This is a genomic window from Paracidovorax oryzae ATCC 19882 (assembly GCF_000687165.1).
In the GTDB taxonomy this organism is placed as follows: domain Bacteria; phylum Pseudomonadota; class Gammaproteobacteria; order Burkholderiales; family Burkholderiaceae_C; genus Paracidovorax; species Paracidovorax oryzae.
Window position 1 is genome coordinate 1 of record NZ_JMKU01000017.1, and the last position, 55,335, is coordinate 55,335.

Annotated in this window: 54 protein-coding genes (1 of these 54 only partly in view); 29 read left to right on the forward strand and 25 right to left on the reverse strand. The window is 70.3% G+C overall.

Annotation, left to right across the window (positions count from 1 at the left end; genetic code table 11):
- Nucleotides 1-152, forward strand: a 152-nt coding sequence (locus T336_RS26705) for a transposase (protein ID WP_167333652.1), incomplete at its 5' end; no start/stop codon positions are given.
- Nucleotides 153-342: 190 nt separating this feature from the next.
- Here the strand turns inward: T336_RS26705 and T336_RS0113915 are convergent.
- The 8 genes from T336_RS0113915 to apbC all read right to left on the reverse strand — a co-directional run bounded on the left by T336_RS0113915 (nt 343) and on the right by apbC (nt 12,348).
- A complete protein-coding gene (locus tag T336_RS0113915) occupies nt 343-846 on the reverse strand; it encodes a group II truncated hemoglobin (RefSeq protein WP_026433016.1) in 504 nt (167 codons plus the stop codon).
- Nucleotides 847-952: 106 nt separating this feature from the next.
- A complete protein-coding gene (locus T336_RS0113920; RefSeq protein ID WP_026433017.1) occupies nt 953-3,484 on the reverse strand; it encodes an ABC transporter permease in 2,532 nt (843 codons plus the stop codon).
- Nucleotides 3,485-3,600: 116 nt separating this feature from the next.
- Nucleotides 3,601-3,993 (reverse strand): hypothetical protein, encoded by a 393-nt coding sequence (locus tag T336_RS0113925; RefSeq protein WP_026433018.1) that lies wholly within the window; start codon nt 3,991-3,993, stop codon nt 3,601-3,603.
- A 127-nt stretch (nt 3,994-4,120) separates the two neighbouring features.
- Nucleotides 4,121-5,362, reverse strand: a complete 1,242-nt coding sequence (gene fdhD / locus T336_RS0113930) for a formate dehydrogenase accessory sulfurtransferase FdhD (RefSeq protein WP_026433019.1) — start codon at nt 5,360-5,362, stop codon at nt 4,121-4,123.
- 7 nt (nt 5,363-5,369) lie between these two features.
- The gene (locus T336_RS0113935; protein ID WP_026433020.1) at nt 5,370-7,709 is read right to left on the reverse strand and encodes an FdhF/YdeP family oxidoreductase; all 2,340 of its coding nucleotides are present in this window, start codon (nt 7,707-7,709) and stop codon (nt 5,370-5,372) included.
- A gap of 163 nt (nt 7,710-7,872) precedes the next feature.
- The gene (locus tag T336_RS0113940; protein WP_026433021.1) at nt 7,873-9,393 is read right to left on the reverse strand and encodes a methyl-accepting chemotaxis protein; all 1,521 of its coding nucleotides are present in this window, start codon (nt 9,391-9,393) and stop codon (nt 7,873-7,875) included.
- Nucleotides 9,394-9,409: 16 nt separating this feature from the next.
- A complete protein-coding gene (locus tag T336_RS0113945; RefSeq protein WP_026433022.1) occupies nt 9,410-11,056 on the reverse strand; it encodes an OFA family MFS transporter in 1,647 nt (548 codons plus the stop codon).
- A gap of 200 nt (nt 11,057-11,256) precedes the next feature.
- The gene (gene apbC, locus T336_RS0113950) at nt 11,257-12,348 is read right to left on the reverse strand and encodes an iron-sulfur cluster carrier protein ApbC (RefSeq protein WP_026433023.1); all 1,092 of its coding nucleotides are present in this window, start codon (nt 12,346-12,348) and stop codon (nt 11,257-11,259) included.
- Nucleotides 12,349-12,471: 123 nt separating this feature from the next.
- Here apbC and T336_RS0113955 point away from each other — a divergent pair, with 123 nt between their 5' ends.
- The 5 genes from T336_RS0113955 to T336_RS0113975 all read left to right on the forward strand — a co-directional run bounded on the left by T336_RS0113955 (nt 12,472) and on the right by T336_RS0113975 (nt 18,688).
- Nucleotides 12,472-13,050 carry a restriction endonuclease gene (locus T336_RS0113955; protein ID WP_026433024.1) on the forward strand — a complete coding sequence of 193 codons (579 nt, stop codon included), beginning with the start codon at nt 12,472-12,474 and terminating at the stop codon, nt 13,048-13,050.
- A gap of 16 nt (nt 13,051-13,066) precedes the next feature.
- Nucleotides 13,067-14,323 (forward strand): patatin-like phospholipase family protein, encoded by a 1,257-nt coding sequence (locus tag T336_RS0113960; protein WP_026433025.1) that lies wholly within the window; start codon nt 13,067-13,069, stop codon nt 14,321-14,323.
- Nucleotides 14,324-14,412: 89 nt separating this feature from the next.
- The gene (gene poxB / locus T336_RS0113965; RefSeq protein WP_026433026.1) at nt 14,413-16,164 is read left to right on the forward strand and encodes a ubiquinone-dependent pyruvate dehydrogenase; all 1,752 of its coding nucleotides are present in this window, start codon (nt 14,413-14,415) and stop codon (nt 16,162-16,164) included.
- Nucleotides 16,165-16,265: 101 nt separating this feature from the next.
- Nucleotides 16,266-18,359, forward strand: a complete 2,094-nt coding sequence (metG, locus tag T336_RS0113970; protein ID WP_026433027.1) for a methionine--tRNA ligase — start codon at nt 16,266-16,268, stop codon at nt 18,357-18,359.
- A gap of 11 nt (nt 18,360-18,370) precedes the next feature.
- Complete coding sequence (locus T336_RS0113975) at nt 18,371-18,688, forward strand: hypothetical protein (protein WP_051647224.1); 318 nt, start codon at nt 18,371-18,373, stop codon at nt 18,686-18,688.
- Here T336_RS0113975 and T336_RS0113980 read toward each other — a convergent pair.
- Together T336_RS0113980 and T336_RS0113985 are read right to left on the reverse strand one after the other, a co-directional pair.
- A complete protein-coding gene (locus T336_RS0113980; protein ID WP_026433029.1) occupies nt 18,673-19,308 on the reverse strand; it encodes a YitT family protein in 636 nt (211 codons plus the stop codon). The genes T336_RS0113975 and T336_RS0113980 overlap by 16 nt on opposite strands.
- A 95-nt stretch (nt 19,309-19,403) precedes the next feature.
- Nucleotides 19,404-19,973 carry a hypothetical protein gene (locus T336_RS0113985; protein ID WP_035226076.1) on the reverse strand — a complete coding sequence of 190 codons (570 nt, stop codon included), beginning with the start codon at nt 19,971-19,973 and terminating at the stop codon, nt 19,404-19,406.
- A gap of 155 nt (nt 19,974-20,128) precedes the next feature.
- Here T336_RS0113985 and T336_RS0113990 point away from each other — a divergent pair, with 155 nt between their 5' ends.
- The 9 genes from T336_RS0113990 (at nt 20,129) to T336_RS0114030 (ending at nt 27,682) form a co-directional block, all read left to right on the forward strand.
- On the forward strand, nt 20,129-20,332 hold the full coding sequence (locus tag T336_RS0113990) for a DUF3460 family protein (RefSeq protein WP_013596116.1): 204 nt from the start codon (nt 20,129-20,131) through the stop codon (nt 20,330-20,332).
- Between the two features lie 73 nt (nt 20,333-20,405).
- Nucleotides 20,406-21,257, forward strand: a complete 852-nt coding sequence (locus T336_RS0113995) for a segregation and condensation protein A (protein ID WP_026433031.1) — start codon at nt 20,406-20,408, stop codon at nt 21,255-21,257.
- A gap of 67 nt (nt 21,258-21,324) precedes the next feature.
- On the forward strand, nt 21,325-22,914 hold the full coding sequence (nadB, locus tag T336_RS0114000) for an L-aspartate oxidase (protein ID WP_026433032.1): 1,590 nt from the start codon (nt 21,325-21,327) through the stop codon (nt 22,912-22,914).
- Nucleotides 22,915-22,948: 34 nt separating this feature from the next.
- Nucleotides 22,949-24,316 carry an adenosylmethionine--8-amino-7-oxononanoate transaminase gene (bioA, locus tag T336_RS0114005; RefSeq protein ID WP_026433033.1) on the forward strand — a complete coding sequence of 456 codons (1,368 nt, stop codon included), beginning with the start codon at nt 22,949-22,951 and terminating at the stop codon, nt 24,314-24,316.
- A complete protein-coding gene (bioD, locus tag T336_RS0114010; protein ID WP_026433034.1) occupies nt 24,313-25,002 on the forward strand; it encodes a dethiobiotin synthase in 690 nt (229 codons plus the stop codon). Before bioA ends, bioD begins: the two co-directional genes overlap by 4 nt.
- Nucleotides 24,999-26,237, forward strand: coding sequence for an 8-amino-7-oxononanoate synthase (gene bioF, locus T336_RS0114015; protein WP_026433035.1), 1,239 nt, complete (start codon nt 24,999-25,001; stop codon nt 26,235-26,237). The genes bioD and bioF overlap by 4 nt, the downstream gene beginning before the upstream one ends.
- A complete protein-coding gene (gene queE, locus T336_RS0114020) occupies nt 26,234-26,872 on the forward strand; it encodes a 7-carboxy-7-deazaguanine synthase (protein ID WP_026433036.1) in 639 nt (212 codons plus the stop codon). Before bioF ends, queE begins: the two co-directional genes overlap by 4 nt.
- A gap of 32 nt (nt 26,873-26,904) precedes the next feature.
- The gene (locus tag T336_RS0114025) at nt 26,905-27,282 is read left to right on the forward strand and encodes a 6-pyruvoyl trahydropterin synthase family protein (RefSeq protein WP_026433037.1); all 378 of its coding nucleotides are present in this window, start codon (nt 26,905-26,907) and stop codon (nt 27,280-27,282) included.
- Nucleotides 27,283-27,322: 40 nt separating this feature from the next.
- Nucleotides 27,323-27,682: a 5-carboxymethyl-2-hydroxymuconate Delta-isomerase gene (locus T336_RS0114030; RefSeq protein ID WP_026433038.1), complete on the forward strand. Its 360-nt coding sequence runs from the start codon at nt 27,323-27,325 to the stop codon at nt 27,680-27,682.
- 64 nt (nt 27,683-27,746) lie between these two features.
- Here the strand turns inward: T336_RS0114030 and T336_RS0114035 are convergent, their stop codons facing one another.
- The 5 genes from T336_RS0114035 to nadC form a co-directional block, all read right to left on the reverse strand.
- Entirely contained in the window at nt 27,747-28,955 is a 1,209-nt protein-coding gene (locus tag T336_RS0114035; RefSeq protein ID WP_026433039.1) for a hypothetical protein, read from the reverse strand.
- A 1-nt stretch (nt 28,956) separates the two neighbouring features.
- Nucleotides 28,957-29,451: a hypothetical protein gene (locus T336_RS0114040; RefSeq protein WP_026433040.1), complete on the reverse strand. Its 495-nt coding sequence runs from the start codon at nt 29,449-29,451 to the stop codon at nt 28,957-28,959.
- 240 nt (nt 29,452-29,691) lie between these two features.
- Nucleotides 29,692-31,491, reverse strand: a complete 1,800-nt coding sequence (locus tag T336_RS0114045) for a chorismate-binding protein (protein ID WP_026433041.1) — start codon at nt 31,489-31,491, stop codon at nt 29,692-29,694.
- On the reverse strand, nt 31,488-32,615 hold the full coding sequence (gene nadA / locus T336_RS0114050; RefSeq protein WP_026433042.1) for a quinolinate synthase NadA: 1,128 nt from the start codon (nt 32,613-32,615) through the stop codon (nt 31,488-31,490). Before nadA ends, T336_RS0114045 begins: the two co-directional genes overlap by 4 nt.
- 87 nt (nt 32,616-32,702) lie before the next feature.
- A complete protein-coding gene (gene nadC, locus T336_RS0114055; RefSeq protein ID WP_156957869.1) occupies nt 32,703-33,587 on the reverse strand; it encodes a carboxylating nicotinate-nucleotide diphosphorylase in 885 nt (294 codons plus the stop codon).
- A gap of 141 nt (nt 33,588-33,728) precedes the next feature.
- Between nadC and panB the strand changes: the two genes are divergently transcribed.
- Together panB and panC are read left to right on the forward strand one after the other, a co-directional pair.
- On the forward strand, nt 33,729-34,619 hold the full coding sequence (gene panB, locus T336_RS0114060; RefSeq protein WP_019702028.1) for a 3-methyl-2-oxobutanoate hydroxymethyltransferase: 891 nt from the start codon (nt 33,729-33,731) through the stop codon (nt 34,617-34,619).
- Between the two features lie 66 nt (nt 34,620-34,685).
- The gene (panC, locus tag T336_RS0114065) at nt 34,686-35,534 is read left to right on the forward strand and encodes a pantoate--beta-alanine ligase (RefSeq protein ID WP_026433044.1); all 849 of its coding nucleotides are present in this window, start codon (nt 34,686-34,688) and stop codon (nt 35,532-35,534) included.
- 275 nt (nt 35,535-35,809) lie between these two features.
- Here the strand turns inward: panC and T336_RS0114070 are convergent, their stop codons facing one another.
- From T336_RS0114070 to T336_RS0114085, 4 genes are all read right to left on the reverse strand, one after another.
- Nucleotides 35,810-36,838, reverse strand: a complete 1,029-nt coding sequence (locus tag T336_RS0114070; protein ID WP_026433045.1) for an NAD(P)H-dependent glycerol-3-phosphate dehydrogenase — start codon at nt 36,836-36,838, stop codon at nt 35,810-35,812.
- A gap of 88 nt (nt 36,839-36,926) precedes the next feature.
- Nucleotides 36,927-37,385, reverse strand: coding sequence for a protein-export chaperone SecB (gene secB / locus T336_RS0114075; protein WP_013596133.1), 459 nt, complete (start codon nt 37,383-37,385; stop codon nt 36,927-36,929).
- A 125-nt stretch (nt 37,386-37,510) separates the two neighbouring features.
- Nucleotides 37,511-37,768, reverse strand: a complete 258-nt coding sequence (gene grxC / locus T336_RS0114080) for a glutaredoxin 3 (protein WP_019702032.1) — start codon at nt 37,766-37,768, stop codon at nt 37,511-37,513.
- A 53-nt stretch (nt 37,769-37,821) separates the two neighbouring features.
- Nucleotides 37,822-38,229 (reverse strand): rhodanese-like domain-containing protein, encoded by a 408-nt coding sequence (locus tag T336_RS0114085; RefSeq protein WP_019702033.1) that lies wholly within the window; start codon nt 38,227-38,229, stop codon nt 37,822-37,824.
- Between the two features lie 88 nt (nt 38,230-38,317).
- Between T336_RS0114085 and gpmA the strand changes: the two genes are divergently transcribed.
- The 4 genes from gpmA to T336_RS0114105 all read left to right on the forward strand — a co-directional run bounded on the left by gpmA (nt 38,318) and on the right by T336_RS0114105 (nt 42,044).
- Nucleotides 38,318-39,061 (forward strand): 2,3-diphosphoglycerate-dependent phosphoglycerate mutase, encoded by a 744-nt coding sequence (gpmA, locus tag T336_RS0114090; RefSeq protein ID WP_026433046.1) that lies wholly within the window; start codon nt 38,318-38,320, stop codon nt 39,059-39,061.
- A 139-nt stretch (nt 39,062-39,200) separates the two neighbouring features.
- Nucleotides 39,201-40,640, forward strand: a complete 1,440-nt coding sequence (locus tag T336_RS0114095) for a S41 family peptidase (RefSeq protein ID WP_019702035.1) — start codon at nt 39,201-39,203, stop codon at nt 40,638-40,640.
- Nucleotides 40,641-40,747: 107 nt separating this feature from the next.
- The gene (locus T336_RS0114100; protein ID WP_026433047.1) at nt 40,748-41,533 is read left to right on the forward strand and encodes a HesA/MoeB/ThiF family protein; all 786 of its coding nucleotides are present in this window, start codon (nt 40,748-40,750) and stop codon (nt 41,531-41,533) included.
- 115 nt (nt 41,534-41,648) lie between these two features.
- Nucleotides 41,649-42,044, forward strand: coding sequence for a response regulator (locus T336_RS0114105; protein ID WP_019702037.1), 396 nt, complete (start codon nt 41,649-41,651; stop codon nt 42,042-42,044).
- Between the two features lie 205 nt (nt 42,045-42,249).
- Here T336_RS0114105 and T336_RS0114110 read toward each other — a convergent pair whose 3' ends face one another.
- Nucleotides 42,250-42,882, reverse strand: a complete 633-nt coding sequence (locus T336_RS0114110; protein ID WP_013596140.1) for a response regulator — start codon at nt 42,880-42,882, stop codon at nt 42,250-42,252.
- Nucleotides 42,883-43,027: 145 nt separating this feature from the next.
- Here T336_RS0114110 and T336_RS0114115 point away from each other — a divergent pair, with 145 nt between their 5' ends.
- From T336_RS0114115 to T336_RS0114140, 6 genes are all read left to right on the forward strand, one after another.
- Nucleotides 43,028-44,368, forward strand: coding sequence for a sensor histidine kinase (locus tag T336_RS0114115; protein ID WP_026433048.1), 1,341 nt, complete (start codon nt 43,028-43,030; stop codon nt 44,366-44,368).
- 265 nt (nt 44,369-44,633) lie between these two features.
- Complete coding sequence (locus T336_RS26120) at nt 44,634-44,798, forward strand: DUF1328 domain-containing protein (protein ID WP_011796896.1); 165 nt, start codon at nt 44,634-44,636, stop codon at nt 44,796-44,798.
- A 51-nt stretch (nt 44,799-44,849) separates the two neighbouring features.
- The gene (locus tag T336_RS0114125) at nt 44,850-45,245 is read left to right on the forward strand and encodes a hypothetical protein (protein WP_026433049.1); all 396 of its coding nucleotides are present in this window, start codon (nt 44,850-44,852) and stop codon (nt 45,243-45,245) included.
- 98 nt (nt 45,246-45,343) lie between these two features.
- Nucleotides 45,344-45,898 (forward strand): ferritin-like domain-containing protein, encoded by a 555-nt coding sequence (locus T336_RS0114130; protein WP_019702040.1) that lies wholly within the window; start codon nt 45,344-45,346, stop codon nt 45,896-45,898.
- Between the two features lie 111 nt (nt 45,899-46,009).
- Nucleotides 46,010-46,324, forward strand: coding sequence for a BON domain-containing protein (locus T336_RS0114135; protein WP_013596144.1), 315 nt, complete (start codon nt 46,010-46,012; stop codon nt 46,322-46,324).
- Nucleotides 46,325-46,496: 172 nt separating this feature from the next.
- Nucleotides 46,497-47,573 carry a zinc-binding metallopeptidase family protein gene (locus T336_RS0114140; protein ID WP_026433050.1) on the forward strand — a complete coding sequence of 359 codons (1,077 nt, stop codon included), beginning with the start codon at nt 46,497-46,499 and terminating at the stop codon, nt 47,571-47,573.
- A 24-nt stretch (nt 47,574-47,597) separates the two neighbouring features.
- On the opposite strand, the gene coaD is transcribed toward T336_RS0114140, so the two are convergent.
- From coaD to T336_RS0114160, 4 genes are all read right to left on the reverse strand, one after another.
- The gene (gene coaD / locus T336_RS0114145; RefSeq protein ID WP_026433051.1) at nt 47,598-48,101 is read right to left on the reverse strand and encodes a pantetheine-phosphate adenylyltransferase; all 504 of its coding nucleotides are present in this window, start codon (nt 48,099-48,101) and stop codon (nt 47,598-47,600) included.
- Between the two features lie 138 nt (nt 48,102-48,239).
- The gene (gene rsmD / locus T336_RS0114150; protein ID WP_026433052.1) at nt 48,240-48,869 is read right to left on the reverse strand and encodes a 16S rRNA (guanine(966)-N(2))-methyltransferase RsmD; all 630 of its coding nucleotides are present in this window, start codon (nt 48,867-48,869) and stop codon (nt 48,240-48,242) included.
- Nucleotides 48,866-50,227 (reverse strand): M16 family metallopeptidase, encoded by a 1,362-nt coding sequence (locus T336_RS0114155; protein WP_019702045.1) that lies wholly within the window; start codon nt 50,225-50,227, stop codon nt 48,866-48,868. The genes rsmD and T336_RS0114155 overlap by 4 nt, the downstream gene beginning before the upstream one ends.
- 27 nt (nt 50,228-50,254) lie before the next feature.
- Nucleotides 50,255-51,709: a M16 family metallopeptidase gene (locus T336_RS0114160; RefSeq protein WP_026433053.1), complete on the reverse strand. Its 1,455-nt coding sequence runs from the start codon at nt 51,707-51,709 to the stop codon at nt 50,255-50,257.
- A gap of 29 nt (nt 51,710-51,738) precedes the next feature.
- On the opposite strand from T336_RS0114160, the gene ftsY reads away from it, so the two are divergent.
- Nucleotides 51,739-53,034 carry a signal recognition particle-docking protein FtsY gene (gene ftsY, locus T336_RS0114165; protein WP_026433054.1) on the forward strand — a complete coding sequence of 432 codons (1,296 nt, stop codon included), beginning with the start codon at nt 51,739-51,741 and terminating at the stop codon, nt 53,032-53,034.
- A gap of 53 nt (nt 53,035-53,087) precedes the next feature.
- On the opposite strand, the gene T336_RS0114170 is transcribed toward ftsY, so the two are convergent.
- Nucleotides 53,088-53,858, reverse strand: coding sequence for an SDR family oxidoreductase (locus T336_RS0114170; protein WP_026433055.1), 771 nt, complete (start codon nt 53,856-53,858; stop codon nt 53,088-53,090).
- 344 nt (nt 53,859-54,202) lie between these two features.
- Between T336_RS0114170 and T336_RS0114175 the strand changes: the two genes are divergently transcribed.
- A protein-coding gene (locus tag T336_RS0114175; RefSeq protein WP_026433056.1) for a beta-keto acid cleavage family enzyme crosses the window boundary here: on the forward strand, nt 54,203-55,335 show its beginning. 2,125 nt of this gene lie beyond the right edge of the window; only the first 1,133 of its 3,258 coding nucleotides appear in the window; the start codon lies at nt 54,203-54,205; its stop codon lies beyond the right edge, outside the window.

Sequence of the window (55,335 nt, forward strand, 5' to 3'; positions counted from 1 at the left end):
TGGAGCACCCGTTCCGGGTGATCAAGCAGCAGTTCGGTCACGCCAAGGTGCGCTACCGGGGCCTGGCCAAGAACACGGCGCGGCTGCAGGTGATGTTTGCGCTGGGCAATGTGTGGATGGCACGCCGGCAGTTGCTGGCGATGCAGGCATGAGTGCGCCTGGAATGCGCCCAAGGGCCGCTGCACGGGCCAAATCTGCCTGCTGGATGGGCATTTCGCGCGGGGAATCAGTCTGGTCTCGCACATCGCGAAAAATCACCCCCGATTCATCCCCGCCGCGGGGCGTCGGAAAGGGGTTTTGCAGACCTTCCCTAACATATTGCTGAGCGCAATAGCAGGCCCCTCACCCACCCCGATTCCTCATCCAATCCGCCGTCCCCATGAAACTCTCCCGCAGCCTCATCCGCAGCGCCTCGGGCACGCCGGTCTCCCCCATCGCCTGGTCCATACACGCCACCCACTGGTCGCGCTCCTTGATGCCGATGGAAAACGGCATGTGCCGCATGCGCAGGCGGGGGTGGCCGAAGCGTTCGATGTAGTGGTCCGGCCCGCCGAGCCAGCCGCAGAGGAACCAGAACAGCTTGTCGCGCGCATCGGCCAGGGTGGTGCCGTGCGCGGCGCGCAGCTCCTTGTATTCCGGCTCCAGGTCCATGAGGTCGTAGAAGCGATCGACGAGGGTGCGCACGGCGGGTTCGCCGCCGATCCATGCGAAGGGCGTGGCGGCTGGAGATGGCTGCTCCGCCGCCTTGGCAGGTGCTGCCGGGGACGGGGCCACAGCGGGAGTAGAGGCGGAGTCGGAAACGGAGGCCGGGTCTTGGGAAAAAAAAGAAGGATCGATCGTCGTCATCCGCGGACTATGGCACGCCTCGCCGAATCCTCCAGCGGGTCACGGGAGCTCATCCGTTCGATCCGTACCCTGCCCTCCTGCTCCTTCTTCTTACTCACCCATCCAATCACTCCGCTGCCCGCCGCAGCGTCTCCACCACCGGCCGCCGCAGCACCTCCCGCAATCCCCACCACCCCGCAGCCAGCGCCAGCAGCGCCCCCGCAAGGGCGCCAGCCAGGGGCACCCAGGGGGAGGCGGTCCACTGGAAGTCGAACACGTAGTGCGCCAGAGCCCAGCCCACTGCGACGGCGACGGTGCTGGCCAGGAAGCCCGCGAGCAGGCCGATGCCCGCCAGTTCGGCGCGCTGCACCTGGCGCAGCAGGCTGGCGCGGGCGCCTACGGCGCGCATGATGGCGAATTCGCGGGCGCGCTCTTCGCGCGTGGCGGTGACGGCCGCGAAGAGCACGACCAGGCCGGCGGCGAGCGTGAAGCCGAACAGGAATTCGACGGCCCGCACGACCTGCCCCAGCACGCGCTGCACCTGCGCCAGGGTGGCGCCCATGTCCACGTTGGTGATGTTGGGGAAGGCCTGCACCAGGTGGTTGTCGAAGCCGGGCGTGGTGGGCGCGCGGTAAGCCGCCAGGTAGGTGACGGGCAGCTCGGGCGGCATGCGGTCGGTGGTGTACATGACGAAGAAGTTGGCGCGCAGGGAGCTCCAGTCCACCTTGCGCAGGCTGGTGATGCGCGCCTCGCTGGCCACGCCGGCGATGTCGAAGCGCAGGGTGTCGCCCAGCTTCAGGCCCAGGGTTTCGGCGATGCCGTCCTCCACGCTGATCTCGCCGGCAGCGCCCTCCGTCCAGCGGCCGGCCACGACGGTGTTGTGCTCCGGCGCCTTCGCGGCGTTGGAGAGGTTGAATTCGCGGTCCACGAGGCGCCTGGCGCGGTCGTCGGCGTAGTCCTGCGGGCCCACCTCGCGGCCATTGATGGCGACGAGGCGGCCGCGGATCATGGGGAACCAGTCGTAGCGGCGCACGCCCGCGTCGCGCAGCGCGGCCTGGAAGGCGTCGGCCTGGTCGGGCATGACGTTGATGACGAAGCGGTCCGGCGCGTCGGCCGGGGTGGCGCGCTGCCAGCTGTCGATGAGGTCGGTGCGCAGCAAGACGAGCAGCACCAGGGCGAGCAGGCCCACGGCCAGGCTGCTGACCTGCACGACGGCATAGACGGGCCGGGCGGCGATCTGGCGCGTGGCCAGCACCAGCCAGCGCGGCGCCGTGGCCTCGTTGACGCTGGCGCGCAGCACCCTGACGGCCACCCAGCCGAGCAGCGCGAACAGCACCACCGCGCCCGCGAAGCCGCCCACGGCGATGAGGCCGAGCTTGCGGTCGCTGCTCACGGCCAGCAACAGTGCGGCGAAGCCGGCCACGCCCACGCCGAGCACGGCGAGCGATGCGGGCTTGAGGGCGCCCAGGTCGCGCCGGATGACGCGCAGCGGCGGCACGCGGGCCAGTTGCAGCACGGGCGGCAGGCCGAAGGCCATCATCAGGGTGAGCCCCATGCCGAAGCCGAAGGCCACCGGCCAGAGGCTGGGCGCGGGCAAGGTGGCTTCGACGAGGCCGGCGAGCAGCAGCACGAAGACGTGGTGCACCGCATAGCCCAGGGCCACGCCCACGGCGCTCGCGAACAGGCCCACCAGCGCGAACTCCACCACGTAGCCGCCCGCGATGCCGCGCTGGCTCTGCCCGAGCACGCGCAGCAGGGCGGCGGCGTCGAGGTGGTCGCTGGCGAAGCCTCGCGCGGCCAGGGCGACGGCCACGGCGGAGAGCAGCGCGGCCAGCAGGGCGACGAGGCTGAGGAACTTGCGGGCGCGGTCCAGCGTCTGGCGCATTTCCGGGCGGCCGCTGTCGAGCGATTCCACGCGCACGCCGTGGACGCCCGGCGCCTGCACGGCCTCGGCGGCCCAGGCGGTGTATTGCTGCACGGCGGCCGGCGCTTCGCCGGCCACGGCGAAGCGGTAGGTGAGCCGGCTGGCCGGCTGCACGAGGCCGCTGGCGGGCAGGTCGGCGGCGTTCACCATGGCGCGCGGCGCGAAGCTCATGAAGCCGGCCCCGCGGTCGGGCTCGATGGCGATGGTGCGCGCGATGCGCAGGCGCGCGTCGCCCAGCAGCAGCGGATCGCCCAACTTCAGGCCCAGGGACTCCAGCAGCGCGGGATCGACCCAGACCTCGCCGCGCGCCGGGATGTCACGCGTGGCCGCCGCGGGCGCGCCCTGTGCATCGGCGGTCTGCAGGCTGCCGCGCAGCGGATAGCCGGGCTCCACGCTCTTGAGGGCCACGAGGCGGCTGGCGCCGCCCTGGGCATCGTCCGCGCGGCCCATGGTGGGAAAACCGATGGTGGTCACGCCGCGCAGGCCCAGGGCACGCGCCTTGTCGATGAAGGCCTCGGGCGTGGGCTGGTCGCTGGCGATGACCACGTCGCCGCCCAGCAACTGCAGTGCGTCCCGCTCCAGCCCGCCCTGCAGGCGGTCGGAGAAGAACCCCACGGAGGTGAGGGCCGCGACGGCCAGGGCCACGGCGACGGTGAGCAGGCGCAGGCCGCCCGCGCGCAGGTCGCGCCGGAGCATGCGCCAGCCCAGCTGGATGAAGGGCGGCAGGGAGGTCATGGGCGGCTACCTTAGCGCAAACGCGGCAGCCCTCCGACGCGCCGGGACACCCGGCCGGGCAGGGGTGCTCTGCATGCCCGTCCGTGCACCAGGGGACACGGCAACCGGTGCGCCGGTCAGGCGCCGCCGATGCCGACGGTCACCCGGCCGGTGCCGGCGCATTCGGTGCAGGGCACGCCTGCGCGCCGGCCCGTGCCGCCGCAGGCGGGGCAGAGGTTCTCACCCGTGCCGGGCGTGCCGGGCGCGGCTTCATCGCCCGGCGCCAGCGGGGGCGTGGCCGGGCGAGGATCGCGCCCGCCCTGCCCTGCGGGCTGGTCGGATGCGCCCGGCCGCGGCGCCGCGCCGGCCGGGCCGCTGGCCTGCGGCGTCTCATTGTCGAACGCCGCGCCCGGGTCTTCCTCTCCTGCGACGGAAATGCCGAAGGAGAGCGGATCGCGGCCGGGCTGGCCGCCCGGCGGCTGCGGGTTGGAAGGGGACGGCGTGGGGGAGCCGGAAGATGGGGATGCCATAAGGGATGTGCCTCCTGAAGGGAAAGGCGGGCCGGGGCGCCAACGCGGCGCCGCAGCCCGTCCCCGGTTCGGGCAATTCGCATGCCCGGGCGCGGCGCCGGCGGTGCGACCGGCGTTGCCGCGCCGTTCAGGAATCCGTGCTGGCGGTGTAGCGGACTGCGCGCGGCGGGCGGCACAGACCCCAGAGCGCGATGCCGGCCTGGGCCGCCAGGTCCACGGCCAGGGAGGTCGGCGCGGAGACGGTGGCGAGCAGGGGGATGTCGAGCCGGGCGCATTTGCGCACCAGCTCGTAGCTGGCGCGGCTGGACATCACGACGAAGCCGTCCTCGCCGGAGCGCTCCTGCAGGGCGAGGCGGCCGAGCAGCTTGTCGAGCGCGTTGTGGCGCCCCACGTCTTCCAGCAGATCCGTCAATTCGCCTTGCGGCGTGGCCCAGGCCGCCGCATGCAGGGCGCCCGCGGCGGCGTTCAGCACCTGCAGGGCCGGCATGGCGGCCACCGCGCGCAGCACCACGCCGGCCGGCAGCGCCGCGGCCCAGGGGCGGGCGCGGACGCGTTCGGGCACGAGGTCCAGCGCCTGCAGGCTGTCGATGCCGCACAGGCCGCAGCCCGTGCGGCCGGCCAGCGCACGGCGCCGCTCCTTGAGGCGCGCGAAGCAGCGCGTGGCGATCTCCAGGTGCACCTCGCAGGCCACGCCCCCGCCTCCGGCCTGCGGGCCGCTGCGCGTGAACACCTCGATGCCGCGGCAGTCCGCGGGCGTGTCGATCAACCCCTCGCTGAGCGCGAAGCCCAGGGCGAAGGCCTGCAGGTCCGAGGGCGTGGCCATCATGACGGCATGCGAGAGGCCGTTGAAGACCAGGGCGACAGGCACTTCCGACGCCACGGCATCGTCCTGCCAGGCGGGGGCATCCGCAGGCGCTGCCCCGGCAGCGGCCAGCGTGTCGCCGGGCGCCCCGGCATGGCGCTGCACGGCACGCGCCACCACGGGCTCCGGCACGGGCGCGGCTGGCGCTTCATCGCCCTCCCCATCCTCGACGCCCCGGGCATCCGGGCCACCGGCAGCAGCCGGCATGGGGCATGCATCGGCCACCCCATGGGCCACCTCATCGGCCACTCCGCTGGCCGCCCGCGCACGCCCGGCCTCGGTGAGGTGGGCCAGCCAGCGGTCCCCGTCCTGGGCCACGCGTACCCATCCGGGCCCCGGCGTGCCGCCCAGCACGGCGTCGCCGAGCAGGTGCAGGCGGCGCAGCACGGCGCTGCCGGGCTGTGCCAGGCGCTTGGCAAGGCGCGGCAGGGACACGCCCTGCGGCGCATCGAGTTCGGCGAGCGCCGCGAGCAGCGCGGCGGTGATATCGTCGTCCGGAACGGCCAAGGCGGGCTCAGACGGCGGCAGGCGCCACTTCGGCGGACGGGCCCGCCGCCGCGGCCCCGGCCACCGCGGCGCTGGGCACCAGCACGACGGGGATGGACTTGGAGGTCGGCGTGCCCGCGTTCAGCGCCACGGAAGACAGCGGCACCAGCGGGTTCGTCTCGGGGTAGTAGGCTGCGAGGTTGCCGCGCGGGATGTCGTAGCCCACCAGCTTGAAGCGGTCGGCGCGCCGTTCCTGGCCATCGCTCCAGACGGTCTGGATATCGACCCAGTCACCGTCCTTCATGCCCAGCGCGCGGATGTCCTCGGGGTGGATGAAGACCACGCGGCGCTGGCCATAGACGCCCCGGTAGCGGTCGTCGTGGCCGTAGATGGTGGTGTTGTACTGGTCGTGCGAGCGCGTGGTGAGCAGCGTGAACACCACGGTGTCGCGGGTGCGGGCGCGGGCCTGGTGCACCGGCGTGTCCTGCGGCACCGGGTGGGCCACGAAGACGGCCTTGTGCGCCGCGGTGTTCCAGATGCGCTCGCTGGCCGTGTTGCGCAGGCGAAAGCCCCCCGGCACGGCGATGCGCTGGTTGAAGTCCTTGAAGTCGGAGAACACCTGCTCGATCTTGTCGCGGATGCGGGCGTAGTCCTCGATCATCCAGAGCCAGGGAACGCGGCTGCGCGCCCCCAGCGTGGCCGCGGCCAGCCGCGCGACGATGGCAGGCTCGGACAGCAGGTGCTCGGACGCCGGCGGGTTGATGCCCACGGAGATATGCACCATGCTCATGGAGTCCTCCACCGTCACGCCCTGCGGGCCGCCCGCCTGCATGTCGATCTCGGTGCGGCCCAGGCAGGGCAGGATCAGCGCCTCGCGCCCGTGCACGATGTGGCTGCGGTTGAGCTTGGTCGTCACGTGCACCGTGAGGTCGCAGCGCTGCAGCGCCTTCCAGGTCTCGTAGGTGTCCGGCGTGGCCGCGGCGAAGTTGCCGCCCAGCGCGAAGAAGACGCGCGCCTTGCCGTCCAGCATGGCCTGGATGGCCTCCACCGTGTCCACGCCGGGCTCGCGCGGCGGCTCGAAGCCGAAGACTTCCTGCAGGCGGTCCAGCAACGCGGCCGGGGGCTTTTCCCAGATGCCCATGGTGCGGTCGCCCTGCACGTTGCTGTGGCCCCGCACGGGGCAGGGCCCTGCGCCGGGGCGTCCGATGTTGCCGCGCAGCAGCAGCCAGTTGACGATCATCTGGATCGTCGCCACGGAATGCATGTGCTGGGTGATGCCCATGCCCCAGCAGGCGATGACGCTGCGGGCCTGGCGATAGACCTCGGCAGCGGCGCGGATCTGCGCCTCGGACAGGCCCGACTCCTGCTCGATGAGCGCCCAGGATTCGGCCCGCAGGTCCGCGAGCAGCGCCTCGACGCCCGTGGTGTGCTCCTGGATGAAGGCATGGTCCAGCACGCCGCCCTCGCGGTCCTCGGCCTCCACCAGGTGCTTCATCATGCCCTTGACCACGGCGAGGTCGCCGCCCACGCGCACCTGGAAGTAGTGCGTGCTGATCGGCGTGGAGCCCAGGGTGGCCATCTCCATCTTGCTCTGAGGATCGGCGAAGCGCTCCAGCCCGCGCTCGCGCAGCGGATTGAAGCTCACGATCTGCGCGCCGCGCTTGTGGGCCTCGCGCAGCTCGCCCAGCATGCGCGGGTGGTTGGTGCCGGGGTTCTGGCCGAAGATGAAGATCGCGTCGGCCTGCTCGAAATCCTGCAGCGTGACCGTGCCCTTGCCCACGCCGATCTGCGGGCGCATGGCGCTGCCGCTGGGCTCGTGGCACATGTTGGAGCAGTCGGGGAAATTGTTCGTGCCGTACTCGCGCACGAACAGCTGGTAGAGGAAGGCGGCCTCGTTGCTGGCCCGGCCCGAGGTGTAGAAGATGGCCTGGTCGGGGTCGGGCAGCGCGTTCAGGTGCCGGGCGATGAGCGCGAAGGCATCGTCCCAGGCGATCGGCACGTAGTGGTCGCTCGCGGCGTCGTACACCATCGGGTGCGTGAGGCGGCCCTGGTCTTCCAGCCAGAAGTCGCTCTGCGCGGCCAGTTCGGCCACCGTGTGGCGAGCGAACAGCTCGGGGCCCGCGCGGCGGGCCGTGGCCTCCGCCGCCACGGCCTTGGCGCCGTTCTCGCAGAACTCGAAGGTGGAGGCATGGTTGCGGTCCGGCCAGGCGCAGCCGGGGCAGTCGAAGCCGTCGGGCTGGTTGGCCGAGAGCAGCGTCTTGGCACCCTTGAGGGGGATGTCCTGCCGCAGCAGGGTGTTCTTCACGCTGTTGAGCGCGCCCCAGCCTCCCGCCGGGCCTTTGTAGAACTCGATTTTCTGTTCGCTCATCGTGGTCTCCTTGGAACGGAATCATCGCGGATGGATGAAGCATGGCCGCCCGCATCGCGCCGGACGCACGGCCCACAGGCTACGCCGGAGGCACAGGCCCTTGCAGGCGCCGGGTTATCGCGGCGCGGCGCATGGCCGCCAGCAGTCCGACGGGGCCGCGCGCTCATGCGGGGGTCCTGAATTTCGCGGCCGCATCGGCCAGGCCCGCCGCCTGCTCGCGCATGCGCAGCGCCGCCGCCGCGGCCTGCTCGACCAGGGCGGCGTTCTGCTGGGTCATCTGCTCGATGCGGCCCACGCTGTCATGGATGCCCTCGATGCCCTGGCTCTGCTCGCTGCTCGCCGCGGCGATGCCTTCGATCAGCCGGGTCACGTCGCCGATGGAGCCGGCGATCCCCTGCATGGACGTGCGCGCCGCATCCACGAGGCCGCTGCCGCCGTCCGCCCGCTCCACCGACGCCGCGATCAGCGTGCGGATCTCCCGCGCGGAGCCGGCAGAGCGCTGCGCGAGCGCGCGCACCTCCGCCGCCACCACCGCGAAACCGCGGCCCTGCTCGCCTGCCCGCGCGGCCTCGACGGCCGCGTTGAGCGCGAGGATGTTGGTCTGGAAGGCGATGCCGTCGATGATGCCGATGATGTCCTGGATGCGGTGGGCGTCCTGCCGCATGCCGGCCATGGTCTGCACGACGCGCTCCACCGCCTCGCCGCTCTGCGCCGAGGCCTGCGAGACTTCGCCCATGAGGCCGTTCACCTGCCGGGCATGCTCCGCGTTCTGCGCCACGGTGGCCGTGAGCCGCTGCAGTGCCGAGGCCGCGGCGTTCAGCTCGCCCGCCTGCCGCTCGGTGCGCGAAGCCAGGTCGCCGTTGCCTTCGGCGATCTCGCGCGTGGCCACCCGCAGCGACTCGGCCCCCTGGCGCACCTGCGTGACCAGGCCGGTGAGGCCCACGCCGATACCGTTGATGGCCTGCAGCATCTGGCCCACCTCGTCCCGTCGATCGACGTGCATCTGCGTGGTGAGGTCGCCCGCGGCCACGCGCCGGGCCGCGGAGCAGCCCTCGGCCACGGGCCGGGTGATGCCGCGCCGCGCGAGGGCATAGACCACGGCGGCGACGACCGGCGGCAGGGCCACCGAGACAGCGAGCCAGGCCGGCTGCAGGGGCGGCAGCAGCGCCCAGGCCACGGCGCCGATCGCGTACTGCGCGGCCACCACCGACAGCGCCAGCCGCGCCGCCGCGCCCAGCGCAGGCATGGCGCTCACGTCCAGCCCTACGTAGAGCACGCCCACGACCTGGCCTGCCGCATCGCGGACCGGGTCGTAGCGGGTGAGGTTCTGCCGGCCGAACACCGTGGCGTAGCCGGCATACGGGCGCCCCGCGGCAAGGGCGCGATAGGCGGGGTGGGAGCGGTCCAGCAGCGTGCCCACGGCCCGTTCGCCATCCTGCTTGCGTACCGACGTGGCGATGCGCACGAAGTCGTCGCCCTGGCGGGCGAACACGGTGCCGCGCACGCCGGTCTGCCCGGTGAAGCGGTCGATGGCCGCGAAGTCGCCGTTCAGGACGCGGCCACCGCAACGCAGCACGGGCGGCTGGCCCGCGGGAGCAGGCTGCAGGTCGAAGCCGCCCTGGTGGACCGCGGCGAAGGCCCGCGCCACCGCGCGGATCCGCCGTGCGAGGCTTCCGGGCAGCATGCCGGCCTCCTCGCCTTCAGTGGAAGAACTTGGCCGCGCTCACCAGGGTCTTGTAGATGCCCCAGGCGAGCGGGATGCCCACGGCGGCCCAGGCGAAGGCGACCAGCGCCGGGCTGGTGGCACCGCCGCCCGAGCCGGCGCCGGTGCCGACCTCGGCCGCGACGGCCTTCTCGTGGGCCAGTTTCTTCTCGTGGGCCAGTTCCTCGTCGCTCATGAACCACTTGGCCGCCAGCGGGCGCACCATCAGGTTGGCGATCAGGCCGATCACCAGCATGCCCACGAGGATGTACATGGTCTGGTTGTAGACCTGCTCGCGCGGGATGCCCAGGCCCAGTTGGTACTCGCGCATGTAGTTCACCACGACCGGGCCCAGGATGCCCGCGGTGGCCCAGGCGGTGAGCAGGCGGCCGTGGATGGCGCCCACGAACTGCGTGCCGAACAGGTCGGCCAGGTAGGCAGGCACCGTGGCGAAGCCGCCGCCGTACATGGAAAGGATGATGCAGAACGCGCCCACGAACAGCAGCTTGCTGCCCGCGCTGGCGGAGCCCGGGATGCTCGCGTAGAGCAGGCCGCCCAGAACGAAGAACACCACGTAGGTCATCTTGCGGCCGAGCTTGTCGGAAAGGCTGGCCCAGAAGAAACGGCCGCCGATGTTGAACAGCGAAAGCAGCGCGGTGAAGCCGCCGGCCACGGCGGCGATGGCGGCGAGCTGGCCCTTGTCGAGTTCGCCGAACTTCGCGGGCACATTGATGAGCGAGCCGCCGAAGACTTCCTGCAGCATGGGCGAGGCCATGCCGATCACGCCGATCCCCGCGCTCACGTTCATGCACAGCACGATCCACACGAGCCAGAACTGCGGGATGCCCCAGACGCGCTTCACGTGCACGTGGCGCTGCGTGATCATCGCGTTGGCCGAGGGCGGCGGGGGCGTCCAGCCTTCCGGCTTCCAGCCCGTGGGCGGCACGCGGTAGCCGAGCGCACCTGCCATCATGAACACGAAATAGACGAGCGCCATCACCACGAAGGTCTGCATCACGCCGACGTCCGTGGGCGTGGAGAAGGTCTTCATCAGTTCCACGGCCAGGGGCGAGCCGATCATCGCGCCGCCGCCGAAGCCCATGATGGCCATGCCGGTCGCCATGCCGCGGCGGTCGGGGAACCACTTGATGAGGGTGGACACCGGCGAGATATAGCCCAGGCCCAGCCCGATGCCCCCGATCACGCCGGAGCCGAGGATCATGAGCCAGAACTGGTGCAGGTAGATGCCCAGCGCCGACAGCAGCATGCCGCCGCACCAGCACAGGGCCGAGACCACGCCGGCCTTGCGTGGGCCGGCGCGCTCCAGCCAGCCGCCCCAGATGGCCGCCGAGCAGCCCAGGAACACGAAGAAGAGCGTGTACATCCAGCCCAGGGTGGCTACGCGCCAGTCGCAGCCCGTGGCGAACAGCTCGGCGAAGAAACTCATGTCCTTCGGGCAGGCGGTCGCGCCCGTGCCCGCGGTGGACAGCGCCTTGGAGAGCGGCAGCCAGAAGACCGAGAAGCCGTAGGCCATGCCGATGCACAGGTGGATGGCCAGCGCGGCCGGCGGCACCAGCCACCGGTTGAAGCCCGGTCCCGCGATGATCCGTTCCTTGTCCAGAAAACCTGGTCGTGTGTCCGCCATGCCCGCTCCTTGTTCAGCAAAGTTCCGCTTTTCGTTCCGCAAGATGAAAAATCTGGAAACATTTTTCCAGAAGCGCGGAGTTTCAACGCTGCAGTTGACGCACGTCAATAGATCAAGTCAGCAAAAGTCATTGACTTTTTCTACTGAACGGGCGATCAACGAAGGAGCTTGCGCGGTGCCGCGGGCAAGGCCCAAGCGGCTCAGGTGTCCTTGCTGACGGAGATGGTGGGGAACTTCGAGGAAAAATCCCTGGCCTGGGTCGCGACCTTCGCGGCCACCTCGCGCGCCACCCGGCGGTAGATGTTGGCCACCTCGCCGTCGGGTTCGGCCACCACGGTGGGGGTGCCGCTGTCGGCCTGCAGGCGGATCTGCAAATCCAGCGGCAGGGCGCCCAGGTAGGCCATGCCGTTCTCCTCGGCCATGCGGCGGCCGCCGCCCTCGCCGAAGATGTGCTCGACATGCCCGCACTGGCTGCACACGTGGGCGGCCATGTTCTCCACCACCCCCAGGATGGGCACGCCCACCTTCTCGAACATCCTGATGCCCTTGCGCGCATCGAGCAGCGCGATGTCCTGCGGCGTGGTCACGATCACGGCACCCGTGAGGGGCACGCGCTGCGAGAGGGTGAGCTGGATGTCGCCGGTGCCGGGCGGCATGTCCACGACCAGGTAGTCCAGGTCCTGCCAGTTCGTCTGACGCAGCAGCTGCTCCAGCGCCTGGGTGGCCATGGGCCCGCGCCAGATCATGGCCTGGTCGGGTTCCACCAGGAAGCCGATGGACATCACCTGCACGCCATGGTTGCGCAGCGGCTCCATGGTCTTGCCGTCGGCGCTCTCGGGCCGGTCCGCGATACCCAGCATCATCGGCTGGCTGGGGCCATAGATGTCGGCATCGAGCACGCCCACGCGCGCGCCCTCGGATGCCAGCGCAAGGGCGAGGTTGGCGGCCGTGGTGCTCTTGCCCACCCCGCCCTTGCCCGAGGCGACGGCGATGATGTTGCGCACCTGCGGCAGCACCTGCACGCCGCGCTGGACCGCGTGCGCGACGATGCGCGTGGCGATGGTGGCGGACACCCGCTCCACGCCCGCCACGGTACGCGCCGCGGCCTCCAGTTCGCCCGCCAGGGCGGCTTCCAGGCTGCGGGCCGGGTAGCCCAGCTCCACGGTGAAGGACACGGCGCCGCCGTCGATGCGCAGGTCGCGCAGGGCGCGCGTGGAAACGAAATCCTTGCCCGTGTGCGGATCGCGTACGCTCGCGAGCGCCGCGAGTAGCGCCTGTTCAGTCACTGCCATATCGGTAAATCTCCTTGGGGCCGGGTAGTCTATTCCCTGCCCTCCACCCTCACGCGCCGCAGGACAATGCCGCGGTTTTTCGTTTTTTTCGCTTTTGAGGATTGCCGTTCCGTGAAACTGAAGATGGCCCCGAACTCGCTTTTCGCCATCCTGCTGCGCTCGCCGTGGTGGGTGAGCTTCCTCGCGGCGGGCGCCATCGCCCTGGCCTGCGGGGCGCTGCTGCCAGCGCACGTGGCGCCGTTCGCGGCCGTGGGCGTGCTGCCCCTGGTCGGCGTGGGCAGCATGGCGGCCTGGCGGCAATGGAACGCACCCAGCGCCGCGCGCCTGCAGGCGGCGCTGGACGAGGCCGGTGCCCTGCCCTGGCGCCTGCTTGCCGACCGGCTCGAGCGTGCCTGGCTGGCCGAGGGCTACACCGTCCAGCGGCTGGCCGGTGGCGCGGCGGACTTCCGGCTCGACAAGGGCGGGCATGCCGTGCTGGTGGGCGCCCGCCGCTGGAAGGCCGCCACCCACGGCGTGGAGCCCCTGCGCGAACTGCAGGCCGCGGTGCAGGCGCAGGATGGCGCGTCGGGCGCCTACCTCGCGCCCCTGGGCGCCGTGAGCGATGCGGCCCGGGATTTCGCGCGCAGCCACGGGCTGGACATCCTGGACGGCCCCGCCGTGGCCGCGCTGCTGCTCAAGGCCCCGGCCCGCACGGGTCGCTGAAGCGGCCGCCCCTCCCATGGCAGCCGCGCCGTCCCGAGCCACCGCGCAGCGCCCGGCCGGCCTCGTGCTCACGGGCGGCGGCGCACGCGCGGCCTACCAGGTCGGCGTGCTGGAGGCCATCTCCGACCTGCGCAAGGCCTGCGGCGCGGGGCGCGAGCCCAACCCTTTCCCCATCATCACCGGCACCTCCGCCGGGGCCATCAACGCCGCCGCCCTGGCCTGCGGGGCGGACCATTTCGACCGGGCCGTGCGGCGCATCGCCCACGTGTGGAGCGGCTTTCACGCACAGCAGGTCTATCGCGCGGACTCGCTGAGCGTGATGCGCAGCGGGGCGCGCTGGCTCACCCTGCTCTCGCTGGGCTGGGCGCTGGCCCGCTGGCGGCGGATGCGCCCGCGCTCGCTGCTGGACAACGCGCCCCTGGCGGAGCTGCTCTCCCGCCTGGTGCCGCTCTCGCGCCTGCCGCGCCTGGTCCGCGCGGGGCACGTGCAGGCGCTGGCCGTCACGGCATCCAGCTACACCTCGGGCGAGCACATCACTTTCTTCGAAGCCGCCGACTCGCTCGCGCCCTGGCAGCGGCAGCAGCGCCGCGCGGCACGGGGCCGCATCACCCATGACCACCTGCTGGCCTCGTCGGCGATCCCGTTCGTCTTTCCGGCCACCGCGCTGCAGCTGGACGGGCGGACCCAGTTCTTCGGCGACGGCTCCATGCGCCAGTCCGCGCCGATCGCGCCGGCCATCCACCTGGGCGCCGGCCGCGTGCTGGTGATCGGCGCGGGCCGCATGCACGAGCCGGCCGGCGACCTGTCCACGGAGACCGTGCCGGCCTACCCGACCCTCGCCCAGGTGGCGGGGCATGCGCTGTCCAACATCTTCCTGGATGCCCTGGCGGTGGACGTGGAGCGCGCCCAGCGCATCAACCAGACCCTGGCACTGATCCCGCCCGAGGCGCGGGCGCTGAGCCCGCTGCGGCCGCTGGAGCTGCTGGTGATCGCCCCGTCGCAGCGCCTGGATGCGCTGGCGGCCCGCCACGTGGGCGACCTGCCCGCACCCGTGCGCACCATGCTGGGCGCCCTGGGCGTGACCGCCAACGAGCGGGACGTGCGCGGAGCCGCGCTGGCGAGCTACCTGCTCTTCGAGCCCGGGTACACGCGCGAACTCATGGCCCTCGGCCGGCAGGACGCGCTCGCGCGCCGCGCAGAGATCTGCCGATTTTTCGGCTGGCACGACGCGGGCCAGCCGGTCCGGGCCTCGGCCCGGCAGCCTTCCCGCTGAAAGCGAAAACGTCCGACGCCCAGGGTCTGCACCAGTGGCGCCAGCGTTCCTAGAATGACCTGACCGCAACTTGCAGGGAGTTCCTGGCGATGGGCATTTTTGGTTCCTCCAAGGTGAAATCGGTGGCCGACCTCCTGGTCGAGACCCTGGCGCATGCCGGCGTGCAGCGCATCTGGGGTGTCACCGGCGACAGCCTGAACGCCATCAACGACAGCCTGCGCCGGCACGGCGGCATCGAATGGATGCACGTGCGACACGAGGAGGCCGGCGCCTTCGCCGCAGGCGCCGAAGCCCAGGTCACGGGGCGGCTCGCCGTGTGCGCGGGCAGTTGCGGGCCGGGCAACCTGCACCTCATCAACGGGCTCTACGACTGCCAGCGCAACCACCAGCCCGTGCTGGCCATCGCCAGCCACATCCCCTCCAGCGAGATCGGCCTGGGGTACTTCCAGGAAACCCATCCGACCGAGCTGTTCCGCGAGTGCAGCCATTTCTGCGAGATGGTGCAGGACCCGAAGCAGTTGCCCGAGGTGCTGCACCGCGCGATGCGCACCGCCATCGGCCGCCACGGCGTGGCCGTGATCGTGCTGCCGGGCGACGTCTCCACCCTCGACGCGCCCGAGGGCGCCCGGCCGGATTTCGCGCCGCCGGCCGCGCCCCGCCTGCTGCCGGACCCGGCCGCGCTCTCGGAGCTCGCCGCGCTGCTGAACGGCTCCGGGGCCGTGACCATCCTGGCCGGTGCCGGCACGGCCGGTGCGCACGACGAGGTGGTGGCCCTGGCGAGGGCGCTGGCCGCGCCCATCGTCCATGCCTTCCGCGGCAAGGAGCACATGGAATGGGACAACCCGTTCGACGTCGGCATGACCGGGCTGATCGGCTTCTCGTCCGGCTACCACGCCATGCGCGAGTGCGACACGCTGCTCATGCTGGGAACGGATTTCCCCTACCGCGACTTCTACCCGGAAGATGCGGCCATCGTGCAGATCGACCGCGATCCCGGCGCGCTGGGCCGGCGCGCGCAACTGCGCCTGGGGCTGGTGGCCGACGTGCGTGAAGCCGCCGCCCTGCTGACCCCGCTCATCGGGCCCGGCCGCGACACCGGCTTTCTCGACAAGGCGCGCGATCACTACCAGGCGGCGCGCAAGGAGCTGGACGCGCTCGCGTCACCGCGCGCCGGCGACGAGCCGCTGCACCCGCAGTTCGTGGCAGCCACGCTCGACCGGCTGGCGGCCGACGACGCGATCTTCACCTTCGACGTGGGCACGCCGGCCATCTGGGCCGCGCGCTACCTGCGCATGAACGGCCGGCGCCGGCTGCTCGGCTCCTTCAACCATGGCTCGATGGCCAACGCGATGCCGCAGGCGCTGGGCGCGCAGGCGGTGCGGCCCGACCGCCAGGTGGTGTCGATCTCCGGCGACGGCGGCCTCGCCATGCTGATGGGCGACATGCTCACGGCCGTGCAGATGAAGCTGTCGATCAAGATCGTGCTGATCAACAACGGCGTGCTCGGCTTCGTGCAGATGGAGCAGAAAGCTGCCGGCTACCTCGACACCAACGTCGCGCTGCAGAACCCGGATTTCAGCGCCATCGCGAACGGCATGGGCTTCCTGGGCCTGCGCGTCGCCCGCTCGGACGAACTCGAGCCCGCCCTGGTGCGGGCGCTGGCCCACGACGGCCCCGCCCTGGTGGACGTGCGGGTGGACCCGATGGAGCTGTCGATGCCGCCGAAGATCCGGGCCGCGCAGGTCAAGGGCTTCAGCCTGTACGCCGCGCGGGCGGTGATGAACGGCCGGGGCGACGAGATCGTCGAGCTGGCGAAAACCAACCTGCTGCGCCGCAGGTGACGGCGGCCGGCGCGGCGCCGGACCGGGGAGGCTCTTAAAATCATCCGTTGCGCCCGGAGCCGTCCGCCCGGGCCGCACTCCCCTCAGAAAGCCCGCTCCCGATGCCCGCACGCAAGATCTTCGTCACCACCGCCCTGCCGTACGCCAACGGCAACTTCCACATCGGCCACATCATGGAATACATCCAGGCCGACATCTGGGTGCGGTTCCAGCGCATGCAGGGCGCCGAGGTGAACTTCGTCGGCGCGGACGACACGCACGGCGCGCCGATCATGATCGCCGCCGAGAAGGCCGGCAAGACGCCGCAGCAGTTCGTGGCCGACATCGCCGCCGGCCGCAAGCCCTACCTGGAGGGCTTCCACATCCGCTTCGACAACTGGCACAGCACGGACGCGCCCGAGAACCATGAACTCGCCCGCCAGATCTACCGCGACCTGCAGGCCGCGGGCCTGATCGAGACGCGCACCATCGAGCAGTTCTTCGACCCCGAGAAGAACATGTTCCTGCCGGACCGCTTCATCAAGGGCGAATGCCCGCGCTGCCACGCCAAGGACCAGTACGGCGACAACTGCGAGAACTGCGGCGCGGTGTATGCCCCCACCGACCTGATCGAACCCTATTCGGCCCTCTCCGGCGCCAAGCCGGTGCTGAAAAGCTCCGACCATTTCTTCTTCCAGCTCTCCGACCCGCGCTGCGTCGCCTTCCTGCAGGAGTGGACGCAGGACGGGCGCCTGCAGCCCGAAGTGGCCAACAAGGTCAAGGAATGGTTCTCGGTGCGCACCAACCCCGACGGCACCACCAGCGAAGGCCTGGGCGACTGGGACATCAGCCGCGACGCGCCCTACTTCGGCATCGAGATCCCCGACGCGCCGGGCAAGTACTTCTACGTCTGGCTCGACGCGCCCGTGGGCTACCTCGCCTCGCTCAAGAACCTGCTGGAAAAGCGCGGCCAGAGCTATGACGACTATGTGGCCGACCCGCAGCTGGAGCAGTACCACTTCATCGGCAAGGACATCGTCACCTTCCACACGCTGTTCTGGCCCGCGATGCTGAAGTTCAGCGGCCGCAAGACGCCGGACGCGGTCTTCGTGCACGGCTTCCTCACCGTGAACAACGGCGAGAAGATGAGCAAGAGCCGCGGCACGGGGCTCGATCCGCTCAAGTACCTGGGCCTGGGGATGAACGCCGAGTGGCTGCGCTACTACCTCGCGGCCAAGCTCAACGGCCGCAACGAGGACATCGACTTCAACGCCGAGGACTTCATGGCGCGCGTCAACAGCGACCTGATCGGCAAGTTCGTGAACATCGCGAGCCGCGCCGCGGGCTTCCTCACCAAGCGCTTCGGCGGCAAGCTCGGCACGCCCGATGCCGACAGTGCAGCGCTGCTGGAGGCCCTGCGCGCCCAGGCCGGCGCCATCGCCGAGGCCTACGAGCGGCGCGACACCGCCCGCGCCGTGCGCGAAACCATGCTGCTGGCCGACCGCGTGAACGAGTACGTGGATGCGCGCAAGCCCTGGGAGCTCGCCAAGCAGGAAGGCCAGGAGGCCGCGCTGCAGGCCGCCTGCACCACCTGCATCGAGGCCTTCCGCCTGCTCACGCTCTACCTCAAGCCCGTGCTGCCGTCCCTGGCAGCGCAGGTGGAGGCGTTCCTGAACGTCCAGCCACTCACCTTCGCCGATGCGCCCGCCCTGCTGGGAGAGGGCCATGCCATCGGCACCTACCAGCACCTGATGCAGCGCGTGGACATCAAGCAGCTCGAAGCGCTTTTCGAGGTGCCGGCGGCCTCTGCCGCTCCTGCCGTGGCCTCGGCAGCCGATGCCGGAGCGGATGCACCGGGCGGCGAGGCGATCGCACCCACCATCACCATCGACGACTTCGCGAAGATCGACCTGCGCATCGCGCTGATCGTGAACTGCGAGCCGGTGGAGGGCTCCACCAAGCTGCTGCGCCTCACGCTCGACGTGGGCGAAGGCCGCCACCGCAACGTCTTCTCCGGCATCGCGAGCGCCTACCGCCCCGAGGAACTCGTGGGCAAGCTGACGGTGATGGTCGCCAACCTCGCGCCGCGCAAGATGAAGTTCGGCATCAGCGAGGGCATGGTGCTCGCGGCCAGCCACGGCGACGAGAAGTCGCACCCGGGCATCCATGTGCTGAATCCGTGGCCTGGGGCCACCCCGGGCATGCGGGTCCGCTGACCAGGACGGCCATGCCCTTCCCACCCTGCGGGCCAGGTGCCCTGCTGCGGCTGGCCTTGCCGGCTGCGCTGGCCATGCTCGCCGGCTGCACGGTAGTGAGCGTGGCCACCACGGCCGTCGGTGTCACCGCGAGCGCCGTGGGCCTCGCGGCCGATGCCGCCATCGGCACGGTGAAGATCGTCGGCAAGGGCGTGGGCATGGCGGCGGATGCCGTCACGGGCGGGGATGCCGACAACAGTGGCATCCACATCCGCGAGTCGATCCGTCCGGCCCCGGTGCAGGCCACCCCGGCAGCGCCGTACCCCGTCGCGCCCTATTCCCCCACGTAGCGCCCCGGCCGGTGGCTGATCCAGAGGAACACGCTCATCACCACCGCCGCCAGCACCGAATAGCCCACGCGCCCGGGCGGCACCACGAACAGGGCCAGCGCCAGCACGGTGCAGTCGATCGCCATCTGCACCTTGCCCGCACGGATGCCGTGCCGGTTCTGCAGGTACAGCGCGACGATGGTGGCCCCGCCCAGGCTCGACTTGTGCCGCGCGAGGAACAGGCAGCCCGTGCCCAGCAGCAGGCCGCCCAGCACCGCCGCGAACATCGGATCGAGGTAGTCCACGTGCATCACATGCGGAAATATTTCGGTGAGCAGCGACAGCAGGGCCACGCTCAGGAAGGTCTTGATGGTGAACTCCCGCCCCATGCGCGTCCAGGCGAACCAGTAGAAGGGCAGGTTGACGGCGAAGAACAGCTTGCCGAAGGACACGTCCGTCAGGTAATGCAGCAGGAACGCGATGCCGGCCGTGCTGCCGATGAGCAAGCCGGCCTGCCCGAACAGCATCAGGGCCATGGCCACGAACAGGGTGCCGGCGACCAGCGCCTGGACATCCTCGTAGCGGCCGTGCCGCAGCGAAGGAACGGGAACCGGAATGGGATCGGGCGGCGTGGACGGCATGGCAGGCAGGAGCGGCGGGAGGTGCAGGAAAGGAGGCGCAGAAGCCATGCAAGCGGCGGGCCAGCGGCCTGCTGCGGCACCTCCGCCGCGCAGGCTCAGCGGCCGTCCTGCAGTTCGGCCGTGCTGCCGCTGCGCAGCACGCGGCCGCGGAGGTCGAAGGTCACGCTGAACACCATGGGCTGGGTACCGCCGTCGTTCCAGCGCCAGTCCCAGACGGTTTCGCCCTTGCGTTCGAAGGTCATCATTTTCGCCGGCTTGCCGAGGCGGCGGCGCACCTCCTCCATGAGCATGCCGGGAACGATCGTCTCGAACACGTGGGGGGCGAGCACCTGGCGCAGCGCGCTCATGCGGCCATCGGGGCCGATGGTGATCATGTAGTTCTGGTGCCCGGCAGGCTGGCGGTTGTACTCGAGCGTGCGCGCGCCGCCGGGCTCGTCCCAGATGCGCTCGGGCTCGCCGAAGCGGGCGCGCACGTCGGCCTCGGTCGAAACGCCCTCTTCCAGCTCACGGATGCGCTGGGGGTCGCACGCGGCAAGCAGCCAGAGCGCCGCGCCGCCCGCGGCGGCAACGGACAGCGCGCGGCGGCGTGCGGGGGAGGCAGGCCCGGGAAGGCCGGGCAGGGTCAGGGAATGGAGGGAGGATGCAGGGGACAGGGCAAGCGTCATCGATAAGGGGGAAAAGCTGGCGCGCGCCGGGCGCGGAATGCAGGGTGGCTTGCGGCCCCGGCCACCGAAGCGGCGGGGAACGCCAGCCGGAAATGTAGCCGCGTCCGGCCCCCGGTAAAATCTCTGGTTGTTACAAAGACTCCGATCCGCCTGCCATGTCCTTCTTCCGCCGCCCCGACTACCAGTCCGACGCCACCCAGTTCATCCAGAAGCTCAAGTCCGACCGGCCCGAGCTCGACGCCCAGCAGGTGGCGGGCCGCGCCCTGCTGTGGGACAAGCAGGTGGACCGCGACATCTGGGAGGAATACGACGAAGCCCGCGTGGCCCAGAAGCCCTACGTGTACCAGACCCAGGGCTGACCGCACAGCCCATGGAACGGCCGGCATGCCGTCGATCGGCGGGCGGCCCTCCCCATCCGGATGAAGGCAGCGCATGAGCGCCGACACCATGGACGCCCCGCCGCACGCCGGTGACGCCGTGCAGGACGCCGCCGGCGGTACGGCCGGCGACGCCGTGGCGCGGCTCTACGGAGAGCCCCTGTTCGCCCTGCCGCAGGACCTCTACATCCCGCCCGATGCGCTGGAAGTGTTCCTGGAGGCCTTCGAGGGCCCGCTGGACCTGCTGCTCTACCTCATCCGCAAGCAGAATTTCAACATCCTCGACATCCCGATGCTGGATGTCACGCGGCAGTACCTCGGCTACGTGGACGAGATCCGCAGCCGCAACCTGGAACTGGCTGCCGAGTACCTGCTCATGGCGGCGATGCTCATCGAGATCAAGTCGCGCATGCTGCTGCCGCCCAAGAAGCAGGAAGGCGCCCAGGAGCCGGAAGACCCGCGCGCCGAACTGGTGCGCCGGCTGCTGGAATACGAGCAGATCAAGCTCGCGGCGGCCAACCTGGGCAGGGCCCCGCAGTACGGCCGGGACTTCCTGCGCGCGCAGGTCCACATCGAGCAGAGCCTGGTGCAGCGGTTTCCCGATGTCCACGTGGCCGAACTGCAGGAAGCCTGGCGCGACATCCTCAAGCGCGCGAAACTCGTGCAGCACCACCGCATCACCCGCGAGGAGCTGAGCGTGCGCGAGTACATGAGCGCCGTGCTCAAGACGCTGCAGGGCCGGCGCTTCGTCGAGTTCGAGGAACTGTTCGATCCCTCGAAAGGCTCCACGGTGCTCGTGGTGACCTTCATCGCCCTGCTGGAGCTGGGCAAGGAAACGCTGATCGAGATCACCCAGGCGGAAGCCTTCGCGCCCATCTACGTGCGCCTGGCCTACACCCCGGTGTGAACCACCGCCGCGGCACCGCCCTCCGGCGGACAGCGGTCCCTTCCGACTTCCATCCCTTCCGAACCGCATGGCCTCCTTCGATTACGACGTACTCATCATCGGCAGCGGCCTGGCGGGCCTGTCCACCGCGCTGCACCTCGCCCCCACGCACCGCGTGGCCGTGCTCACCAAGCGGGGGCTGGCCGACGGCGCCAGCGGCTGGGCGCAGGGCGGCATCGCCGCCGTGCTGGCCGAGGGCGACACCTTCGATGCCCATGTGCAGGACACGCTCGTGGCGGGCGCGGGGCTGTGCGACCTCGCCGCCACGCGGGCCGTGGTCGAGGGCGCACCGCAGGCCATCCAGTGGCTGCAGGCCCTGGGCGTGCCGTTCTCCGAGGAAGCGCCGGGCCGGCTGCACCTCACCCGCGAAGGCGGCCACGGCGCCCGGCGCATCGTGCATGCCACCGATGCCACCGGCGCGGCCGTGCAGCGCACCCTGCTCGGCAAAGTGCGCGCCACGCCCGGCATCACCCTGCTGGAAGAGCACACGCTGGTGGACCTGATCACCGCCCGCAAGCTCGGCCTGCCCGGGCCGCAGCGCTGCCTGGGGCTCTACGCGCTCGACGAGGCCACCGACACCGTGCACACCTTCCGCGCGCCGCACACCGTGCTGGCGACGGGCGGCGCGGGCAAGGTGTACCTCTACACCAGCAACCCCGACACGGCCACGGGCGACGGCATCGCCGCCGCATGGCGCGCGGGCTGCCGGGTGCAGAACATGGAGTTCATCCAGTTCCATCCCACCTGCCTCTACCACCCGCAGGCCAAGTCGTTCCTGATCAGCGAAGCGGTGCGCGGCGAGGGCGGGCGCCTGCTGCGGCCCGACGGCACGCGCTTCATGCCGGAGCACGACGAGCGCGCCGAACTCGCTCCGCGCGACGTGGTCGCCCGGGCCATCGACTTCGAGATGAAGACCCACGGGCTCGACTGCGTGCACCTGGACATCTCGCACCAGAGCCCGGAATTCCTGCAGGCGCACTTCCCGACCATCCTCGCGCGCTGCGCGGAGCTGGGCATCGACATCACGCGCCAGCCCATCCCCGTGGTGCCCGCCGCCCACTACACCTGCGGCGGCGTGCTCACCGACCTCGCGGGGCGCACCGACCTCGCGGGCCTGCATGCCATCGGCGAGACTGCCTGCACTGGCCTGCACGGCGCCAACCGCCTGGCGAGCAACTCGCTGGTGGAATGCATGGTGTTCGCGCGCGCCGCAGCCGACGCCATCCTCGCTGCGCCGCCGGCCTCCAGCGCGCCCCCGGCCCTGCCCGCCTGGGACGACAGCCGCGTGACCGATGCCGACGAGCGCGTGGTCATCTCGCACAACTGGGACGAGCTGCGCCGCTTCATGTGGGACTACGTGGGCATCGTGCGCACCGACAAGCGCCTGGAGCGTGCCGCGCACCGCATCGCGCTGCTGCAGGCGGAGATCGCCGAGTTCTACGCGAACTTCCATGTCTGCCGCGACCTGCTGGAACTGCGCAACCTCGTTCAGGTGGCCGAGCTCATCGTCCGTTCGGCCCAGCAGCGGCGCGAGAGCCGCGGCCTGCACTACAGCCGCGACTGGCCGGCCATGGCCGCACCCGCGGCCCCCACCCTCCTGGTGCCGCCGGTCCGCTGACCGCCGCCCGGCCCTTTTCTCCTCTTCTTGACGCATGGTCCGAGACGACACCTCCCTTGCCACCCGCAGCATCGCCAGCGTGTGGCATCCCTGCACCCAGATGAAGCGCCACGAGGCCGATCCGCCCGTGGCCATCGCCCGCGCAGCCGGTCCCTGGCTGGAAGGGGACGACGGCCGCCGCTACCTGGACGGCATCAGTTCCTGGTGGGTCAACCTTTTCGGCCACGGACATCCGCACATCCGCGAGGCCATCGCCGACCAGCTGGCGCGGCTGGACCACGTGATGCTCGCGGGCTTCACGCACGCGCCGGTGGTGGAGCTCTCCGAGCGCCTGGCCGCGCTCACCGGGCTCGGCCATGCGTTCTACGGCAGCGACGGCTCGGCCGCGACGGAGATCGCGCTCAAGATGAGCGCGCATTTCTGGCGCAACCACGGCCGGCCCGAAAAATGCCGCTTCATCGGCCTGGCAGGCGGCTACCATGGGGAGACCGTGGGCGCTCTCGCGGTGACCGACATCGGACTGTTCCGCGAGGCCTACGCTCCCCTGGTGCGCCTGGGCGCCACCGTGCCCAGCCCCGATGCGCGCGGCGCCGCGGCCGGAGAGGGTGCCGCCGCCGTGGCGCGCCGCGCCGCCGCCGCGCTGCAGGACTGGCTGGAGGAACACCACGCCACCACCGCCGCGCTCATCGTGGAGCCGCTGGTGCAGTGCGCCGCCGGCATGGCGATGCACGACGCCGAATACCTGCGGCAGGCCCGCGCGCTGTGCGACCGCTACGGCGTGCACCTCGTCGTGGACGAGATCGCGACCGGCTTCGGCCGCACCGGCACGATGTTCGCGCACCAGCAGGCCGGCATCCGCCCGGACTTCATCTGCCTCTCCAAGGGCCTGACGGGCGGCACCCTGCCGCTGTCGGCCGTGCTCACCACCGATGCGGTGTATGCCGCGTTCTACGACGACGACGTGGCGCGCGGATTCCTGCATTCGCACTCCTACACGGGCAACCCGCTCGCCTGCCGCGCGGCGCTGGCCACGCTCGAGCTGTTCACGCAGACCGATGCACTGGCCCGCAACGCACGGCGCGCACCGCACTTCCACGCGGCCTTCGCGCCGCTTTCGGCACACCCGCGCGTGCGGCACGCGCGCCACCTCGGCATGCTCTGGGCCTGGGACGTGGAAGGCACGGCCCCCGACTTCGCGCGCCGCTACCACCGCCACGCGATGGCGCGCGGCCTGCTGCTGAGGCCCATCGGCCGCACCCTCTACGCCATGCCGCCCTACGTGCTGGACGACGACGCCATCGCGCACCTGGGCCGGCAGGCGCTCGCGGCGCTGGACGCCACATTGGCCGAAGAGGACTGTGCGCCCGGCACGGCCCCGGCCGCCGAAGGGAGCCTGCCATGATCGGCTGCTTCGTCACCGGCACCGACACCGGCGTGGGCAAGACCCTGGCCAGCGCCGGCCTGCTGCATGCGCTCGCGCGGCACCATGCGCGCGTGGTGGGCATGAAGGCGATCGCCGCGGGCGCGGAACCCATCGGCCCAGGAGGCACGCTCGCCAACGAGGATGTGCTGGCCCTGCGCGCGGCCTCCACGGTCCAGGTCGCGCCCGCGCTGGACAACCCCGTGCTGCTGCCCGACCCGCTCTCGCCGCACATCGCCGCGCGGCGTGCGGGCACGCGCATCGACATCGCCGCCATCGTGCAGGCCTGCGGAGCGCTCGCCGCGCAGGCCGATGCCGTCGTGGTGGAAGGGGCCGGCGGCTTCCACGTGCCGCTCTCGGACACGGAAACCGGCGCCGACCTGGCGCAGGCGCTCGGCCTGCCCGTGGTGCTCGTCGTGGGTTTGCGCCTGGGGTGCCTCAGCCATGCGGCACTCACGGCCGATGCCATCCGCGCGCGTGGATTGCCCCTCGCCGGCTGGATCGCCAGCCGCATCGACCCTGCCATGCTGGCCGCGGAGGAAAATATCGCCTGGCTGCACCAGCGCCTGCAGGCGCCCCTGCTCGCCGACATCCCGCACCAGCGGCAGCCCGACCCGCGCGCCACGCCATTCACGCTGCCCGATTCCTGGACCACGCCTTCCGCATGACGACCTTTCCCTTCGCTCCCTCCTGGCTCGACGAACTGCCCGCCCGCCTGGCGGAACTCGACGCCGTCCACCTGCGCCGCCGCCGGCGCGCGGTGCGGCCGCTGCAGGGCGCGCACCTGGATGTGGACGGACAGCCCATGCTGGCGTTCTGCAGCAACGACTACCTGGGACTGGCCGGCCATCCCGAACTCGCCGACGCCGCCTGCGCGGGCGCGCGGGAATTCGGCGTGGGATCGGGCGGCTCGCCGCTGGTGAGCGGCCACAGCCAGGCCAACGCCGCGCTGGAGACCGACCTCGCGCGCTTCGTGCAACTGCCCCGGGCGCTCTACTTCTATGCAGGCTATGCGACCAACATCGGCATCGTGCCGGCGCTGGTCGGCGCGGGCGACGCGCTGTTCTCGGATGCACTCAACCACGCCTGCCTGATCGACGGGGCCCGCCTTTCGCGCGCCACCATCCACCGCTACCCCCACGGCGACCTCGGGGCGCTCGAAGCCCAGCTTGCGGCCAGTCCCGCACGGCGCAAGCTCGTGGTCAGCGATGCCGTCTTCAGCATGGACGGCGACGTGGCCGACATCCGCACGCTGCATGCGCTCTGCGAACGCCACGACGCCCTCCTGCTGCTCGACGATGCCCACGGCTTCGGCGTGCTCGGCCCGCAAGGCCGCGGCGCCCTCGCCGAGGCGGGCCTGACCGGGCAGCGGGCGTCGCAGCGCGTGCTCTACATGGCCACGCTGGGCAAGGCGGCAGGCGCTGCCGGCGCCTTCGTGGCCGGCAGCGAGGTCCTCATCGAATGGCTGCTGCAGAAAACGCGCAGCTACATCTTCGCCACGGCCGCGCCCGCGCTGCTGGCGCGCACGCTCCAGGCCAGCCTCGGCCTCATCGAGCGCGGGGATGCACTGCGTGCGCATCTCGACGCGCGCATCGCGCAGCTGCGCGCGGGCCTCGCTCCGGTGCTGCAGGACACGCACTGGGAACTGGGCACGTCGCGCACTGCCGTCCAGGCGCTGGTGATCGGTGCCAACGACGAGGCGCTGGCCGCCATGGAAGCGCTGCGCGCGCGAGGCCTGTGGGTGCCCGCGATCCGGCCACCGACGGTGCCGGAGGGCACGGCACGGCTGCGCATCGCCCTCTCCGCGGCCCACACCGAGGCGGACGTGGCACGGCTCGTGGATGCGCTGGCCGACATCGCCCCCACCGCCCGGTCCGCACAACCCCAGGAGGCCGCCGCATGACCTACAGCGTCAAGGAAATCTTCTACACCCTGCAGGGCGAAGGCGGCCAGGCCGGCATGCCCGCCGTGTTCTGCCGCTTCGCCGGCTGCAACCTCTGGAGCGGCCGCGAAGAGGACAGGAGCAGCGCCATCTGCCGATTCTGCGATACCGATTTCGTCGGCACCGATGGCACGCTGGGCGGCAAGTACGCGCAGGCCGACGCGCTCGCCGACGTGATCGCTGCGCAATGGCCGGCGCACGATGCCGACCACCGGCTGGTGGTGCTGACCGGCGGCGAGCCGCTGCTGCAGCTCGACACTCCGCTCATCGACGCGCTGCATGCCCGGGGCATGCGCATCGCGGTGGAAAGCAACGGCACCGTCGCCGCCCCGCCCGGCATCGACTGGCTCTGCGTGAGCCCCAAGGCCGGCGCGCCCTGGGTGCAGCGCGCAGGCCAGGAACTCAAGCTGGTCTGGCCGCAGCCCGGCTTCGACCTTGCGGAACTCGAAAGCGCGACGCGCTTCGATCACCGCTTCCTGCAACCCATGGACGGACCGGAGCAGGCCGCGAACACCGGCCTGTGCATCGCCGCCTGCATGGAGCGGCCCGCCTGGCGCCTGAGCCTGCAGACCCACAAACTCACGGGCATCCGCTGAAGCGGCGCCCCTTTCGCCTTCGTCTCCCGACCATGCTGTTCACCGTCCACCAACGCTTTTTCTTCGATGCCGCGCACACGCTGCAGCGCGAAATCGAAGCCGAAGGCAGCCGCCGCATCCACGGCCACACCTACCACGCGGAGATTTCCGTCACCGGCCCGCGCCATCCTGCCACGGGCATGGTGATCGACCTGGGCCACCTGCGCGCGCGCTGCGCCCAGCTGCGCGAGCGCCTGGACCACCACCTCCTCGACGAAGTGCCGGGCCTGGGCCCCGCCACGCTCGAGAATCTCTGCGTGTTCATCGCCGATGCGCTCGGCGACCTCGATCCGCCGCCCAGCCGGGTGCGGGTCTGGCGCGAGGCCGTCGGCGACGGCTGCGTGCTCGACCTGGCACGCCTGCGCAGCTGACCCTTTTACGTCCCCTTTCCTTCACAGCCCCTGCGACGCCATGCCCCATCTCGTCATCGAATACAGCGACAACCTGCGCCCCTTCCCCGAAGCGCAAGTGCTGGAGGCAGTGAATGCCTCCCTCACTGCCAGCCCCGAGATCCTGGCCGAATCCGACCTCAAGAGCCGCTTCGCCACCGCCGAGCGGTTCGCCATCGGCACGCAGCCGGCCGGGCGCGCCTTCGTGCATGCGCAACTGCGCCTGCTCTCCGGTCGCACGCCCGAGGCGAAGCAGGATCTCGCCGGCCGTGTCGGGGCGGTCCTGCGCGAGCACACGCCCAGGCCTGCCGGCGTGATGGTCCAGCTCAGCGTCGAGATCGTGGACATGGACCGCGCGTCCTACGTCAAGGAAAAGCTCTGACATAGCCTTTCCCGCCGCCGGGTCCCGCTGCACGCGAGCGCCCGGAGGCGCCCCGGCCACGGGATCAGCCGGCCACGGGCCGCATCAGCGATGCGATGGCCTGGAAGGCACCGATCGACTGGCCGACGGCACGGCCACTGCGCTGCAGGGTCCCGCGCTCCGGCGCGTCTTCCGCCAGGGCGCGGGCCTGCGGCAGCGAACCGGGGGCCGACACGGACCGGGCCAGTTCCACCATCGCGGCGGACGAGCGGCCCACCGATTGCGCGGCACGCCGCGCCAGCAGGCCCTGCACCGGGCTGGGCGCGCGCGCCTGCGCATCCCCGGCCACAGGCTCCGCCATGAAAAGCGGCACGGCCACGGCGGTTTCCATCACCTTCGCCAGCGCGGCCTGCCCCCGGACGGCCCCGGACGATACGGCCGCGTGCAACGCGCCCAGGTCCGGCACCGGCAGGGTGGATGCCTGCAGGCGCAGGACCAGCGCAGCGCCCGCGTGGCGGCCGGCCTCCGCGTGCCCGCCGCGGGCCACGGCCCCCAGGGCGATCTGCGCGGCCAGCACATTGCCATCGCTGCCCGGCGCCGTGATGTCCTCCTGCAGGGAGCGGGCCCGCTCGCGCAGCGCCGTCCCGGAGGCCGGCTCCAGCGCGTTCATCCCGTGCACCATGGCATCCGGCACGATCGCGCGTTCGTCGATCGGCTCGAACGGCAGCGGCGGAAGCGGCGCCATGGCCCCGACCATCGCCTCGGCGCGCCGGCTGGCCGCGCCATCCAGCAATGCCTCCACGGCTGCGTCCGGCATCCTGCCGGCGCCATGCAGGGCGCCGGATGCCAGCGCAGCCAGCTCGGCGCCCCGGCGCGCACCCGCGAGGTCGGAGGGCAGCGACCGGTCCAGGCCGGCGAGCGCCGCCTGCCCGTGCCGGATCGCCTCGCCGTGGGCGGCCTCCTGGTGGCCCGGCACCGACAGGTCCTGCTGCAGGGCCGCGAGCAGCCGGCTGCCGTCGGCGGCGCTGGCGGCAGCCTTGCGCTGCGCTGCCACCGGCGTGCCAGTGGATGAAGCGGCCTGGCGCGCCACCGCCGGTCGCTGCGGCAGGGCCGCGGTCCAGGTCCTGCCGGCCACGCCGCCCTGGGGCTGGGGCGCACGCCGCGCGAGCCCGGACGGCGCTGCCAGGGACTCGGAAGAAGGCCGGCCGGCCGGAGCATCCGCAGGCCGTGTCTCCGTGGCGCGCGCAGCATCCGGCCCGATGGGGGGGCCCTTGCGCGAAATGGGGGAGGTCATGTCAGCCTCCTGCGATGCCAGGGGAGAAGACCAGGGTGGCCAGGCGCGCGGTGGCCACCATTTCGCCAGCCAGCGCCTGCCCTTCGGCATCCCCGGCGGGCAGGGTCACGCGGCGGTGCAGGGTCGCCTCGCCTTCCGGCAGGCAGCCGATCGCGGCTTCGAACCCCGCCAGCAGCCCCGGCGCGTTGGACAGCAGCGCGGACGCATCCTGCGCCGGCATGTCGGAAAACCGCTGCCGCATGACCACGGTGAGCATCACCTGCACCTCGGATCGCAGCATCGAGTCCTGCCTGCCGGGCGGCGGGGACAACGGTGCCACGGTGATCAGCAGGTCGCCGATCGCGCAGCCACCATCCTCCGCCGCACGGTCGATCCCGGCGTTGTCCATGCCCAGCGCACGGGCGGCGGCGCGGATGAAATCATGGGTGTCGAGCGGCGGGCTCTGGAACGTGGCGGCGCCGTTGTCGGCTGCCGCGGGCTGGTGAGGCGATCGCATGAGAAGTCCTTGTCGTGTATCGAAAAGCGGCGGCCCCTGCCACAACGTGCGCTTTTGGAGCACGCCCGCGCGGGCACTTGCGGCATGCCGGAAATGGATGCCCGGCCGCCGCGACCCGCAACCACAGGTCCGCCCCAGCAGGGTATCGATGCGGGGGCCATGCCGGCGGCACGGCACGAAGGCATGCGCGGCGATGCGAAGCAGCCGGCCACGGAGACGAAGCCGGTGCCGGGAACGTGCTCAGGAACCGGAGGCCAGCTCCGCGCGCAGCCAGCCCCGCAGGCTGTTCAGGAAAGCCCACCCGCGCACGCGGGGCACGTCCTCCAGCCGGACCACGGCCTCCACGAGCCGCCCCTCGCGCAGCGCGACCGCCCGCCCCACCCCGGGCAGCAGCCCGCAGGCCAGTGGCGGCGTGACCCATCGCCCATCCAGCAGCACCGCGATGTTGCCGAAGGTTCCCTCGGTGATCTCCGCCGCCTCGTTCCAGAGCACCGTATCGAACACCCCCGGCGCGGCGGGCGCGAAGGCCGCGTAGTGCGCGCGCCGCGTGGTCTTGTGGCGCACGAACTCGCCGTGCGCCGCACTGAAGGGCCGGTCCGCCAGCGCCAGCCGCACAGGTACCGGCACATCCGGGCACGCGAAGGCTTCGGCACGCGGGCGGCCGGCGGCATCCAGCAGCAGCCGCGCGCGCCACAGGCCCCGCGGATGCGCGGCCGCCAGTGCGTCCAGGCAGGCCTGCACGCGGCCTGCATCCCACGGAAAGCCGAAATGCGCAGCGGATCCGGCCATGCGCGCCAGGTGCTCGCCCCGGTGGCGAAAGGCCCCTTCCTGCAGCGCCAGCGTCTCCAGCACCTCGAAAGGCTGGCTGGCCCGTTCCACGAAGGCCCGCTTGTGGCGCCACTCGTCCCATTCGGCATCCGCCTGCGCATCGGAGGTGATGCCGCTGCCGATGCCGCATTCCGCCGCGCCGCCACGCAGCACCACGGTGCGGATCGGCACGTTGAAAGTGGCCGCGATACCGCCCTCTCCAGCCGCGCCGTCGGGCCGCACCACCCCCAGTGCACCGCAGTACACACCGCGCGGCCCGGCCTCCAGCGCATGGATGGTCCGCATTGCCTGCACCTTGGGCGCGCCCGTGACCGATCCGCAGGGGAACAGCGCAGCAAACACGTCCGCCAGGCCCAGGCCCGGCCGCGTGCGGGCCGTCACGTCCGACGTCATCTGCCACACGGTGGGCAGCGCCTGGGTGCGGAACAGCGCCGGCACGCCAACGCTGTGGGGCTCGGCGATGCGCGAGAGATCGTTGCGCAGCAGGTCCACGATCATCACGTTCTCGGCCCGCTCCTTGGGGGCCGTGCGCAGGTGTTCCGCCCGGGCCTCGTCCGCCTCGGGAGTGTCGCCTCGCGGTGCCGTGCCCTTCATCGGGCGGGCCAGGATCGACCCGCCCGCCGGCCTCGAACGCCAGTCGAAGAAAAGCTCCGGAGACACCGACAGCACCTGCTCGTCTCCGGCATCGATATGCGCGGCATACCCGCCCGGTTGCGCCCGCTGCAGGGCTTCGAACAATGCCGCCGGGCGGCCCTCGAACCGGCCCCTCAGCGGCGCGGTGAAATTGACCTGGTACAGCTCGCCGTCGCGGATGGCCTGCTGGATGCGCCGGAAGGCCTCGTCGAAATCCTGGCGGTCCAGCCCGCTCCAGCCCTCCACCGACGCGGATGCCCCGCCGGCCCCGGCCACCCCGCCCGTGTCCACCACGTCGCGTGCCGGCGATGGAGCGCCATACACGGCAAACCACGCCAGCGGCCCGTCGGCCGGATGCGTCGCGAGCGCCGTATCGAACGCCCCCGCCGCCTCGTAGCGCAGGTAGCCCACGCACCATGCCCCTTCCCGCGCCCTGGCGTCCACCGCTTCGAGCACGGGGCGGACTTCCTGCAGCGAGCGGGCCACCAGCACCTCGCGCGGCTCCGCGAAGGCCAGGCGCAGCCGCGGCGCCGCCGGATCCAGCGGCGTGGAGAAATCGATGCGGGCCGAAGAGGTCATGCAGCGCCGATGCGCGGCACCAGGGCCCCCGCGGGCTGACCTCCCTTGAGCGCCGCGGTGAACGCGAGCATGCGGTCGATGGGCTGGCGTGCCCGCGGAATCAGTGCAGGATCGACATGGACGGCGTTGGCCCCCGTCTCCAGCACGCGCGCCACGTCGGCCAGGCCGTTCATGGCCATCCAGGGGCAGTGCGCGCAGCTCTTGCAGGTGGCGCTGTTGCCGGCCGTGGGTGCCTCGTGGAACACCTTGTCCGGATTGAGCGCACGCAGCTTGTGCATCATCCCGTTGTCCGTGGCCACGATGAACTCGCGCGCATCCATCTCGCGCGCCGCCTTGAGGATCGCGCTCGTGGAGCCCACCGCATCCGCCAGCGCCACCACCTCGGCAGGGCTCTCCGGATGCACCAGTACCCGGGCCTGCGGATGCTCCCGCTTGAGCGCCTCCAGCTCCGCCGCCTTGAACTCGTCGTGCACGATGCACGCGCCGTTCCAGAACAGCATGTCCGCTCCGGTCTCGCGCTGGATGTAGGCCCCCAGGTGCCGGTCGGGCGCCCACAGGATCTTGTGGCCGGCGGCGTGCAGCGCGCCCACGATCTCCAGGGCGCAGCTGGAGGTGACCAGCCAGTCGGCCCGCGCCTTCACCGCGGCACTGGTGTTGGCGTACACGACCACGGTGCGGTCCGGATGGGCGTCGCAAAAGGCGCTGAAATCGTCCACGGGGCACCCCAGGTCCAGCGAGCAGGTGGCGTCCAGGTCAGGCATGAGAACAGTCTTCTCGGGCGACAGGATCTTCGCCGTCTCGCCCATGAAGCGCACCCCCGAGACGACCAGCGTCTGCGCGGCGTGGTCGCGTCCGAAGCGGGCCATCTCCAGCGAATCGCTGACGATGCCGCCGGTTTCCTCCGCCAGGTCCTGCAGGTCGGGGTGCACGTAGTAGTGCGACACCATGACCGCGTTCTTCTCGCGCAGCAGCGCGCGGATGCGCTCCTTGAGCGCGGCGCGTTCGGCCGGCAGGGGCTCCGCGGGCACGCGGGCCCAGGCGTGGCGGGTGGAGCACGCGCCCCCGCCCTCGCTGGCGGGCTGTTCGTATTCCACGGGCTTGAGGGCGAGGGTGTCGGTGGTCATGGCGGGGTGCCTGTCGGGCCGGTTCTGTGGGGCCTCGTTGGGGTTGCGGAAAACGCGCTGTGAAACGTGCGGTGGGCGGCAGGCGACTCAGGCCGGATCCTGCATGCGCATCGAGAAATCGGTGGCCTTCACGTCCTTGGTCAGCGTGCCGATGGAAATGCGGTCCACGCCCGTCTCGGCCAGTGCGCGCAGGCCCTCCAGCGTCACGCCCCCGGAAATCTCCAGGATGGCCGGCCCTGCAGGATGCTCGGCGTTCAGGCGCACGGCATCGTGCAACATCGGCAGCGGCATGTTGTCCAGCAACACCATGCGGGCGCCGGCCGACAGCGCCTCGTCCAGTTGCTCCAGCGTCTCGCACTCGATCTCGATGAACTTCGCCTGCGCGGCCGCGGCACGCGCCGCATGCAGCACGGCCGTGACGCCTCCCGCGGCGGCGATGTGGTTTTCCTTGATGAGCACCGCGTCGTGCAGCCCGATGCGGTGGTTGGTGCCCCCACCCATGCGCACGGCGTACTTCTGCGCCAGGCGCAGTCCGGGCAGGGTCTTGCGGGTATCCACGATCTGCGCGCGGGTGCCCGCTACCGCATCGACGTAGCGCCGGGTCTTGGTGGCCACGGCCGACAGCAACTGCAGGAAATTGAGCGCCGTGCGCTCGGCGCTCAGCAGCGCCCGCGCCTGCCCCTCGATCTCCAGCACCACCTGGTCGGCCGCGCAGCGCTGGCCCTCGGCCACCTTCCAGGTCAGCCGCACGTCCGGATCCAGCGCGCGCAGCGCGGCCTCGGCCCAGGGCGCACCGCAGATCACGGCCTCTTCGCGGGCCAGCACGCGCGCGCGTGCGCGCCGCGCCGGATCGATCAGGGCGGCGGTCAGGTCGCACGCGCCCACGTCCTCTTCCAGGGCCCGGGCCACGTCGGCGCACACCACGGCCTGCCATTGCGCATCGCCCACCGGGCCGGCGGCTGGCTGAAACATATTCGTCATGGAACGCGAGCATACCGGCAACGCGCCCGCGCGACAGCAGGCACACCCCGCCGCACGGAGGTCACTCTGGCGGACCGGCCCGGACACCGGCTTAGACTCGCGGCTCATTCGCGTTTCCCGAGGATTGATTCCATGACCGCGCCAACGCCGACGCCCGCCAACGCCACCACGCCTTACGGCACCCTGCCCCCTGCCTCCCCTCTGCCGCAGCGCCGCCCCGTGAGCCTGCCGCGACTGGCGCAGATGCGCGAGGCCGGCGAGAAGATCACCATGCTGACGGCCTACGACGCCACCTTCGCCGCAGTGGCCGATGCGGCGGGCGTGGAATGCCTGCTCGTGGGCGATTCGCTGGGCATGGTCTGCCAGGGCCTGCCCAGCACGGTGGGCGTGTCCCTGGACACCATGGCCTACCACACGGCCAGCGTGGCGCGGGGCCTGCACCGGGTACAGGGCACGGCCTGGCTGATCGCCGACCTGCCCTATGGCAGCTACGCGGAAAGCCCCGAACAGGCCATGCGCAGCGCCTGCACGCTGATGCAGGCCGGAGCGCACATGGTCAAGCTCGAAGGCGGCGGCTGGACGGCACCCACCGTCCGGTTCCTGGTCGAGCGCGGCGTGCCGGTCTGCGCGCACCTGGGCCTCACCCCGCAAACGGTGCATGCCCTGGGCGGCTACCGCGTCCAGGGCCGCAGCGACGAAGCCGCGCGCGCGCTGCGCAGCCAGGCCAACGAACTGCAGGACGCGGGCGCCGCCATGCTGGTGCTCGAGATGGTGCCCGCCACGCTGGCGCGCGAAGTGACCGACGCCCTGCCGCGCTGCCACACCATCGGCATCGGCGCCGGCAGCGGCACGGCCGGCCAGGTGCTCGTTCTGCACGACATGCTGGGAGTGAACCTCGGCAAGAACCCGAAGTTCGCGCACGACTTCATGGCCCAGGCCGGCAGCGTGCGCGGCGCCATCGAAGCCTACGTGCAGGCCGTCAAGGCGGGACGCTTCCCGGACGACGCACTCCACGCCTGGTAACGCGCCCTCCCCCGAGAGCCCGCAGCCGGCCTTCCGCCCTTCCGACGACCTTCCAGCCGCTCCTCCATGCTCATCGCACACTCCATCGCCGACCTGCGCTCCACGCTCGCCAGCCGGGGCCGCCCGGCCTTCGTCCCCACCATGGGCAACCTGCACGAAGGGCACCTGTCCCTGGTGCGGCAGGCCCGCGCGCTTGGCGACGTGACCGTCGCCAGCATCTTCGTCAACCGCCTCCAGTTCCTGCCCCACGAGGATTTCGACAGCTATCCACGCACCTGGGAGGCCGACCGCGCGCAACTGGAAGCCGCAGGCTGCGACATCCTCTTCGCCCCGCGCGAGACGGACCTCTACCCCCAGGCGCAAACCTTCAAGGTCCAGCCCGATCCGCTGCTGGCCGACCTGCTCGAAGGGCACTTCCGCCCCGGCTTCTTCACGGGCGTCTGCACCGTGGTCATGAAGCTGTTCTCCGCCGTGTTCGGCACGACCGGCGGCGGAACGGCCCTGTTCGGCAAGAAGGACTACCAGCAGCTGATGGTGATCCGCCGCATGGTGGAGCAATTCGCCCTGCCGGTGGACGTGGTGGCAGGGGACACCTGCCGCGCCCCGGACGGACTCGCCCTCAGCTCGCGCAACGGCTACCTGGGGCCGGCCGAACGCGTCCAGGCGGTGGAGCTGTCGCGCGCCCTGCGGGCCCTGTCGGACGCCGCGCTCTCGCGCCCCATCGCCGACTGGCCCGCACTGGAGGCCGAGGCAGGCGACGCGCTGCGCAGCCGGGGCTGGCAGCCCGACTACCTCGTGGTGCGCCGCAGGGCCGACCTGCAGCGCCCCGACACCGCACCCCAACCCGGCACGCTGGTGGCCCTGGGCGCGGCCCGGCTAGGGCCGACCCGGCTCATCGACAACCTCGAGTTCTGAGCAGCTCGGCACGAGATGTCCCGCGCGGCGGGAAGGCGCGCACCTACGCGGGCAGGTGCCGCGCGCGCACAATCCGCGGGGCGCCCGGGTCTTAAGGTGGAGACATCTTCAACCCACCTTTCAGGAGAAAGACCATGCCCATCATCCTGTGGCTCCTCGGCGTCCCGCTGTCCCTCGTCCTGCTGCTGATGCTCTTCGGCGTGGTCTGATGCGCGTACGCGGCGTGGGCGGCCGGTGCCCCGGCCCCCACGTTGGCGCACCGCGGAGGGCAACGCTCAGCAGGAGCGCAGTTCCGCCGCGGGGCTGCGCCCCATCAGCCGTGCCACCGCCTCCGCAGCGGTCGATCGGCCATCCAGCAGCGCCACCACTTCCTGCGCGATCGGCATGTCCACGCCGAGCTGGCCCGCACGACGCACCACCGTCCGTGCGCTGTACACCCCCTCGGCCACATGGCCGAGCGACTCCACCGCCTGGTCCAGTGTGAGGCCTCGCGCGAGCGCCAGGCCCACACGGCGGTTGCGGGACAGGTCCCCCGTGGCGGTCAGCACCAGGTCACCCAACCCCGAAAGTCCCATGAACGTCTCCGCCCGCGCGCCGAGCGCGAGCCCGAGCCTGCTCATCTCGGCCAGGCCCCGGGTAATGAGCGCGGCACGCGCGTTCGTGCCCAGATCCAGCCCATCGCACAGGCCGGTGGCGATGGCCAGCACATTCTTCACGGCGCCTCCCACCTCCACGCCCACGATGTCCTCGTTGGCGTAAACGCGCAGGGTGGGCCCATGGAACGCCTCCACGAGCAGCTCACGCACCTGCGCATCGCGGCTTGCGGCCACCAGCGCGGTGGGCCGCCCCTGCGCCGCCTCCAGAGCGAAGCTGGGGCCGCTGAGCGCGCCCGCGCGCAAACGCGGGGCCACCTGGCTGCAGATCTCGTGCGCCATCAGGCCCTGGGACGCGGCCTCGCCGCCTGCGGGAACGGCCTCGAAACCCTTGCAGAGCCAGGCCACGGGGATGTCCGCGTCGCGCAACGCCTCCAGCATGCCGCGCAGGCCGGACATGGGGGTCGCGACGATGGCCAGGACGGCCCGGCTGGACGCAAGCGCCCCGGAAGGCGCACCGCTCGCGAGGGCGAGGGCCGGGGGAAAGGCGATGCCGGGAAGATAGCGGGCGTTCTGGCGCGCCGCCTGCATCGCGGCGGCCTGGTGGCCATCGCGCGCCCAGAGGGTCACGGCATGTCCGGCCGGGTGCGCGGCCGCGCTGAGGGCCATGGCCGTGCCCCAGGCGCCGGCACCGAACACGATGATCTTCATGAGGAATGTCGTTGCGGTTTCGGCAGGGGAACCGCTCGCAGTCCCCGGCTGCGATGCGCCGCCGCACGGCGGCGCCCGGTGGGAAGGATTACTGCGTGACGCCCGGCGTCGGCGCGGCCGAGGCCAGTTGCGACTGCTGCTGCTCGTACATGGCCTGGAAGTTGATCTCTGCCAGGTGCACGGGCGGGAAGCCGGCGCGCGTGATCACGTCGGCGATGTTGCCGCGCAGGTAGGGATAGACGATCTGGGGGCAGGCGATGCCCATGATCGGGCCCATCTGGTCTTCCGGGATGTTGCGGATCTCGAAGATGCCGGCCTGCTTGGCCTCGACCAGGAACACCGTCTTGTCCTTGATCTTGGTCTGCACCGTGGCCGTCACGGCCACCTCGAAAATGCCGTCGGCGACGGGGGATGCCTCGACGCCCAGCTGGATGTCCACGTTGGGCTGCTCCTGCTCCAGCAGGATCTGGGGCGAATTCGGCTGCTCCAGGGACAGATCCTTCAGATACACGCGCTGGATCTGGAACACGGGATTTTCTTCGGACATGAGGTCGTTCTTTCGATTCGGAAACGGGAAAAGGGCCAGGTAAGACAAAGCCCGCCGGGGACGTCTCGTTCCCGCAGCGGGCAGCACCCGGGGCCGCATTATGCAGCGCCCGGCCGGTGCGCCTTTCAGGCGCCGAGCAGGGGCATCAGGCCACCGCGGCCGTCGAGCGCGACCAGGTCGTCATGGCCACCGACGTGGGTGTCGCCGATGAAGATCTGCGGCACCGTGCGCCGTCCGGTGACCTCCATCATGTGCGAGCGGGCCTCGGGGTCGAGGTCGACGCGGACCTCCTCGATCTGCTCCACGCCCTTGGACTTGAGGATCTGCTTGGCCCGGATGCAGTAGGGGCAGACGGCGGTGGTGTACATCTTGACGGGTTGCATGGAGCGGCCTTCCTGGAAGATTGCGTGGGGTGTGAAGGGCACGTGGTGCCGCTTCAGGCCTTTTCAACCGGCATGCTGGCATCGCGCCAGGCCTTCAGCCCGCCCGCGAGCGCCTCGGCCTTGTCATAGCCGAGCTTCTTGGCCACCGCCACCGCACGCTGCGCCCGGGCGCCCTTGGCGCACACCAGCACGAGCGGCACCGACTTGTTCTTGACCACCTGCGGCAGGCGTTCCTCCAGCTGGCCCAGGGGCACGTTCTTCGCGCCGCCGACATGGCCGGCCGCGAACTCGTCGGGCTCGGAGACATCGACCACCACGGCCTTCTCGCGGTTGATGAGTTGCACCGCGCGCGCCGCGGTGAGCGAGCCGCCCGCGGCTTCGCGGAAGACAGGCAGGAGCAGCATCGCGCCCGAAACCAGTGCGACGAGGACGAGATACCAGTTGTCGATGAAGAAATTCACGGAAGTCCTTGGGGAAAGCAAACCCCGCAATTTTAGAATGCGGCGTTTGACCCGCCCGATTCCACAGCTTCCCATTCCTGCAGCCACCATGCACAAACTCGTCCTGATCCGCCACGGCGAATCCACCTGGAACCTCGAAAACCGCTTCACCGGCTGGACCGACGTGGACCTGACTTCCACCGGCATCGAGCAGGCCAAGACCGCCGGCCGCCTCCTGAAGGCCGAAGGCTACGAGTTCGACCTGGCCTTCACCAGCGTGCTCAAGCGCGCCACGCGCACCCTGTGGCACGTCCTGGACGAGATGGACCGCACCTGGCTGCCCGTGGAGCACAGCTGGCGCCTCAACGAGCGCCACTACGGCGCCCTGCAGGGGCTCAACAAGGCAGACATGGCCAAGCAGTACGGCGATGCGCAGGTGCTCGTCTGGCGCCGCAGCTACGACACCCCCCCGCCGGCCCTGGAGGCCACCGACCCGCGCAGCGAGCGCGGCGACCTCCGCTATGCCGGCCTCGCCCCCGAGCAGATTCCGCTCACCGAATGCCTGAAGGACACCGTTGCCCGGGTGCTGCCTTTCTGGAACGAGCGCATCGCACCCGCCATGCGGTCGGGCCAGCGGGTGATGGTCGCAGCCCACGGCAACTCGATCCGGGCACTGGTCAAGTACCTGGACGGCATCTCCGACGACGACATCGTCGGCCTGAACATTCCCAACGGCATTCCCCTGGTCTACGAACTGGGCGACGACCTGAAGCCGCTGCGCCATTACTACCTCGGCGATGCCGAGGCCGCGGCCAGGGCAGCCGCCGCGGTGGCGTCCCAGGGCAAGGCCTGACCCCACGGGCCGCAAGCGGGGGTAAACCCGCGAGGCGGCCCTGATGCGCCAAAAAGCCCCGCGGGCGCGGAACTGCGCCGCGCCTGCCCTTTCCAAGGGGGTGTATATTGGACCTAGAACCGGCAAAGGTGTTTTTCGAATGGGCCACAAACTCAAAATCGCAGGATGGGTGTCGGTCGGCGTCGTTGCCGGCGCTCTGACCACGGTCTCCCTGCAGACCGTCGCCCGCGGAGCCATGACTCCGCTTCCCCTCGAGGAAATCCAGCAGCTCTCCGCGGTCTTCGGGCTCATCAAGACCGACTACGTCGAGCCTGTGGACGACAAGAAGCTCATCACCGACGCCATCTCCGGCATGGTGTCCAGCCTCGATCCACATTCCCAGTACTTCGACAAGAAGTCCTTCAAGGAATTCCGCGAGGGCACCACGGGCCGCTTCGTGGGCGTGGGCATCGAAATCACCCAGGAAGACGGCCTGATCAAGATCGTGTCGCCCATCGAGGGCTCCCCGGCCTTCCGCGCGGGCCTGAAGACCAACGACCTCATCACCAAGATCGACGACACGGCAGTGAAGGGGCTCGCCCTCAACGAAGCCGTGAAGAAGATGCGCGGCGAGCCCAACACCCAGGTCACGCTCACCATCTTCCGCAAGGACGAGAGCCGCACTTTCCCGGTCACCGTCACGCGCGAGGAGATCAAGACCCAGTCCGTGAAGGGCAAGGAGATCGAGCCCGGCTACGCCTGGATCCGGCTGTCGCAGTTCCAGGAGCGCACGGTGGACGACTTCGTGCGCAAGGTCGAGGAGATCTACCGCCAGGATCCGAACATCAAGGGCATGGTGCTGGACCTGCGCAACGACCCCGGCGGCCTGCTCGACGCGGCCGTGGCCATTTCCACCGCCTTCCTCCCCGAAGATGTGACCGTCGTGTCCACCAACGGCCAGCTCGCGGAAAGTAAGGCGGTCTACAAGGCCTCCCCCGAGTTCTACCAGCGCCGCGGTGCCGGCGACCCGCTCAAGCGGCTGCCTGCGGCGCTCAAGAGCGTTCCGCTGGTGGTGCTGGTGAACGAGGGCTCCGCTTCGGCCAGCGAGATCGTCGCCGGCGCGCTGCAGGACCACAAGCGCGCCACCATCATGGGCAGCCAGACCTTCGGCAAGGGATCGGTGCAGACCGTTCGCCCCCTGGGCCCGGACACCGGTATCAAGCTCACCACGGCGCGCTACTACACGCCCAGCGGCAAGTCGATCCAGGCCAAGGGCATCGTCCCCGACATCATGGTGGACGACAGCCCCGACGGGGACCCCTTCGCCGCGCTGCGCATGCGCGAGGCAGACCTCGAGAAGCACCTGACCAGCGGCCAGGGCGAGGAGCAGAAGGACGAAGCGCGCGAAAAGGCCCGCGAGGCAGCCCGCAAGCGCCTCGAGGAAGAAGCCAAGAAGCCCGTCGCCGAGCGCAACAAGATGCCCGAGTTCGGAACCGACAAGGACTTCCAGCTCACCCAGGCCCTCAACCAGCTCAAGGGCCTGACCGTCGTCGTCAGCAAGACGCAGACGGAGCGCAAGGAAGAAAAGAAGGACAACTGACCGGCGGGATGCATCCTTCCAGCGAGGGCCGGACTCCAAGGGGTCCGGCCTTTTGCTTTGTGCATTCGTATTCCCCCTGTCGCCCCCGCCCGCACCACGCCCCATCCATGAACGACGACCAGCTCCTGCGCTACTCCCGCCACATCCTGCTCGACGAAATCGGCATCGAAGGCCAGGAACGGCTGCTTGCCGCCCATGCGCTGGTCATCGGTGCCGGCGGCCTGGGATCGCCAGCGGCCCTGTTCCTCGCTTCGGCAGGCGTGGGCCGCCTGACCCTGGTCGATGCCGACACCGTGGACCTGACCAACCTGCAGCGGCAGATCGCCCACACCACGCAGCGCGTCGGCCAGTCCAAAGTCGCTTCGGCGGCGCAGGCCCTGCAGGCCATCAACCCCGGCGTGCAGGTGGAGGCCCTGCCCCTGCGCGTGGATGCCGCCTGGCTCGACGCCCACGTGCCGCTCGCGGACGTGGTGCTGGACTGCAGCGACAACTACGCGACGCGGCAGGCCGTCAACGCCGCCTGCGTGCGCCACCGCGTGCCCCTGGTGGCCGGGGCAGCGATCCGCTTCGACGGACAGGTCACCGTGATCGACCCGCGCACGTCCGATGGGCCCTGCTATGCCTGCCTCTTCCCCCCGGAGGCGGCGTTCGAGGAAGTGCTGTGCTCCACGATGGGCGTGTTTGCGCCGATGGTCGGCATCATCGGCGCCATGCAGGCGGCCGAGGCGCTCAAGCTGCTCTGCGGGACCGGGCGATCGCTCGCGGGGCGCCTGCTCATGCTGGACGGCCTTTCCATGGAATGGACCGCCATGCGCGCCGGCCGCGACCCGGCCTGCAGCGTGTGCGGAACACGGCACCCGAAAGGGGGTGCCAGCGGCGAAGCGCTTCGGTAGGAGAAATCCTACCGGGGTAACACCCTGCTGCTGGCAGAATGCCGGCTCTCTCCCTATAAAGTAGAGCCGTGATCAACCCCTCCCATCCGACGCCTTCAGCGGCACCGGCCCCACAGTGAAACTGCGCACCTATATCGTCGAAGACAACGCCACGATCCGGGAGAACCTGATCGGCACGCTGGAGGAGCTGGCGGAAGTCGAAGCCGTGGGTGTCGCCGAAACCGAAGACGAAGGCAAGGAATGGCTGGCCGCAAACCCCGAGCAATGGGACCTGGCCATCGTGGATCTTTTCCTCAGGCAAGGCAGTGGACTGGGCATCCTCGCCGCCTGCCGCGACCGCACGGCACGCCAGAAGATGGTCGTCCTGAGCAACTACGCCACCCCCGATGTCCGCGTGCGCTGCGCCCAGCTCGGCGTGGACGCCGTTTTCGACAAATCCAACGAGATAGACGCCCTCGTCGAATACTGCGTGGAACACAGCACGCTGCGCAAGTCCGCCAGCAGCGCCTGACCGCGCAATCGTTTTCCCCACAGCGGGTCTTTCTGCGGCTTCCGTCGCCGCCCTGCATGCGTACAGCCGCGTGATGCAGGTCCCCATCCCATGAAGCACGAAACCCCGGAGGGAGTCCATCCATCCGGGGTTCCGAACGCGCGGCAACGTGCGATCCGCACGCGCCGCGGCAGGGCGCGATGCCCTGCCGCAAAAGACCCAGCGATCAATCGATGAGCTTGTTCTTCAACGCGTAGTAGGTCAGGTCGCTGTTGGACGACAGCGCCATCTTCTCCATCAGGCGCGTACGGTAGGTACTCACGGTCTTGACGCTCAGGGACAGCGACTTGGCGATGTCGCCCGCGGTCTCACCCTTGGCCAGCTTCAGGAACACCTGGAACTCGCGCTCGGAAAGCTGCTCGTGCGGAGGCGCGTCATCCTTGCGATTGAGCTGCTGCGCGAGCAGGTCCGCGACGGCCGGCGTGAGATAGCGGCGGCCCAGCGAGATGGTGCGGATGGCTTCCACGATCTCCTTGGGGTCGCATTCCTTGTTCAGGTAGCCGCTGGCACCTTGGCGGATGAGGTTGATCGCATAGTGTTCCTCGGGGTATCCGCTCAGGATGAGGATGCCCATGTCCGGTGCTTTCGCGCGCAGCATGGCCAGCGCATCGAGGCCGCTCTGGCCGGGCATCGACAGGTCCATCAGCAGCACGTCGATCTCGTGGTTGCGCACGAGGTCGATGGCTTCGCGGCCGTTCGAGGCCTCGCCGACTACGCGAAGGTCTACATGTTCTGACAGAAATTGTCGCAATCCCGAGCGGACAATCGCATGGTCATCCACAATGCCGATCTTGATCATTGAGAGTTTCTTTCAAGAGGCAGCTGGGCTGCCCATCATTGGTCAGGTGGCCCATCCACCGTTGCGGGAGCGTGCCTGCGGCGATTGCTGCGGGCTGGTGACATTATCCAGAATTCGCCCCCATCCCTACCGGAGAAACATACATATGCGCTGGTCCAATTTTCGCAAGATGGCTGTCAGCCTGCCCCTGGCGCTGCTGGCAGCCGCTGCGTTGGTTGGCATCAATGAGGCCGGATACGCGCGGTCCAACGAGGCCGTGCGTGCGCTGTCGAGCACCTACACGACCCGCGCCGCGCTCAACCGCATGATGCAGAACATGCTGGACGCGGAAACCGGCCTGCGCGGCTACCTGCTCACGGGGGACGACCGCTATCTCCAGCCCTACCAGAAGGCAGCATCCACCATCGATGCCAACCTGGAAGAACTGCGGGCCATCTACCGCTCCTCCCCGGAGGACCAGGAAGACTTCACCCAGCTCTCCCGGCAGATATCCCGCAAGATGTCCGAGCTGGACCTGAGCCTGCGCCTGCGCCGCCAGAACAACGACGACGCCTGGAAGTTCGTCCTCTCCACCGATGTCGGCAAGGAGAACATGGATGCCATCCGCACGCTGTCCGGCCGCCTCGCGCAGCGCAGCGCGGACCGCTCCACGCACCACACCGACGAGATCCTCCACTCGCTCACCCTCTCGCGCATCGGCATCGCGACCGTTGTGGCCATCGGCCTGCTCGCGTTCTACATGTACCTGCGCCAGGCCAGCGCCCTGCAGACCGCCCAGGAGCGGGAACAGGAGGCCCTGCAGCGCGAACGCGACCGGCTGGAATTGCTGGTGCGCGAACGCACCGCGTCGCTGACCGAACTGGCGAACCACCTGCAGCAGGTGCGCGAGGACGAGCGCGGCCACCTGGCCCGCGAGCTGCACGACGAACTGGGTGCCCTGCTCACCGCCGCCAAGCTCGACGTCGCGCGGCTGAAGTCGAAGATCGACGCACAGTCGCCCGAGATCGCCGAGCGGCTCAAGCACCTCACCGAAACCCTGAACAGCGGCATCGCGCTCAAGCGCAGGATCATCGAGGACCTCCGGCCCTCGTCCCTCTTCAACCTGGGCCTCACCGCCTCGCTGGAGATCCTCGCGCGCGAGTTCGAGCAGCGCAGCAGCGTGGACGTGGAACTCAATCTCGAATCGGTGGAACTGCCCGAGGCCGTGCAGCTCACGATCTACCGCATGGTGCAGGAATCGCTGACCAACATCGGCAAGTACGCCAACGCCACCAAGGTGCTGGTGGCCGTGCACAACTATCCCACCCATGTGGCGGTGCAGATCCGGGACAACGGTTCGGGCTTCGATACCAGCAAGGTACAGGCCTCCGCACACGGGCTCATGGGCATGCGCCACCGCGTCGAGGCCGCCGGCGGGCGCCTGACCGTCACCTCCGAGGCCAACGAAGGCACGCTCGTGTCTGCCGTGCTGCCCGTCGTGCACTGAACGCTGCAGGGCTCGGCCACGCGCCCGCTGCAGCCGTTTCCACGCGCCCTTTCCCGCCGTTTCCTGCGGCGTTTCCTGCGGCGCTTTCCTTCCGTTTTCCGGCTCTGCGCAACCCTCGCCGCGGTGGTCGGCCGCGTCCTACAGCGCAGCGCGCCAGGGGCCGGCAGCCTGTGCGCGCCCCCAAATCTACATTGGATCCAGGCGCCAACGCGACAGCGCCATCGACCAACCACCGACCGGCCCTCCGGTCCAAGAGGAGAAAGATATGTTGCACTACGCAGTCGTTTTTCTGGTGATCGCACTGATCGCCGCACTCTTCGGCTTTGGTGGGATCGCAGCGGGCGCCGTCGGCATCGCCAAGATCCTGTTCTTCGTGTTCGTGATCATGGCCGTCGTCACCTTCGTGCTGAGCCTGCTCAAGCGCGGTTGAACGTACCGACCTGCCCGCCCTGACGACCCGACTACCTGAGGAACAGAAACCATGGAAGCACAAAAACTCGCCGACAAGGCTGCAGATACCGCGCACGACGTGGCCGAAGACATGCTGGACAACGCCCAGGACGCCGTGCGCACCACCCGCAACGCGGCGAACAAGACCCTGGACAAGGCCGAACGCAAGGTGCGGGAACTGCAGAGCGACGTGGATCCCCTGATCGATGACCTGGCCGCACGCGCCCAGGACCTCGCCTCCCGCGGCATCGCCTACTGCGCCGACACCGGCGAGCGCGCCCGCCGCCAACTCAACCAGGCCGCCGATGCCACCGCCCGCTACGTCTCGGAGCAGCCCGGCAAGTCGCTGGCCATCGCGGCAGCCGCCGGCGCCTTCGTGGCCACGCTGTGCATGCTGGCACGCCGCCCCCGGGGCCGCGACTACTGATCTCCTGACTTGAGAACGCGGGACCGGAAACGGAAGCCTCCAGCAGCCCTCCACCACCGGCCCGCCCCACATCCACAACAACATTCCACGGGCGCTCCATGACCACCCCGAACTCCACACCCACGGCAACTGCATCGCTCACCCTGGACGAGAAAGCCCTCCAGTACGCGGCCACCCAGGATCTCGACGAAGGCGCCGTCACGCCTGCATACGGTCCGCACCGCGACGCCATCGTGAAGCTGCTGAACGATGCACTGGCGACCGAACTCGTGTGCGTGCTGCGCTACAAGCGCCACTACTTCACGGCCGACGGTCTGGAGTCTCCCGCGATCGCCGCGGAATTCCTGGTGCATGCGAACGAGGAAGCGGCCCACGCGGACCTCATCGCCCAGCGCATCGTGCAACTGGGTGGCGAGCCGGATTTCCGCCCACGCACGCTGGAAGAACGCAGCCATGCGCAGTACGACGAGTCGTCGGACCTCAAGGCGATGGTGCGCGCCAACCTGGTGGCCGAACGCATCGCTGTCGAAGCCTACCGGCAGATGATCAGCCTGATCGGCGACAAGGACCCCACCACGCGCCGCATGCTGGAAGGCATCCTCGCCGACGAGGAAGAGCATGCCGACGAACTCAAGGATTGGCTGCACCGCTGAAGGCGCAGCCGGCCCTCGCAGGCAGTCCACCGGCAAGGAGGGTGCAGAAGGCCGGCGGACTGAAGGATGTCCCCGCACCCGTGTTCTCTCAACCAAACCAAGGAAATAACCATGAAGTACGCTCGTGCACTCGCCTTTGCAGCCCTCGCTGGCGCCACCATCGTCACCACCGGATGCTCGGTGGCACGTGACCAGCAGACCGTGGGCTCCTACGTGGATGACGCCGGCATCACCACCGCCGTGAAGGCCAAGATGGCCGAAGACAAGTCGGTCTCCGCCACGTCCATCAGCGTGGAGACGCTGAACGGCACGGTGCAGCTGTCCGGCTTCGCCAAGTCGCAGGCCGAGAAGGATCGCGCGGAAGCCATCGCCCGCAACACCAAGCACGTGCGGGAAGTGCGCAACAGCATCGTCGTGCGTCCCTGATGCACGCGGGCCGGCGGCCTGACCGCCCGGCCCTCCCTCGCCACAGCAGGCTCCCCATGGAGCCTGTTTTTCTTTTGCAATCTCCAACGGCAGAGCCCATCGCCCGCCGCAAGTGGCCTCCACCGGCCCGTCCACACGAAGACGGACCGCACAGGCCGTATGCTCCGGCACCATGCAGGTTTTCAATTGCGACCAGTGCGGTCACCTCGTTTTCTTCGACAGCGTCCAGTGCCTGCACTGCGGCGCGAAGCTGGCCTTCCTGCCTGACCAGCTCACCATGGCGGCGCTGGTGCCCGCGGTGTCCGGACTGCAGGGTGATACCGATTTGTGGCAGCGGGTGCCGTCGCGCCGCCAGGGCAGCGCCTCGCCGCTGTACCGGATGTGCCATAACCGGATCGCGCACGCCGCGTGCAACTTCGCGGTAGCCGCCGATGACCCGCAGCAGCTGTGCAGGTCGTGCCGCCAGACACGCATCCTTCCCGACCTCTCCGAACCTGCCAACCTGCGCCGCTGGAAGCAGATCGAGCATGCCAAGCGGCAGCTCTACTACACCCTCGCGCGCCTGGGCCTGCAGCCCGCGCCCGACGGCGCCAGTCCGGTCTTCGAGTTCCTGGCGGACCAGCCCGGCCATCCCGTGATGACGGGGCATGCAGCCGGAACCATCACGCTGAATGTGGCCGAGGCGGACGATGACGAACGCGCCAGGCTGCGGCTCGCGCTGCACGAGCCCTACCGCACCCTGCTCGGCCACCTGAGGCACGAGTCGGGCCATTTCTACTGGGACCACCTGCTGCTGGAATCGGGCCGGCTGGAGGAGTTTCGCTCGGTGTTCGGCGACGAACGCCAGGACTACGCCGCGGCCCTGCAGGCCTATTACGCCAGCAGCCCGCACCTGGGCGGATGGCGCGAGCGCCACGTGAGCGCCTATGCCACCGCCCACCCCTGGGAGGACTGGGCAGAAACCTGGGCCCACTACCTGCACATGGTCGATCTGCTGGAGACCGCCTCCAGCTACCACACGGGCCTGGAAATCCCGGAAAGCGGCGTGGTGCAGACCTACCGCGTGGGCAATCCGTTCGCCACGGACCGGCCGGATTTCGAGGCCATGGTGCAGGAATGGGTGCCGCTGACGCTGCTGCTCAACAGCCTGAACCGGAGCCTGGGCCAGCAGGACGCCTATCCCTTCGCCCTGTCGTCCGGGGCGCTGGCCAAGCTGCGCTTCGTGCACGACATCGTCCACGCCGCCTGAGCCCCGCGCGGGCCCGAAGGGGCGTCAGCCCGCCGGGGCCATCGCCCGGACCCTGTCGGCGAGCCGCTGGCAGACCCCGGGGGACACGAACTTGTCCACTTCGCCGCCGAGCAGGGCGATCTCGCGCACGAACGTGCTGCTGATGAACTGGTACTTGTCGCTCGGCGTGAGGAAGACGGTCTCGACCTCGGGCATGAGGCTGCGGTTCATGCCGGCGAGCTGGAATTCATAGTCGAAGTCGGTGACGGCACGCAGGCCGCGCACCATGGCCTTGCCGCCGCGCGCGACCACGAAGTCGCGCAACAGGCCTGAAAAGCTTTCCACCTGCACCTGGGGATAGGGCCGGACCGCCTCGCGCACCATCTCGATGCGCTCCTCCAGGCTGAACAGCGTTTTCTTGTGGTGGCCCGCGGCGACCGCCACGATCACGCTGCCGAACAGCTGCGTGGCGCGGCGCACCACATCCTCGTGGCCCAGCGTGATGGGATCGAAAGTGCCGGGATAGACGGCGATGACGTTCTGGACCATGGCGGGCGGATCTCCTGGATTGAAGGCAGTCGGTTGGAGCGGATTATTGCGGCGCTCCTGCGCCCCCAGCCAGCCGGGCGCGAAAAGCCGCATCCGGCCCATGGCCCCTGGCATGGCGCCTTGCCACGCGAGGCGACGCTAAAGCTTGCGGATCAGGTGGGCATGCACCGCGCCCGCCCGCAGATGGCGATGGATGACAAGGCCCAGGGGTGCCAGCACCGCATCGTCCCAGGGCTGCGGCGCCTCGAGGTAGATGAATCCATCCTCCGCGAGCACCGGAACGGCAGCCGCCAGGGCCGTTTCGAACAGCCCGCCGTCGAAAGGCGGATCGAGCAGCACCAGGTGCGCCGAGCCCGGCGCCCGCTGGCGCAGGACGGCCACGCCGTCGCCCCGCTGCACCCGCGCCGCCGTGGCACCCAGTTTTTCGCAGGAACGCCGCAGCTGATCGGCCAGGCCTGCATCGCTTTCCACCAGCAGCACCTCCACTGCTCCGCGGGATGCAGCCTCCAGCCCGAGCGCGCCCGTGCCGGCGAAGGCATCGATGCAGCGCCATCCCGCAAGGTCCTGCCCCAGCCAGTTGAACAGTGTTTCCCGCACCCGGTCCGGCGTGGGCCGCAGCCCCGGGCGCGACGGCACCGGCAGCCGGGTGCGCTTCCAGAGCCCGCCGATGATGCGCACCTCTCCCGCACCGGCGTGCCCGCCCTGCCGGGCGCTGGAGGCCGCCGCGGGCCGCTGGGGCGCCGCGGGCTTGCGTGGCGCCGGGCTCATGGCGCGCTCCCGCCGACCACCACGGTCACCATCCGTGCAGGCTGCAGCTTGCGCGCCATCGCCGCGCGGATGTCCTCCGCGGTCAACGCTTCCACCCGGTCGGTCCAGTGCTCGAGATAGTCGAGCGGCAGGTCATTCCAGGCAATGTTCACGACGTTCCCGAGCAGCTTGCGGTTGCTGTCGATGCGCAGCGCGAAGCCACCGATCAGGTTGTCCTTGGCGGCGCGCAATTCCGCGGCCGTGGGACCTTCGGCAACGAAGCGGGCGAGCACATCGCGCGACACCTGCACGGCCTGCTCCGCCTGGTCCGGGCGCGTCTGCAGCGCGACGAGGAAGGGGCCGGCATCCAACCCCGGGGAGAACTGGCTGTACACGCTGTAGCTCAGTCCGCGCTTTTCTCGCACCTCCTCGGTCAGCCGCGACGTGAAGCCGCCGCCGCCCAGGATATGGTTGCCCACGAGCAGCGCAAGGAAATCGGGGTCCTTGCGTGGAAAGCTGGGCTGGCCGATCAGCACGTGCGCCTGGGCCGAGGCGAAGGGAATGCGCTCCTCCTGCGCCCGGGCCATCGGCTGCACGGGTGGCACCGGGGGCAGCGCGGCGCAGCCCGAGGCATCCGTGGCCGGCAGGCGCGATAGCAGCGTCCGGGCCAGCGCGCGGGCCTGCTCCCGGTTCACGGCGCCCACGATGCTCACGCGCGCCCGGCAGGCCTGCAGGTAGCGGTCATGGAAGCTCTGCAGGTCCGCTGCCTCGATGCGCGCCAGCGTCTCCGGCGTGGCGCGCTGGCCATAGGGATGGGAGCCATAGACGGCCTGCGAGAAGGCCCTGGCGGCCACCGTGCCGGGCCGTGTTTCGGCTTCCTTCAGCGAAGCGCTCCAGCGCGCTCGCTCGCGCTGCCAGATGTCCTGCGCGAAGGCCGGCTGGGCGATCTGCCGCGCGGCCAGGCGGGCGGCGCGGTCCAGCAGGCCGGCGTCGCTCAGCGAGCGCAGCCCGTAGCTGAAGCCGTCCCGCTCCGCGGACGCCTGCAGGCTCGCGCCCAGATCGGCCCAGGCCTCGCCCAGGGCGTTCTCGTCCATCGCGGGCTCGGCGCCATCGGCGCGCACGCCCTTGGACGACATGGCGGCCGCGGCGGCCGCCAGGCCGGCCTGCGGCGCGGGGTCGCGCCGTGCCCCGGCATCGAAATCGACCTGCACGTCCACCATCGGAATACCGGGGCTTTCGACGAGCCAGACACGTGCGCCGCTGGGTTCGGTCCAATGCTGGATGGGCAGCAGCGCCCAGGCGGACTGTGCGGCCAGCAGGCCTGCCGCTGCCGCGAACGCCGCGCGGAGGGCGGCTTTTTTGATTGCAAAGTGCATCATGGGAAATTCCTTCCGGCCGGCGGCTCGTCAGTGCATGCGGCCGTCGGCGCTCGCGGGCGCGGCGGGGCGGCGGGAACCGGGGGCCACCGGCTGAGGCACCAGGGTGGCCACAGTCAACTGGTCATCGCCAAAGTAGCGGGCAGCCACGGCCTGGACCTGGGCGGGAGTCACCTCGCGCAGCAATGCCAGCAGGCGCGCATCGGCATCCGGCGGAAGGCCCTGCACCCAGTTGCTTCCCAGGTCACTCGCCTGCGCCTGCAGCGAATCGCGCGCATAGATGGTGGATGCCGCCCACTGCGTCTTCACGCGGGAGAGTTCGGCATCCCCCACCCCTTCGCGCGCCACGCGGGCCACCTCGGCCCGCAGCGCGGCCTCGACCTGCTGCGCCGTCTTGCCGCCCGCGGGAACGCCGCTCAGCAGGAACAGGCTCGGCCCCCGGCCCATGACGGAGGCCCCGCTGTCCGCTCCGTCGGCCACGCGGTCGGCCCCCTGGGTGAGAGAGCGCTCCAGCCGTGCGCCGTCATAGCCGCTCAGCACGCCCGAAAGCATCATCAGCGCCAGCGCATCGCGGTCGGAATCCGTGAGCTGCTCCAGCCGCTGCAGTCCCGGCACCCGGAACGCCAGCGCGACGAAGGCCTGTTCCGCAGGTGCCTTGAAATCGATGCGGCGCAGGCCGCGCTGCGCCGGCTCGGTGCGCGGCTTGCGCACCGGCACCGCTGCCGCGGGAATGCGGCCGTAGGTGTCATCGGCGAGCTTGCGGACGGCTTCCGGGTCCACGTCGCCGGCCACCACGATGGCGGCGTTCGCGGGCACATACCACTGGCGGTGGAACGCGCGCACATCGTCCGGCGTCATCGCATCGAGATCGCTCATCCAGCCGACCACCGGCCTGCGGTACGGAGACGCGGTGAACACCGCGGCGTTGAGCTGCTCCATCAGGGCCGCGCGGGGCTGGTCGTCCGTGCGCATGCGCCGCTCCTCCTTGATGACCTCGATCTCCTTCTTGAACTCCGCGTCCGGCCACTGGTTGTGCGCGAACCGGTCGGACTCCAGCCGCATGACCTCCGCGAGGCGCTTCGCGGGAATCTGCTGGTAGTAGCCCGTGTAGTCGCGGCTGGTGAACGCGTTCTCCTGCCCTCCCAGTGCCGCCACGCGGCGCGAGAACTGGCCGGGCGGCACCGTCTTCGTGCCCTTGAACATCATGTGCTCCAGGGCGTGGGCCACGCCCGATGTGCCGTCCACCTCGTCCATCGAACCGACCCGCACCCACACCATGTGCACCGCGGTGGGGGCACGCCGGTCGGTCTGCACGAACAGCTGCATGCCGTTGCGCAGCGTGTACTGGCGCACGCCGGGCACCTGGGCTCCGGGCTGGGCGCCTTGCGCCGACGCAGGCGAAGGATGGGACGTGGTGGTGGCAGGGGCCTGGGCCCCGGCGTGAACGCAGGCCAGCAGGCCCAGGAGGGTAAGTGCGCGTTTCATAGAATGGGTGCGATTCTAAGAACCTGCCAATGTTCAGTTTTTTCAAGAAAAAGCCCGCCCCTGCTCCCGCTGCGGAGTCCCCGTCCCCGGTACCGGCCGACGTTGCCCCGGCCCTGCCCGATGCCATGCCGGTTTCCACGCCCGCCGTGCCGGAGGCCGGGCCTGCGGCCACCGAAGCGCCGGGCACCTCCGGGGCCCCCGGTGCTTTCGGCTGGCTGCGCAATCCGTTCGCCAAGCCCCCTGCTCCGCAGGATCCCGCAGCGCCGGTTCCACCACAGCCGGGCCCCGTGGCCGCTCCCGTGCCGGCCGTGCCAGCGCCGACAGCGGCGCCGCTGCCTGCCCCCCAGGCTCCGGTGCCGCTGCCCCCCACCACGCCGCCGGCAACGGCGGCCCCCGCATCCGTGCCCTTGCCGGACGCCGGACAGGAGCGCAAGGGCTGGCTGGACCGGCTCAAGAACGGGCTGCGCAAGACGGGCACCAGCATCGCCACGGTCTTCACCGGCACGCAGATCGGCGATGCGCTCTACGATGAACTCGAAGAGGCGCTGCTGATGGCGGACACGGGCGTCAAGGCCACCGAACACCTGCTGCAGGACCTCCGGCGGCGCGTGAAGGAAGCCAGGGCCACCGATCCCGCGGCGGTCAAGGGACTGCTCGCCGATGCCCTGGCCGACCTGCTGCGCCCGCTCGAGAAGCCCCTCGAGATCGGACGCCACACGCCCACCGTGATCATGGTGGCGGGCGTCAACGGTGCCGGCAAGACCACCTCCATCGGCAAGCTCACCAGGCACCTGGCCACCGAAGGCGCCGCGGTCCTGCTGGCGGCGGCCGACACCTTCCGGGCCGCCGCGCGCGAGCAGCTCGGCGTGTGGGCCGACCGCAATACCGTGGAGATCGTGAGCCAGGAGGGCGGAGACCCTGCAGCCGTGAGCTTCGATGCCGTGAGCGCCGGCAAGGCACGCGGCAAGGACGTGGTGCTGGTGGACACGGCGGGCCGGCTGCCGACGCAGCTCCACCTGATGCAGGAACTGCAGAAGATCAAGCGCGTCATCACCAAGGCCGATGGCACGGCGCCGCACGAGGTGCTGCTGGTGATCGACGGCAACACGGGCCAGAACGCACTCGCGCAGGTGCGGGCCTTCGACGACGCGCTGCAGCTCACCGGGCTCATCGTCACCAAGCTCGACGGCACGGCCAAGGGCGGCGTGCTGGCAGCCATCGCGCAGGAGCGCCCCATACCGGTGTATTTCATCGGCGTCGGCGAGAAGCTGGAAGACCTGGAAACCTTCAGCGCCCGCGAGTTCGCGCAGGCCCTGCTCGCCTGAGGCAGGGCCCACCCGGGAAACGGAGCTTGGGGCGGATTCCCGGCGAAGCTTCGTCAGTTGGACCAGCCTCCGTCGATCAGGTGGATGGCGCCGGTGGTGAAGGACGACTCGTCGCTCGCCAGGTACACCACGAGCGCGGCCACTTCCTCGGGGAGGCCCACGCGGCCGGTCGGCTGCCGTGCCACGAAGGCGGCCCGGACTTCGGCCTCGCCGGCGCCGGAGCGCGCGGCCTGCTCCCGGATGCGCCCCCGCAGCGAGGGTGACTCGATGGTGCCCGGGCAGATGGCGTTGCAGCGGATCCCCTTCTGCACATAGTCGGTCGCCAGCGCCTTCGTCAGACCGATCACCGCGCCCTTGGAGGCGCCATAGGCGAACCGGTTGGGCACGCCCTTTACGCTGGACGCCGCCGAGGCCATGTTGATGATGCAGCCGCCGCCCCCTACCAGCATGAATGGCAGGTAGGCACGGATGGTGCGGTACATGGACTTGACGTTCAGGTCGAACGTCAAGTCCCAGTCCCCCTCCCCACACGCGAGGATGTCGCCCTGGTGCACGTAGCCCGCGCAGTTGAACAGCACGTCCAGCCGGCCCGTGTGCAGGGCGAAGGCGTTGACCGCCTCGCTGTCCAGCACGTCCAGGCGGGCCGTTCGCAGAGATGCGCAGCCCTCGGCGGCGGCTTCGGCGGCGAGTTGGGCCAGCGCCTGGTCATCGATGTCCGTGGCCCAGACCTCGGCCCCCTCGCGCGCCATCGCCAGGGCGCTGGCCCTGCCGATACCCTGGCCCGCCGCGGTGACCAGGACGGTTTTTCCTTGCAGACGTTGCATCGAAACTCCTTTGAAAAAAAGCCGAGCCCTTTCCGGCAAAAATAATCCCCTTCCTCGAACGGCGCCATGTCAACCGACAAAAAGGGACCGATTCCACCGGCGGCCCGCAATATTCTCCCCCTGGGCGGCCAGCGCAACACCTCGCCATGAAAATCGGCTTGCCGGGTGGCGTTCCAGCCTGGCGCCGTCGATACGCGACCATCATGAAAACAAAAAAATAAAGCATAAAAAAACCATTTATCCATAACATAATGAGTTCCACACATTCGTTCCGGCGCAGATTCATTCCCGGCAATCCTCCCCGTTGAATAATCCGGCCCTCGCAATCAACGAGCCGGGGATCCGTGCACGAGATATTCATTACCGCAGCCCCGGTGGGCGCTGTGCCGCGCAGCATCGAGCCGCTGGGGCCGAAATACCTTTCCGCAGCGCTGGTGCGGCATATCGGCGGCCTGGAAGCGGCACTCGAGAGCCGCAACGGATGGGAGCCCGTGGCGCCGGGTGGCCTGCTGGCGAGCGAATCCACCCGGATTCCAGCAGGCGCGGATTTCCTCCGGGCCATCGCCCCCACGGCGGAACAGCTCGAACGCTGGCGCCGCGAGGCCGGACTGCACGCGCGGGACGGCGTCTTCCAGTACCACCCGGACGGCCCGGTCCTGCGGCAGCTGGATGCGGCGTGGTTCGCCAGGATCGGCTCCGAAAAAGCCTCGAGGGAGCTGGTGGTGCATCTGACGGGCCAGGGCTGGACCAGCGACGGAGCGGGCGGCCTGGCGTGGCCTCATGCCGGCGCGGTGGAGTCGTACATTCCGCCCGACCTGGTCCACCAGCTCCATTCCTGCGGCACCGGCGTGGTGGAAGGGCTCGCCGATGCCGGCTGGTGCCACGCCGGCACGGGCTTCGCGCTGTCGGGCAAGGGCGCCACCTGCTGGCTGCCGGTCGCGCCCGCCGCCATCGTGGACGAATGCGTGGCGGCTGTCCGGGAAGGCGCCGCCATCCTCCATCTGCACACCCGCGAGCGTGGCGGGCAGGCATGGAAGCTGCCCTGGTCGTCCCTGTCGCTGCCCACGGGCCCGCAACCCAACCGCATCGTCCCGGACGACTACGAGGCCATCGTCCCGCGCCTGCGCGCACAGGTTCCGCTGGCCATCCTCAATCTCTCCACCAGCGTGCGGGGCGGCGGGGACTCCGACAGCGCCATCCGCCGCGAGCACCTCAGGCCCTACGAACCTGACGGCACGCCCCCGGAACTCTCCTCGCTCAGCCCGGGCGAAGTGCTGTTCCAGTCCGGTGGGGGATACCTCAACACCCCGGACTTCCTGCAGCGGCAGCTGGACCATGCGCGCACGCTTGGCATCCGCCCCGAGATCGAGGTCTTCAACCACACGATCCTGCAGAACACGCTGGAAGATTTCAGGCCGCGCCTGGAAGAAGCCGGAAGCCCGTGCCTGCTGATGCTGGTGGCCGGCGTGGACCAGTA

What these genes read in the sequence shown, in the direction of transcription:
- T336_RS0113915 (WP_026433016.1), bottom strand. Translation starts at nt 846, where the DNA reads ATGACGACGATCGATCCTTCTTTTTTTTCCCAAGACCCGGCCTCCGTT.
- T336_RS0113920 (WP_026433017.1), bottom strand. Translation starts at nt 3,484, where the DNA reads ATGACCTCCCTGCCGCCCTTCATCCAGCTGGGCTGGCGCATGCTCCGG.
- T336_RS0113925 (WP_026433018.1), bottom strand. Translation starts at nt 3,993, where the DNA reads ATGGCATCCCCATCTTCCGGCTCCCCCACGCCGTCCCCTTCCAACCCG.
- T336_RS0113935 (WP_026433020.1), bottom strand. Translation starts at nt 7,709, where the DNA reads ATGAGCGAACAGAAAATCGAGTTCTACAAAGGCCCGGCGGGAGGCTGG.
- T336_RS0113940 (WP_026433021.1), bottom strand. Translation starts at nt 9,393, where the DNA reads ATGCTGCCCGGAAGCCTCGCACGGCGGATCCGCGCGGTGGCGCGGGCC.
- T336_RS0113945 (WP_026433022.1), bottom strand. Translation starts at nt 11,056, where the DNA reads ATGGCGGACACACGACCAGGTTTTCTGGACAAGGAACGGATCATCGCG.
- apbC (WP_026433023.1), bottom strand. Translation starts at nt 12,348, where the DNA reads ATGGCAGTGACTGAACAGGCGCTACTCGCGGCGCTCGCGAGCGTACGC.
- T336_RS0113955 (WP_026433024.1), top strand. Translation starts at nt 12,472, where the DNA reads ATGGCCCCGAACTCGCTTTTCGCCATCCTGCTGCGCTCGCCGTGGTGG.
- T336_RS0113960 (WP_026433025.1), top strand. Translation starts at nt 13,067, where the DNA reads ATGGCAGCCGCGCCGTCCCGAGCCACCGCGCAGCGCCCGGCCGGCCTC.
- poxB (WP_026433026.1), top strand. Translation starts at nt 14,413, where the DNA reads ATGGGCATTTTTGGTTCCTCCAAGGTGAAATCGGTGGCCGACCTCCTG.
- metG (WP_026433027.1), top strand. Translation starts at nt 16,266, where the DNA reads ATGCCCGCACGCAAGATCTTCGTCACCACCGCCCTGCCGTACGCCAAC.
- T336_RS0113975 (WP_051647224.1), top strand. Translation starts at nt 18,371, where the DNA reads ATGCCCTTCCCACCCTGCGGGCCAGGTGCCCTGCTGCGGCTGGCCTTG.
- T336_RS0113980 (WP_026433029.1), bottom strand. Translation starts at nt 19,308, where the DNA reads ATGCCGTCCACGCCGCCCGATCCCATTCCGGTTCCCGTTCCTTCGCTG.
- T336_RS0113985 (WP_035226076.1), bottom strand. Translation starts at nt 19,973, where the DNA reads ATGACGCTTGCCCTGTCCCCTGCATCCTCCCTCCATTCCCTGACCCTG.
- T336_RS0113990 (WP_013596116.1), top strand. Translation starts at nt 20,129, where the DNA reads ATGTCCTTCTTCCGCCGCCCCGACTACCAGTCCGACGCCACCCAGTTC.
- T336_RS0113995 (WP_026433031.1), top strand. Translation starts at nt 20,406, where the DNA reads ATGAGCGCCGACACCATGGACGCCCCGCCGCACGCCGGTGACGCCGTG.
- nadB (WP_026433032.1), top strand. Translation starts at nt 21,325, where the DNA reads ATGGCCTCCTTCGATTACGACGTACTCATCATCGGCAGCGGCCTGGCG.
- bioA (WP_026433033.1), top strand. Translation starts at nt 22,949, where the DNA reads ATGGTCCGAGACGACACCTCCCTTGCCACCCGCAGCATCGCCAGCGTG.
- bioD (WP_026433034.1), top strand. Translation starts at nt 24,313, where the DNA reads ATGATCGGCTGCTTCGTCACCGGCACCGACACCGGCGTGGGCAAGACC.
- bioF (WP_026433035.1), top strand. Translation starts at nt 24,999, where the DNA reads ATGACGACCTTTCCCTTCGCTCCCTCCTGGCTCGACGAACTGCCCGCC.
- queE (WP_026433036.1), top strand. Translation starts at nt 26,234, where the DNA reads ATGACCTACAGCGTCAAGGAAATCTTCTACACCCTGCAGGGCGAAGGC.
- T336_RS0114025 (WP_026433037.1), top strand. Translation starts at nt 26,905, where the DNA reads ATGCTGTTCACCGTCCACCAACGCTTTTTCTTCGATGCCGCGCACACG.
- T336_RS0114030 (WP_026433038.1), top strand. Translation starts at nt 27,323, where the DNA reads ATGCCCCATCTCGTCATCGAATACAGCGACAACCTGCGCCCCTTCCCC.
- T336_RS0114035 (WP_026433039.1), bottom strand. Translation starts at nt 28,955, where the DNA reads ATGACCTCCCCCATTTCGCGCAAGGGCCCCCCCATCGGGCCGGATGCT.
- T336_RS0114040 (WP_026433040.1), bottom strand. Translation starts at nt 29,451, where the DNA reads ATGCGATCGCCTCACCAGCCCGCGGCAGCCGACAACGGCGCCGCCACG.
- T336_RS0114045 (WP_026433041.1), bottom strand. Translation starts at nt 31,491, where the DNA reads ATGACCTCTTCGGCCCGCATCGATTTCTCCACGCCGCTGGATCCGGCG.
- nadA (WP_026433042.1), bottom strand. Translation starts at nt 32,615, where the DNA reads ATGACCACCGACACCCTCGCCCTCAAGCCCGTGGAATACGAACAGCCC.
- nadC (WP_156957869.1), bottom strand. Translation starts at nt 33,587, where the DNA reads ATGTTTCAGCCAGCCGCCGGCCCGGTGGGCGATGCGCAATGGCAGGCC.
- panB (WP_019702028.1), top strand. Translation starts at nt 33,729, where the DNA reads ATGACCGCGCCAACGCCGACGCCCGCCAACGCCACCACGCCTTACGGC.
- panC (WP_026433044.1), top strand. Translation starts at nt 34,686, where the DNA reads ATGCTCATCGCACACTCCATCGCCGACCTGCGCTCCACGCTCGCCAGC.
- T336_RS0114070 (WP_026433045.1), bottom strand. Translation starts at nt 36,838, where the DNA reads ATGAAGATCATCGTGTTCGGTGCCGGCGCCTGGGGCACGGCCATGGCC.
- secB (WP_013596133.1), bottom strand. Translation starts at nt 37,385, where the DNA reads ATGTCCGAAGAAAATCCCGTGTTCCAGATCCAGCGCGTGTATCTGAAG.
- grxC (WP_019702032.1), bottom strand. Translation starts at nt 37,768, where the DNA reads ATGCAACCCGTCAAGATGTACACCACCGCCGTCTGCCCCTACTGCATC.
- gpmA (WP_026433046.1), top strand. Translation starts at nt 38,318, where the DNA reads ATGCACAAACTCGTCCTGATCCGCCACGGCGAATCCACCTGGAACCTC.
- T336_RS0114095 (WP_019702035.1), top strand. Translation starts at nt 39,201, where the DNA reads ATGGGCCACAAACTCAAAATCGCAGGATGGGTGTCGGTCGGCGTCGTT.
- T336_RS0114100 (WP_026433047.1), top strand. Translation starts at nt 40,748, where the DNA reads ATGAACGACGACCAGCTCCTGCGCTACTCCCGCCACATCCTGCTCGAC.
- T336_RS0114110 (WP_013596140.1), bottom strand. Translation starts at nt 42,882, where the DNA reads ATGATCAAGATCGGCATTGTGGATGACCATGCGATTGTCCGCTCGGGA.
- T336_RS0114115 (WP_026433048.1), top strand. Translation starts at nt 43,028, where the DNA reads ATGCGCTGGTCCAATTTTCGCAAGATGGCTGTCAGCCTGCCCCTGGCG.
- T336_RS26120 (WP_011796896.1), top strand. Translation starts at nt 44,634, where the DNA reads ATGTTGCACTACGCAGTCGTTTTTCTGGTGATCGCACTGATCGCCGCA.
- T336_RS0114125 (WP_026433049.1), top strand. Translation starts at nt 44,850, where the DNA reads ATGGAAGCACAAAAACTCGCCGACAAGGCTGCAGATACCGCGCACGAC.
- T336_RS0114130 (WP_019702040.1), top strand. Translation starts at nt 45,344, where the DNA reads ATGACCACCCCGAACTCCACACCCACGGCAACTGCATCGCTCACCCTG.
- T336_RS0114135 (WP_013596144.1), top strand. Translation starts at nt 46,010, where the DNA reads ATGAAGTACGCTCGTGCACTCGCCTTTGCAGCCCTCGCTGGCGCCACC.
- T336_RS0114140 (WP_026433050.1), top strand. Translation starts at nt 46,497, where the DNA reads ATGCAGGTTTTCAATTGCGACCAGTGCGGTCACCTCGTTTTCTTCGAC.
- coaD (WP_026433051.1), bottom strand. Translation starts at nt 48,101, where the DNA reads ATGGTCCAGAACGTCATCGCCGTCTATCCCGGCACTTTCGATCCCATC.
- rsmD (WP_026433052.1), bottom strand. Translation starts at nt 48,869, where the DNA reads ATGAGCCCGGCGCCACGCAAGCCCGCGGCGCCCCAGCGGCCCGCGGCG.
- T336_RS0114155 (WP_019702045.1), bottom strand. Translation starts at nt 50,227, where the DNA reads ATGATGCACTTTGCAATCAAAAAAGCCGCCCTCCGCGCGGCGTTCGCG.
- T336_RS0114160 (WP_026433053.1), bottom strand. Translation starts at nt 51,709, where the DNA reads ATGAAACGCGCACTTACCCTCCTGGGCCTGCTGGCCTGCGTTCACGCC.
- ftsY (WP_026433054.1), top strand. Translation starts at nt 51,739, where the DNA reads ATGTTCAGTTTTTTCAAGAAAAAGCCCGCCCCTGCTCCCGCTGCGGAG.
- T336_RS0114170 (WP_026433055.1), bottom strand. Translation starts at nt 53,858, where the DNA reads ATGCAACGTCTGCAAGGAAAAACCGTCCTGGTCACCGCGGCGGGCCAG.